The sequence below is a fragment of the Dyella sp. AtDHG13 genome (assembly GCF_003201105.1).
GTDB classification, from domain to species: domain Bacteria; phylum Pseudomonadota; class Gammaproteobacteria; order Xanthomonadales; family Rhodanobacteraceae; genus Dyella; species Dyella jiangningensis_B.
The window spans coordinates 115344-172444 of sequence record NZ_QICJ01000012.1; the positions used below are offsets into that span (position 1 = coordinate 115344).

The 57101-nt window shown below is 66.6% G+C and carries 52 protein-coding genes and 1 tRNA gene (2 of these 53 cut by a window edge); 25 read left to right on the forward strand and 28 right to left on the reverse strand.

What is annotated here, in order from left to right:
- A protein-coding gene (locus BDW41_RS18445) for a hypothetical protein (RefSeq protein ID WP_233496928.1) crosses the window boundary here: on the reverse strand, positions 1-304 show its 5' portion. 1586 nt of this gene lie to the left of the window's left edge; the window shows 304 of its 1890 coding nt (coding positions 1-304); it begins with the start codon at positions 302-304; its stop codon lies off the left edge, out of view.
- A gap of 85 nt (positions 305-389) precedes the next feature.
- Positions 390-1313: a hypothetical protein gene (locus BDW41_RS18450; RefSeq protein ID WP_233496929.1), complete on the reverse strand. Its 924-nt coding sequence runs from the start codon at positions 1311-1313 to the stop codon at positions 390-392.
- Between the two features lie 607 nt (positions 1314-1920).
- Here BDW41_RS18450 and fusA point away from each other — a divergent pair.
- Together fusA and BDW41_RS18460 are read left to right on the forward strand one after the other, a co-directional pair.
- Positions 1921-3960 carry an elongation factor G gene (fusA, locus tag BDW41_RS18455; protein ID WP_074550691.1) on the forward strand — a complete coding sequence of 680 codons (2040 nt, stop codon included), beginning with the start codon at positions 1921-1923 and terminating at the stop codon, positions 3958-3960.
- 132 nt (positions 3961-4092) lie between these two features.
- Positions 4093-4596: a GreA/GreB family elongation factor gene (locus BDW41_RS18460; RefSeq protein ID WP_074550511.1), complete on the forward strand. Its 504-nt coding sequence runs from the start codon at positions 4093-4095 to the stop codon at positions 4594-4596.
- Positions 4597-4672: 76 nt separating this feature from the next.
- On the opposite strand, the gene BDW41_RS18465 is transcribed toward BDW41_RS18460, so the two are convergent.
- Positions 4673-5140, reverse strand: a complete 468-nt coding sequence (locus tag BDW41_RS18465; RefSeq protein WP_074550509.1) for an SET domain-containing protein-lysine N-methyltransferase — start codon at positions 5138-5140, stop codon at positions 4673-4675.
- 193 nt (positions 5141-5333) lie between these two features.
- On the opposite strand from BDW41_RS18465, the gene BDW41_RS18470 reads away from it, so the two are divergent.
- The 4 genes from BDW41_RS18470 to BDW41_RS18485 all read left to right on the forward strand — a co-directional run bounded on the left by BDW41_RS18470 (position 5334) and on the right by BDW41_RS18485 (position 8999).
- A complete protein-coding gene (locus BDW41_RS18470) occupies positions 5334-5816 on the forward strand; it encodes a hypothetical protein (RefSeq protein ID WP_074550507.1) in 483 nt (160 codons plus the stop codon).
- A gap of 36 nt (positions 5817-5852) precedes the next feature.
- A complete protein-coding gene (locus tag BDW41_RS18475; RefSeq protein WP_074550505.1) occupies positions 5853-7628 on the forward strand; it encodes an acyl-CoA dehydrogenase C-terminal domain-containing protein in 1776 nt (591 codons plus the stop codon).
- 143 nt (positions 7629-7771) lie between these two features.
- Entirely contained in the window at positions 7772-8245 is a 474-nt protein-coding gene (locus BDW41_RS18480) for a GNAT family N-acetyltransferase (protein WP_074550503.1), read from the forward strand.
- 52 nt (positions 8246-8297) lie between these two features.
- A complete protein-coding gene (locus BDW41_RS18485; RefSeq protein ID WP_074550501.1) occupies positions 8298-8999 on the forward strand; it encodes a DUF899 family protein in 702 nt (233 codons plus the stop codon).
- 53 nt (positions 9000-9052) lie between these two features.
- Here the strand turns inward: BDW41_RS18485 and BDW41_RS18490 are convergent, their stop codons facing one another.
- The gene (locus BDW41_RS18490; protein WP_074550499.1) at positions 9053-9817 is read right to left on the reverse strand and encodes a SapC family protein; all 765 of its coding nucleotides are present in this window, start codon (positions 9815-9817) and stop codon (positions 9053-9055) included.
- Between the two features lie 256 nt (positions 9818-10073).
- Here BDW41_RS18490 and BDW41_RS18495 point away from each other — a divergent pair, with 256 nt between their 5' ends.
- Positions 10074-10676, forward strand: a complete 603-nt coding sequence (locus BDW41_RS18495) for an HNH endonuclease (protein WP_074550497.1) — start codon at positions 10074-10076, stop codon at positions 10674-10676.
- Here the strand turns inward: BDW41_RS18495 and BDW41_RS18500 are convergent.
- Entirely contained in the window at positions 10673-11095 is a 423-nt protein-coding gene (locus BDW41_RS18500) for a low affinity iron permease family protein (RefSeq protein WP_074550494.1), read from the reverse strand. The two genes, BDW41_RS18495 and BDW41_RS18500, sit on opposite strands and share 4 nt — an antisense overlap.
- Positions 11096-11225: 130 nt before the next feature.
- Between BDW41_RS18500 and dxs the strand changes: the two genes are divergently transcribed.
- Complete coding sequence (gene dxs, locus BDW41_RS18505) at positions 11226-13115, forward strand: 1-deoxy-D-xylulose-5-phosphate synthase (protein ID WP_074550492.1); 1890 nt, start codon at positions 11226-11228, stop codon at positions 13113-13115.
- Between the two features lie 245 nt (positions 13116-13360).
- Here the strand turns inward: dxs and prmC are convergent, their stop codons facing one another.
- The 3 genes from prmC to BDW41_RS18520 all read right to left on the reverse strand — a co-directional run bounded on the left by prmC (position 13361) and on the right by BDW41_RS18520 (position 17037).
- Positions 13361-14182, reverse strand: coding sequence for a peptide chain release factor N(5)-glutamine methyltransferase (gene prmC / locus BDW41_RS18510; RefSeq protein WP_074550489.1), 822 nt, complete (start codon positions 14180-14182; stop codon positions 13361-13363).
- Positions 14183-14306: 124 nt separating this feature from the next.
- Positions 14307-15983, reverse strand: a complete 1677-nt coding sequence (locus BDW41_RS18515; RefSeq protein WP_074550487.1) for a cyclic nucleotide-binding domain-containing thioredoxin-disulfide reductase — start codon at positions 15981-15983, stop codon at positions 14307-14309.
- A gap of 133 nt (positions 15984-16116) precedes the next feature.
- On the reverse strand, positions 16117-17037 hold the full coding sequence (locus BDW41_RS18520; RefSeq protein WP_074550689.1) for a LysR family transcriptional regulator: 921 nt from the start codon (positions 17035-17037) through the stop codon (positions 16117-16119).
- Positions 17038-17139: 102 nt separating this feature from the next.
- Between BDW41_RS18520 and BDW41_RS18525 the strand changes: the two genes are divergently transcribed.
- From BDW41_RS18525 to BDW41_RS18550, 6 genes are all read left to right on the forward strand, one after another.
- Entirely contained in the window at positions 17140-18369 is a 1230-nt protein-coding gene (locus BDW41_RS18525; RefSeq protein ID WP_074550484.1) for an acyl-CoA dehydrogenase family protein, read from the forward strand.
- A complete protein-coding gene (locus tag BDW41_RS18530; protein ID WP_074550482.1) occupies positions 18366-19433 on the forward strand; it encodes a phosphotransferase family protein in 1068 nt (355 codons plus the stop codon). The genes BDW41_RS18525 and BDW41_RS18530 overlap by 4 nt, the downstream gene beginning before the upstream one ends.
- 3 nt (positions 19434-19436) lie before the next feature.
- The gene (locus BDW41_RS18535; RefSeq protein WP_074550480.1) at positions 19437-20126 is read left to right on the forward strand and encodes a histidine phosphatase family protein; all 690 of its coding nucleotides are present in this window, start codon (positions 19437-19439) and stop codon (positions 20124-20126) included.
- A 164-nt stretch (positions 20127-20290) separates the two neighbouring features.
- Positions 20291-21061 carry an SDR family oxidoreductase gene (locus BDW41_RS18540; protein ID WP_074550478.1) on the forward strand — a complete coding sequence of 257 codons (771 nt, stop codon included), beginning with the start codon at positions 20291-20293 and terminating at the stop codon, positions 21059-21061.
- Between the two features lie 16 nt (positions 21062-21077).
- Positions 21078-21866, forward strand: coding sequence for an SDR family oxidoreductase (locus BDW41_RS18545; RefSeq protein ID WP_074550476.1), 789 nt, complete (start codon positions 21078-21080; stop codon positions 21864-21866).
- A 13-nt stretch (positions 21867-21879) separates the two neighbouring features.
- Entirely contained in the window at positions 21880-22896 is a 1017-nt protein-coding gene (locus BDW41_RS18550) for an NADP-dependent oxidoreductase (protein ID WP_074550687.1), read from the forward strand.
- 82 nt (positions 22897-22978) lie between these two features.
- Here BDW41_RS18550 and BDW41_RS18555 read toward each other — a convergent pair whose 3' ends face one another.
- On the reverse strand, positions 22979-25663 hold the full coding sequence (locus BDW41_RS18555; RefSeq protein WP_074550474.1) for a M1 family metallopeptidase: 2685 nt from the start codon (positions 25661-25663) through the stop codon (positions 22979-22981).
- 522 nt (positions 25664-26185) lie between these two features.
- On the opposite strand from BDW41_RS18555, the gene BDW41_RS18560 reads away from it, so the two are divergent.
- From BDW41_RS18560 to BDW41_RS18575, 4 genes are all read left to right on the forward strand, one after another.
- The gene (locus BDW41_RS18560; protein ID WP_074550472.1) at positions 26186-28213 is read left to right on the forward strand and encodes a sulfotransferase; all 2028 of its coding nucleotides are present in this window, start codon (positions 26186-26188) and stop codon (positions 28211-28213) included.
- A 130-nt stretch (positions 28214-28343) separates the two neighbouring features.
- Positions 28344-30788 carry a TonB-dependent receptor gene (locus BDW41_RS18565; RefSeq protein WP_199535372.1) on the forward strand — a complete coding sequence of 815 codons (2445 nt, stop codon included), beginning with the start codon at positions 28344-28346 and terminating at the stop codon, positions 30786-30788.
- A gap of 286 nt (positions 30789-31074) precedes the next feature.
- Positions 31075-32022: a DNA-binding transcriptional regulator OxyR gene (oxyR, locus tag BDW41_RS18570; RefSeq protein ID WP_074550468.1), complete on the forward strand. Its 948-nt coding sequence runs from the start codon at positions 31075-31077 to the stop codon at positions 32020-32022.
- Positions 32023-32029: 7 nt separating this feature from the next.
- The gene (locus tag BDW41_RS18575) at positions 32030-32626 is read left to right on the forward strand and encodes a hypothetical protein (RefSeq protein WP_074550466.1); all 597 of its coding nucleotides are present in this window, start codon (positions 32030-32032) and stop codon (positions 32624-32626) included.
- A gap of 19 nt (positions 32627-32645) precedes the next feature.
- Here the strand turns inward: BDW41_RS18575 and BDW41_RS18580 are convergent, their stop codons facing one another.
- Positions 32646-33167, reverse strand: coding sequence for an adenine phosphoribosyltransferase (locus BDW41_RS18580; RefSeq protein ID WP_074550464.1), 522 nt, complete (start codon positions 33165-33167; stop codon positions 32646-32648).
- A gap of 74 nt (positions 33168-33241) precedes the next feature.
- A complete protein-coding gene (locus tag BDW41_RS18585) occupies positions 33242-33520 on the reverse strand; it encodes a DUF2007 domain-containing protein (protein WP_074550462.1) in 279 nt (92 codons plus the stop codon).
- A gap of 195 nt (positions 33521-33715) precedes the next feature.
- On the opposite strand from BDW41_RS18585, the gene BDW41_RS18590 reads away from it, so the two are divergent.
- The 4 genes from BDW41_RS18590 (at position 33716) to BDW41_RS18605 (ending at position 38854) form a co-directional block, all read left to right on the forward strand.
- On the forward strand, positions 33716-35500 hold the full coding sequence (locus BDW41_RS18590; protein ID WP_074550460.1) for a glutamine--tRNA ligase/YqeY domain fusion protein: 1785 nt from the start codon (positions 33716-33718) through the stop codon (positions 35498-35500).
- Between the two features lie 24 nt (positions 35501-35524).
- The gene (locus tag BDW41_RS18595) at positions 35525-36082 is read left to right on the forward strand and encodes a nucleoside deaminase (RefSeq protein ID WP_074550458.1); all 558 of its coding nucleotides are present in this window, start codon (positions 35525-35527) and stop codon (positions 36080-36082) included.
- Positions 36079-36816 carry a VTT domain-containing protein gene (locus BDW41_RS18600; RefSeq protein ID WP_074550456.1) on the forward strand — a complete coding sequence of 246 codons (738 nt, stop codon included), beginning with the start codon at positions 36079-36081 and terminating at the stop codon, positions 36814-36816. The genes BDW41_RS18595 and BDW41_RS18600 overlap by 4 nt, the downstream gene beginning before the upstream one ends.
- Positions 36817-36955: 139 nt before the next feature.
- Positions 36956-38854: a hybrid sensor histidine kinase/response regulator gene (locus BDW41_RS18605; RefSeq protein ID WP_074550454.1), complete on the forward strand. Its 1899-nt coding sequence runs from the start codon at positions 36956-36958 to the stop codon at positions 38852-38854.
- Here BDW41_RS18605 and BDW41_RS18610 read toward each other — a convergent pair whose 3' ends face one another.
- Positions 38855-40591, reverse strand: coding sequence for a type VI secretion protein IcmF/TssM N-terminal domain-containing protein (locus BDW41_RS18610; RefSeq protein ID WP_074550452.1), 1737 nt, complete (start codon positions 40589-40591; stop codon positions 38855-38857).
- A 574-nt stretch (positions 40592-41165) separates the two neighbouring features.
- On the opposite strand from BDW41_RS18610, the gene BDW41_RS18615 reads away from it, so the two are divergent.
- Both BDW41_RS18615 and phnD read left to right on the forward strand, forming a co-directional pair.
- Positions 41166-41849, forward strand: a complete 684-nt coding sequence (locus BDW41_RS18615; RefSeq protein WP_074550685.1) for a response regulator transcription factor — start codon at positions 41166-41168, stop codon at positions 41847-41849.
- Between the two features lie 124 nt (positions 41850-41973).
- Positions 41974-42975, forward strand: coding sequence for a phosphate/phosphite/phosphonate ABC transporter substrate-binding protein (gene phnD / locus BDW41_RS18620; RefSeq protein WP_074550450.1), 1002 nt, complete (start codon positions 41974-41976; stop codon positions 42973-42975).
- 12 nt (positions 42976-42987) lie between these two features.
- On the opposite strand, the gene BDW41_RS18625 is transcribed toward phnD, so the two are convergent.
- Complete coding sequence (locus tag BDW41_RS18625) at positions 42988-43512, reverse strand: DUF3617 family protein (protein ID WP_074550448.1); 525 nt, start codon at positions 43510-43512, stop codon at positions 42988-42990.
- 352 nt (positions 43513-43864) lie between these two features.
- Here BDW41_RS18625 and BDW41_RS18630 point away from each other — a divergent pair, with 352 nt between their 5' ends.
- Complete coding sequence (locus BDW41_RS18630) at positions 43865-45301, forward strand: HAMP domain-containing sensor histidine kinase (RefSeq protein ID WP_074550446.1); 1437 nt, start codon at positions 43865-43867, stop codon at positions 45299-45301.
- Between the two features lie 79 nt (positions 45302-45380).
- Here BDW41_RS18630 and BDW41_RS18635 read toward each other — a convergent pair.
- The 15 genes from BDW41_RS18635 to BDW41_RS18705 form a co-directional block, all read right to left on the reverse strand.
- Positions 45381-45456, reverse strand: a tRNA-Lys gene (locus BDW41_RS18635).
- Positions 45457-45518: 62 nt separating this feature from the next.
- A complete protein-coding gene (queC, locus tag BDW41_RS18640; protein ID WP_074550444.1) occupies positions 45519-46205 on the reverse strand; it encodes a 7-cyano-7-deazaguanine synthase QueC in 687 nt (228 codons plus the stop codon).
- 266 nt (positions 46206-46471) lie between these two features.
- Positions 46472-47164 (reverse strand): 7-carboxy-7-deazaguanine synthase QueE, encoded by a 693-nt coding sequence (gene queE / locus BDW41_RS18645; RefSeq protein WP_074550441.1) that lies wholly within the window; start codon positions 47162-47164, stop codon positions 46472-46474.
- 10 nt (positions 47165-47174) lie between these two features.
- Positions 47175-48062: a tol-pal system protein YbgF gene (ybgF, locus tag BDW41_RS18650; RefSeq protein WP_199535374.1), complete on the reverse strand. Its 888-nt coding sequence runs from the start codon at positions 48060-48062 to the stop codon at positions 47175-47177.
- Positions 48062-48568: a peptidoglycan-associated lipoprotein Pal gene (gene pal / locus BDW41_RS18655; protein ID WP_074550438.1), complete on the reverse strand. Its 507-nt coding sequence runs from the start codon at positions 48566-48568 to the stop codon at positions 48062-48064. Before pal ends, ybgF begins: the two co-directional genes overlap by 1 nt.
- Positions 48569-48817: 249 nt before the next feature.
- The gene (gene tolB, locus BDW41_RS18660) at positions 48818-50140 is read right to left on the reverse strand and encodes a Tol-Pal system beta propeller repeat protein TolB (protein WP_074550435.1); all 1323 of its coding nucleotides are present in this window, start codon (positions 50138-50140) and stop codon (positions 48818-48820) included.
- An 11-nt stretch (positions 50141-50151) separates the two neighbouring features.
- Positions 50152-51105, reverse strand: a complete 954-nt coding sequence (locus BDW41_RS18665) for a cell envelope integrity protein TolA (protein ID WP_074550433.1) — start codon at positions 51103-51105, stop codon at positions 50152-50154.
- Entirely contained in the window at positions 51102-51539 is a 438-nt protein-coding gene (gene tolR, locus BDW41_RS18670; RefSeq protein WP_074550431.1) for a protein TolR, read from the reverse strand. Before tolR ends, BDW41_RS18665 begins: the two co-directional genes overlap by 4 nt.
- 16 nt (positions 51540-51555) lie before the next feature.
- A complete protein-coding gene (gene tolQ / locus BDW41_RS18675; RefSeq protein ID WP_074550429.1) occupies positions 51556-52242 on the reverse strand; it encodes a protein TolQ in 687 nt (228 codons plus the stop codon).
- Positions 52243-52275: 33 nt separating this feature from the next.
- A complete protein-coding gene (gene ybgC / locus BDW41_RS18680; protein WP_074550682.1) occupies positions 52276-52695 on the reverse strand; it encodes a tol-pal system-associated acyl-CoA thioesterase in 420 nt (139 codons plus the stop codon).
- A gap of 4 nt (positions 52696-52699) precedes the next feature.
- Positions 52700-53749 (reverse strand): Holliday junction branch migration DNA helicase RuvB, encoded by a 1050-nt coding sequence (gene ruvB, locus BDW41_RS18685; protein WP_074550427.1) that lies wholly within the window; start codon positions 53747-53749, stop codon positions 52700-52702.
- Positions 53750-53847: 98 nt separating this feature from the next.
- On the reverse strand, positions 53848-55752 hold the full coding sequence (locus BDW41_RS18690) for a potassium transporter Kup (protein ID WP_233496930.1): 1905 nt from the start codon (positions 55750-55752) through the stop codon (positions 53848-53850).
- Between the two features lie 3 nt (positions 55753-55755).
- A complete protein-coding gene (gene ruvA / locus BDW41_RS18695; protein ID WP_074550425.1) occupies positions 55756-56355 on the reverse strand; it encodes a Holliday junction branch migration protein RuvA in 600 nt (199 codons plus the stop codon).
- On the reverse strand, positions 56352-56870 hold the full coding sequence (gene ruvC / locus BDW41_RS18700; RefSeq protein ID WP_074550423.1) for a crossover junction endodeoxyribonuclease RuvC: 519 nt from the start codon (positions 56868-56870) through the stop codon (positions 56352-56354). Before ruvC ends, ruvA begins: the two co-directional genes overlap by 4 nt.
- Positions 56871-56905: 35 nt before the next feature.
- Positions 56906-57101: the final stretch of a YebC/PmpR family DNA-binding transcriptional regulator gene (locus BDW41_RS18705; protein ID WP_074550421.1), read on the reverse strand. Its footprint extends 539 nt past the window's final position; the window shows 196 of its 735 coding nt (coding positions 540-735); its start codon lies off the right edge, out of view; its stop codon occupies positions 56906-56908.

Consider the following 57101-nt stretch of genomic DNA (forward strand, 5'->3'; position numbering starts at 1 on the left):
TGTTCGCATTGCCCTTGTGCACCGGCCCCACCTGCTTGGGCGGCGTGCCGCGCACCGGCGGCGGCGGTGGGGGTTCTTCCTTGGGTTCCTCGATCAGGCGCACGACCAGCGGCGGCGACTCGTCGTTGAGTTCTTCCATCTCGTAGGCCGGGCCCAGGATGGCGCCGAACAGGAACACCAGATGCACCAGCAGTGCGCCGACCAGCGCCAGGATGCGCAGCCAGCGATCGCGCGGACGCTCGGCCCGCCGCCGACGATAGACGGCCGCGCTCTCCGCCGCCGACTTCGGCGATGGTAGCGACACGGTCAGTCGGCCTGCGGATTCCCTCTCCATGACGGAAGTGTAGCGGGCGGCGACGACTTTCTGAGAAGTCCTTGGCCGCGTCGACTCATTGGCCGTCCTGATTCGCCGGATGCGATGCGCGCTCCTGCATTTCCGCGTCGACCGAGCGCGTCGGCGTATCGACGGGGCAGCCATAGGGCAGCGGCTTCTGCGCGCGATAGATGGCGATGCATTCCTCGACGCTCGGCGCCTTGGGTGGCTGCGAAACCGGTGCCAGCTGGCTGGCCGGCGCCATGCTCATGCGCATGTCGCCGTCGTTGGGCGGCGGTGGCGCTGGTGGATCGCCGACGCCACAACCGCCGGCAAGCGCGGCAAGGGTGATCGCGCAGTGAATGCGTACGCCGGGCGCGACATGGAAGGTGTGCTTGACCGTGCTCTTGTCCACCGCCTTCTGCAATGCGTCGTCCACCGAACTGCCACCACCCTTTTGCCAGTCCTTTTCAAAGCGCGTGGCCTTGTACGGTACCGACGTGGTGTGTTGCATGATGCTGGAATCGCCCTGCGGCATCTTCTGCACGTAGCCTGCCTCGGGTGCAGGCGGCGCCGTGCTCGCCGCGGCGGGCAACGCGGCGAGTCCGTTGTGGTTGTAGAGATCCGTCGTCGGCGCGGGTGGACTGGAGGTGGCCGGCGCCGGTGGCGTGGGTGGCAGGCTCACCGTCATCGCGTTCTTCGCCGGCGGCTCGTGCACGACAGGCTTGTTGACAGGACGCGGCGGTGGCGCGGATTCCGGCGGTGGCAGCGTCGGTTCCGCCGGCGCGGGCGCACCTGCCGGCGTGGCCGCGCGTGGAATCAGTCGCACCTGCAGCGCGCCTTCGCGCGCATAGCGGGCCGAGTCCGACGCCTTCCTCACCTGCATTTCATGCCATGTGAACCATCCGAACAGGACGTGCAAGGCCAGCACGATGCCCAGGGCCAGCCAGCGACGCCCGCGGTGAGGCGGGTCCTTTCGCCAGCGCAGCTCATGCAGCAAGGTGCGCGTGGGTCCATCAAGGGGAGCCAGCCCGCGCGAGTGGGCGTCCGGCGGCGTCCAGCGATGGTGTTCGACCTGCTCGGTGTGCTCGATGGGGATTCCCTACTCGGCTCGGGGAAGTGCGCAGGCTGGACAGGCCGGCCTGCGGTGCGGGGATGGGACTTCTGCAGACAAGCGTTGCCCCTGCGGGGTTCCCGTAAGCCCGCTCAAGCTGCGTGAAGTTCATTCCCCTCACCGTCATTCCGGCGCAGGCCGGAATCCAGTGGCGAAGGTCGCCGCTTATCGCGCGATGTCAAAGCGTCCAGCTCTTCGGCGAAAACCGTGCCGTGAAGCCACTGGATTCCGGCCTGCGCCGGAATGACGGCCAAAATCGGCGCTCACGGGAGACCTTGAACAGCTCTTACACCGCACTGCAACTTGACCCGCGCGGCGTATCGCGAAAACCTAGCCGAACGGCCGCTCCGGCCGTATCCGCCATGACCGCCCCCGCGTCCCGCACGCCTGGACGACCATGACGGCCCGCCATCGTCAGCCGCTTGCGCGGCTTCGTGCGGCGCCGCAGGTCACGTCGGCACGATCCCGCGCCCAACTATGGGAGGGTCGCATCGTGTCGTACACCACGGAAAGCATCCGCAACATCGCGCTCGCCGGACATGCCGGCGCCGGCAAGACCACGTTGTTCGAGGCACTGCTGCATGCCGGCGGCGTCATCCAGACCCAGGGTTCGGTAGAGCGCGGCTCCACGCAATCGGATACCGACGAGCAGGAGAAGGCACGCGGCCATTCCATCGACACCGCCATCGCCAGCATCCCGTTCGGCCACTGCCACATCAACCTGATCGACACCGCCGGCTACGCCGATTTTCGCGGCCCCACGCTGTCCGCCTTCGCCGCGGTGGAAACCGTGGCCATCGTGGTCAACGCCGCCAACGGCATCGAGTACGGCACGCGCCGCATGATGGAGCGCGCCGCCGAGCGCAAGCTGGCCCGCGTGCTGGTGATCAACAAGATCGACACCGAAGGCTCGCGGCTGGCCGCGCTGGTGGACGCGCTGCGCGAGGAATTCGGCACGCAGTGCCTGCCGGTGAATCTTCCCGCCGAGGGCGGAAAACAGGTGCTGGACTGCTTTTTCCACTGCGAGGGCGCCACCGATTTCTCGTCGCTCGCCGAAGCGCACCAGCGCATTCTCGACCAGGTGGTGGAGATCAACGAAACCGTGATGGGCCACTACCTCGATTCGGGCGAAGGCGAACTGAGCCCGCAGGAACTGCACGATGCCTTTGAACAATGCCTGCGCGAGGGGCATCTGGTTCCGATCTGCTTCGTGAGCGCGCGCAGCGGCGCGGGCGTCAAGGAGTTCCTGGAACTCGCCGACCGCCTGCTGCCCAACCCGGCCGAAGGCAACCCGCCGCCGTTTCTCAACGGCGATGGCGAGGAGATCACCGTCAACGCCGATCCGTCGCAGCACGTGATCGCGGACGTGTTCAAGATCGTCAACGATCCGTTCGTGGGCAAGCTTGGCGTGTTCCGTGTGTGGCAAGGCACCGTGCGGCGCGACACGCAGCTGTTCATCGATGACAGCAAGAAGCCGTTCAAGGTGGGCCATCTGTTCCGACTGCGCGGCAAGACGCACGAAGAGATCGAACAAGCCATTCCCGGCGACATCGCGGCGGTGGCGAAAGTGGAGGAAATCCACTTCGATGCCGTGCTGCACGATTCGCACGACGAGGACCGCATCCATCTGGCGCCGATACGTTTCCCGCAACCCATGTTCGGCCTGGCGCTGGAACCCAAGCACAAGGGGCAGGAACAGAAACTCTCCCAGGCCATCGGCCGGCTAGCGGAAGAAGACCCCTGCTTCCGCATGGAGCATCACAAGGAACTCAACGAAACCGTGGTGCGCGGATTGTCCGACCTGCACCTGAAGATCATGCTCGAACGCATGAAGGATCGTTACAGCGTCGAGGTGACCACGCATCCGCCGCGCATCGCCTATCGCGAAACCATCGCCGGCCACGCGGAAGGCCATCATCGCCACAAGAAGCAGACCGGCGGCGCCGGTCAGTTCGGTGAGGTGTTCCTGCGCGTGGAACCGCTGGAGCGTGGCGCAGGCTTCGAGTTCGTCGATGCGGTGAAAGGCGGCGTCATTCCCGGCCAGTTCCTGCCCGCCATCGAGAAAGGCATACGGCAGGCGCTGGACGCGGGTGCGATTGCCGGCTATCCGATCCAGGACGTGCGCGTCACCGTCTACGACGGCAAGTACCACCCGGTCGACTCCAAGGAAGTCGCCTTCATCAGCGCGGGCAAGAAAGCCTTTCTCGACGCCGTGGGCAAGGCGCGGCCCGTGGTGCTGGAGCCCATCGTCGATGTGGAAGTGGCCATCCCGGAGGCCAACGTGGGCGACGTCACCGGCGGCCTGGCGGGCAAGCGCGCGCGCATCATGGGCACCGACTCGCTGCGCGGCGGGGAGATCGTCATCAAGGCGCAGGCGCCGCTGGCCGAGCTCACCGACTACCCCACCGAGCTCAAGGCCATGACCGGAGGGCGCGGCCGCTACAGCCTCGATCTCAGCCACTACGAACCCGTGCCGCCGCCGGTGCAGAAGCAGCTCACCGAGGCGTGGAAGCCGCGCGCGGACGACGATTGACGCGCGCTCCACGTGGCCTGAACGGGTGCGGCCGGCGTCGCGCCCAAGCGCCTGCATTGGCTTGAGGCGCGCCAACACGCCGCCATGTCATCTCAAGGACGCGCCGATCTGGCGGCGCGCAGGAGGCACGCAATGAGCCGCTCCTTCGTGAAGGATGCGGACGAATCCGTCGGCGAACGGCTGCCGGATATCCCGCTGAGCGAACACCCCAACTACGTCACGCCCCACAGCAACGCGCAGCTGCGCGAGCGGCTGGTGGCGCTGCGCGAGCGGCGCGACGCCTTGCGCGCGGCGGCGGACACGCTGCTGCAGCAACGCGAACTGGCCGAGGTGGAGCGCGAGCTCAAGTGGCTCAATGCGCGCGTGGGCAGCGCCATCGAAGTGGATCTGGCGCAGCAGCCGCGCGACCGCGTGGCGTTCGGCGCGCTGGTGACCGTCGACAGCGACGAAGGGGAAGCCCGCTACCGCATCGTCGGCGAGGACGAGGCGGACGTGGAGCATGGGCGGGTCAGCTATGTCTCGCCGCTGGCCAGGGCCCTGCTCGGCGCGCGCATCGGCGACGAAGTGGTGTGGCAGCGGCCGGCGGGCGATCTCAGCGTCGAGGTGATAGGGATCGACTATCCGGCCGATCCCTGACGCGTGGGCCTTGCGAATACCTCGAACCATCCGTCATTCCCGCAAGACAGGAATGACGACGGGGCTGCGACGTCGCTCAGCGCTTGGACTTCAGCAACGTACCCGTGCAGTTCTTGGAACCGCACAGGCACTTCCACAGCTTCTTCAGGCGCGCGGTGTGCGGCACGTCCAGCACGATGCCGTAGTCGTAGGTCAGCTCTTCGCCGGGCTTGATGTTGCGGATGGCTTCGATCAGCACGCGGTCCTTGCGCGGGTTGCCGTCGGTGTTTTCCTCGATCACCGCCTGGCAATTCGGATCGCAGCTGTGGTTGATCCAGCGCGCCGTGTTGCCCTTGCGGTTGGCGTCGATCAGCAGCTCGTCGTTGAGCGTGAACAGGAACGTGTGCCCGGTTTCGCCGCCGTCGCCGTACAGCTCGTCAGCTTCGGCATGCGTCATCAGCGTGCCCTTGTATTCGATGATTTCCTCACCCTTCTTGATCGGGGCTACGGCGAACACGCCATTGCCATGGATGGGGGAACGGCGGGCAACGATACGTCGGGTCATGAGCGGCAGGCTGAAAAGGGAACGAGCCCGCGATGATGCCTGCTGCGTTGCGCAATGGGAACCTCCGCGCGTTCCGGGTATCTCTGACGCAGGCGTGATCGCATGCACGCTGAGATCCGGATGCCGGCCCTGCCCCGTGGACAGAGGCCGGCGTCCTCCTGCTAAGATTCAAACAATCGTTTGAGGTCCATCCATGAAACGACTCCTCGGCTGTATGACGCTCCTCGTGCTGGTGGCCAGCCTGGTGGCCTGCGGGCCGCCGAAGAAGAGCGTGTTCCCGCCGACCGTGAGCATCCAGGAAATGGCCACCCGGCCCGACGGCCAGTGGCGCCTGACGGTGCGCATCCAGAACAACAGCTACGGCTCGATGGATTTCCACTCGCTCGACGGCCAGTTCAAGGTCGGTGAGAACGTCCCGGTGCGCCTGCATGCGCGCTTCGACCTCGACATCCCGGCCTTTGCCGCGGACGTGACCCAGGTGGACATCCTGCCCACGCCCGAGATGACCGCCGCGCTCAAGGCCGCAGCGGTCAAGGGCAGCGCAGGCAGCGTGCCCTACAGCGTGGCCGGCAATGCCAACGCCAAGCCCGAGCAGGAAAAGGAAGCCCGCGATTTCAGTTTCCACGGCAATGACTGGCTCTCGCCGGTGCCGGGAATTCCCAACACCTGGCGCTGATTCCAGTGCCTGCATGACCCACGAAGGAACTTCGCCATGACGATCTACAAGGCTCCCCTCGACGACCAGCGCTTCGCGATCTTCGACGTGCTCGGCGCAGAAGCCGTGCTCACCAAGCTGCAGGGTGGCGACGGCCATACGCGCGACCTGCTGGACGCCGTGCTGGAGGAAGCCGGTCGCCTGAGCGAAGCGGTGCTCGCGCCGTTCAACGCCAGCGGCGACGAGGAAGGCTGCCACTTCGACAAGGCCACCCACACGGTGACCACGCCCAAGGGCTTCAAGGAAGCCTTCAAGACCTTCGCGGAAGGCGGCTGGACCGGCCTCACCCAGCCGGAACGCTTCGGCGGCCAGGCGCTGCCGAACCTGATGGGCACGGCCGCCACCGAGATCTTCCAGTCCGGCAACCTGTCGTGGAGCCTGTACCCGCTGCTGTCCGAGGGCGCCTGCCACGCGATGGAACTGCACGGCACCGAGGAGCAGCAGAACACCTACCTCAAGCCCATCGTGGAAGGCCGCTGGACCGGCACCATGTGCCTCACCGAACCGCAGGCCGGTTCGGACCTTGGCCTGCTCAAGACGCGCGCCGAGCCGGGCGAGAACGGCAGCTGGAAGATCACCGGCACCAAGATCTTCATCAGCGCCGGCGAGCATGACCTGGCCGAGAACATCATCCACCTCGTGCTGGCCCGCCTGCCCGACGCGCCGGCCGGCAGCCGCGGCATTTCCATGTTCATCGTGCCGAAGTTCAAGGTGAACGCCGATGGCTCGCTGGGCGCGCGCAACACCGTCGCCGCCGGCGCCATCGAGCACAAGATGGGCCTGAAGGGTTCGGCCACCTGCGTGATGAACTTCGACGCCGCCGAGGGCTACCTGATCGGCGCGCCGCACAAGGGCCTGGCCGCCATGTTCACCATGATGAACGCCGCGCGCCTGGGCGTGGGCGTGCAGGGCCTGGCGCTGTCCGAGCGCGCGCTGCAGAACAGCCTGAACTACGCGCGCGAGCGCCTGCAGGGCCGTTCGCTGTCCGGTCCGAAGTTCCCCGAGAAGCCGGCCGACAACCTGCTGGTGCAGCCGGACGTGCGCCGCATGCTGCTGACCCAGCGCGCCTTCGTGGAAGCCTCGCGCACGCTGCTGCTGTACACCTCGCTGCAGACCGACGTGGAAGCGCGCGGCGCCGACGAAGCCACGCGCAAGCAGGCCAGCGACCTGGTGGCGTTCCTTATCCCGATCGCCAAGGGCGTGGTCACTGAACTGGCGCAGGAATGCACCAAGGAAGCGCTGCAGGTGTACGGCGGCCACGGCTACATCGGCGAGAACGGCGTGGAGCAGTTCGTGCGCGACGCCCGCATCATCACGCTGTACGAAGGCACCACCGGCATCCAGGCCGCCGACCTGCTGGGCCGCAAGATCCTCCAGTTGCAGGGCGCCGGCTTCAAGCTGTTCCTGCAGGAGATCCAGGCGTTCTGCCAGCAGCACGCGCAGGACGCCGCGCTCGCCAGCCTGATCGGCCCGCTCGCCAAGCACGCCAAGGAATGGGCCGACCTCACCCTGGCCCTGGCCCAGCGCGTGCAGGCCAACCCGGAGGAACTCGGCGCGGCCGCAATGGATTACCTCTACTACTCCGGCTACGTCACGCTCGCCTACATGTGGGCCCGCAACGTCGCCGCGCTGGCCAACAGCAGCCAGCAGGAAACGTTCAAGCAGGCCAAGCGCGACACCGCGAAGTTCTACTTCGCGCGCATCCTGCCGCGCAGCCTGACCCACAAGGCCGCCATCGAGGCCGGCGCGGACACCATTCCCGCCATCGCCTGATGTGATGCACCGAAGGGCCCCTCCTCGCGGAGGGGCTTTTTTTGTGAGCGCGGCGCGGCCTTCTTCACGCTTCCGGGACTACCGCCGCCGCGCCGCTGGGTGTAGAAACGACGAACTTCTCTCGCCAAGCCGGTTGTTTCCGCATGAGCGACGCCACGTACATGATTCGTCTGGCCGAGGACGACGACGACTTCATCCTTGGTCTGGTGCCCCGTTTCGTGGACTTCACCCTGCCACCGTGGCGACGGCGCCACGAATGCATCGAAGGCATCCGCAACGACCTGCGCCGCCATCTGGACGAACAACCAGCCAACAGCTTCCTGTTCGTGGCCGAGGATGACGATGGCGAACCGGTGGGCTTCATCCACCTGCAGAAAACGCAGGACTATTTCACCGGTCGCAACAACTGCCATATCTCCGATCTCGCCGTCGCCGCCGATTACGAAGGCCGCGGCGTAGGCCGGGCGTTGCTCGAACACGCGGAAACCTGGGCGCGCGAACATCGTTGCCACCTGGTGACGCTGGCGGTGTTTCCAGGCAACCAGCGCGCGCTGTCGGTGTACGAAAGCGCCGGGTACGCCGCGGACCTGCTGCGGCTGGCCAAGCCCGTCCGCTGAATCACGAATCCGGCCGCGCACGAGCGCGGCCATCGCATGACCGGAGGCCGTCATGAGCGAACCGTTGCACAGCACTCGATTCCCCGGCGAAAGCCACGCCTACCGCGTCGCGCGGGATCGGCTGCTGCGCGCCGAGATGGAACTGCGCCGGCAAACCGAAGCCATCGCCGCCCTGCGGCGCGCGTTGCCGCTGGGCGGTGTGATACCCGTGGACTATCCGTTCGATGACGAAGGCGACACGCCGCTGGATACCGACATCGAGCGGCAGACGCGCATGTCGGACCTGTTCGCCGACAAGGACACGCTGGTCATTTACAACTTCATGTTCGGCCCGGCGATGGCGGCGCCGTGCCCGTCGTGTTCGTCGATACTCGATGCGCTCGACGGCGAGATGCCGCACCTGCGCCAGCGCGTGAACGTGGCGGTGGTCGCGCGCTCGCCCATCCAGCGCATCCGCCATTTCGCGCGCGAACGCGGCTGGCGCCACCTGCATCTGCTGTCGTCCGCGCACAACACGTACAACGCCGACTACCACGGCGAAACCGCCGATGGCCGGCAGATGCCTGCGCTCAACGTCTTCCTGCGGCGCGACGGGCAGATCCATCACACCTGGGGCAGCGAACTGATGTTCGTGCCGGCCGAGCCGGGCCAGGATCCGCGTCACGTCGATCCGATCTGGCCGCTATGGAACGTGCTGGACTATCTGCCGGAAGGCCGTGGCGACTGGCGGCCGAGCCTGACGTACGACGACTGACGCCATCCTCGAGGCAGACGCCATGGCACCTTGCGTGCCATGGCGTCAGGTCATCAGTTCTTCAGGGCGGTCGCGGCTTCTTCGACCTGCTCGCGTTCGCTGAGGCGCTGCGAAACGCGGTCGATGTTGGAGAGCGACAGCAGGTGCGCGTAGATCCAGCCCAGCACGCCTTCGCGCAGGAATTCGTGCGTGGTCTTCTCGTCGAGCTGGCGCAGCTTTTCCTCGTTGACCACGAACAGGCCGTTGAGGTTGATGCTCTTGCCGTCCTTCTCGAGGCGGATGTTGCGCGGCTCGAGCAGGTTGTGCTTGCGCAGCTGTTCCATGAACCACTGCGTGCGCGCCACGTGCTGCTGGTATTCGCCGAGGAAGCGCACGGCGTTGCTCAGCACTTCGGTCTCGCTGCCGTCGTCCTTGAACAGGGCTTCGCCCTCGGTACGGTCGAAGCCTTCATAGGCTTCGTCGAGGAACACGGTGAAGTCGTCGCCTTCCGCACCGGCCGGCTTTTCGGCCAGCACGAACGGGTAGCGGCGCACGAAGGCGGGGATGTACGTGTTCGCCACCCAGCGGCCTTCGGCATCGATGAACAGGTTTTCGTTCTCGCGCAGGCCGAGCAGGGCCAGCGGGCCGGCGCTCTCGACCGTCAGGCCGCCGAACAGGATCGGCAGGTCGCGCGCGGCTGCGGGAAACTCGACGCCGGTCAGCGGCACCGAATGCACTGCGCTCGCGAACTTCAGGTTCGGGATCGGCTTGATGCGCAGATCCTTGTGTTCGGTGCGGTTGAGCGGAACAGGACGCTCGTAGAAAAGGACTTCAGCCACGTTGACTACCTCTGCCCGGCCGCGCCGGGGTTGCCACCCAGGCTCCCCCTCCCAAACCCGGCCTCGGGTCTACAGATGAACGGACACTATATCAGCGCTCCCGCCGGCGCGAGAACACCCCAGGACTTAAGCCTATCTCCTGCCCTGACAGTCATTTGCGTGTGTTCTGTCATGGATTTGGTCTATCCTCGGCCTCGTTACGAGCATCGTTGCAGCGCCCGAACGTTCATTCCCCTGGGTTGAAGGACGGTTTTGCATGCTGATGGAAGTACCTGGCCGCGTTGTCGACCTCCACTCGACCCGCGTGCTGTCGCTGGATGCCGCCGGCCGGATTCTTGACTGGATCAGCTGGCAGGAAGCGGTTTGCCTCTATGTGCGCGACGCGGTCGCCTGGACGCTGGGCGATCCCTGCATCACCGTGCACGGCGGCCACAACCGCGTGAGCGGACTGCAGAGCACGCTGTCCCTGCATCCCATCATCGCCAGCACCGGCCACTGCCGCGACCACGCCATCGATCCCTCGCCCGCGCTGACCAACAGCGCCCTGTTCGCCCGCGACCGCTACCTGTGCATGTACTGCGGCGAGCGCTTCAGCCGGGGCGAGCTGACCCGCGACCACGTGCTGCCGATCTCCAAGCACGGCAAGGACACCTGGGAGAACGTGGTCAGCGCCTGCCTGGCCTGCAACCTGCGCAAGAGCAACCGCACGCCCCAGCAGGCCAATATGCCGCTGCTGGCGGTGCCGTACCGCCCGAGCTGGGTGGAGCACCTGATCCTGTCCAACCGCAACATCTTGGCTGACCAGATGGAGTTCCTGGTCAACCACCTGCCGCGCGACCGGCGCCCGCACATGGCCTAGGGCCGGTCGGCGCGGTCGGCGAACAGGTCCTCGCCCTCCTCGATGCGTTCCAGCTCGTCCCTGGCCTGCTTGGCCAACTGGCAGTAGCGGCGCCGGATGCGCTCGAGCACGACCTCGTCCAGTTCCTCCAGATCGAGCAGGGCATTGTGCGCGCGCGAACTGCGGATCAGTTCGTCCAGCTTGATGTGCACCGCCGCTGAGTCGCGGTTCTGGGTGTTCTGGATCAGGAAAACCATGAGGAAGGTCACGATGGTCGTGCCGGTATTGATCACCAGCTGCCAGGTGTCCCCGAAATGGAACATGGGCCCCGTCACGGCCCAGGCCACCACCACGAGGAGGGCCAGGATGAACGCCATCGGCCGACCTGAATAACGCGCGACAGACTCGGAGAAACGCTGGAAAGCCTTGCGGATGCGCATGGACGGGCCCTGGCTGAACGGATGCCGCCGAGCCTCGCTCGCCACCTGTCGGCGGCATGTGGAGAAGGAGTCCGCTGGTTTTCACCCCGCCGCCCTTGCCCCGCCCCCTCACTGGGCCAACAATACGCCAATGAACGACCTGTCCCGCTACCCCCATCTGGCGACCATCGAGACGCCGGCCGACCTGCGCAAGATCTCCGACGAAGAACTGCCCGCCGTCGCCGATGAGCTGCGCCAATACCTGATCGAGTCCGTCGCCAGCTCCGGCGGCCATTTCGGCGCCGGCCTGGGTGTGGTGGAACTGACGGTCGCCCTGCACCACGTCTTCGACACGCCGGCCGATCGCCTGGTGTGGGACGTGGGACACCAGTGCTATCCGCACAAGATTCTCACCGGCCGCCGCGACCGCATCACCACGATCAAGAAGAAGGATGGCCTGGCGCCGTTCCCGCGCCGCGAGGAAAGCGAGTACGACACCTTCGGCGTGGGCCATTCGTCCACCTCGATCTCGGCCGCGCTGGGCATGGCCATTGCCGCGCAGCGCAAGGGCGACCATCGCAAGGTCGTCGCCGTGATCGGCGACGGCGCGATGACCGCCGGCATGGCCTTCGAGGCGCTCAACCACGGCGGCGACGTGGAGCCGGACATGCTGGTCGTGTTCAACGACAACGGCATGTCCATCAGCGAGAACGTCGGCGCGCTGACCAAGATGGCCGCGCGCGCCATGTCCAGCCGCCGTCTGAATGCGCTGCGCGAGCGCGCGAAGAAGGCCATTCCGCGTCAGTCGTTCTTCGGCCGCTTCTTCAAGCGCTGGGAAGAACACGCCAAGGGCATGATCGTGCCCAGCACGCTGTTCGAGGAACTGGGCTTCCACTACACCGGTCCCATCGACGGCCACGACATTCCGCAACTGCTCGCCGCGCTGCGCACGGTGAAGGGCCTGCCTGGCCCGCAGCTGCTGCACGTCATCACCACCAAGGGCAAGGGCTACGCCCCGGCCGAACAGGCGCAGATCGAATATCACGCGGTAGGCCCGTTCGATCCGCAGGCAGGCCTCACGAAGAAGTCCGGCCCGTCCAAGCCGACCTACACCGACATCTTCAGCGACTGGCTGTGCGACCAGGCCGCCGCCGACGAGCGCCTGCTGGGCATCACCCCGGCCATGCGCGAAGGCTCGGGGCTGGTGCGCTTCTCCAAGGAATACCCGCAGCGCTATTTCGACGTGGCGATTGCCGAACAGCACGCGGTGACGCTGGCCGCCGGCATGGCCTGCGAGGGCGCCAAGCCGGTGGTGGCGATCTATTCCACCTTTTTGCAGCGCGCGTTCGACCAGGCCATCCACGACGTGTCGATCCAGAACCTGGACGTGACCTTCGCCATCGACCGCGCCGGCGTGGTCGGTCCGGATGGCGCGACGCATTCGGGCAGCTTCGACCTCACCTACCTGCGCTGCCTGCCGAACATGGTGATCATGGCGCCGGCGGACGAGAACGAGTGCCGCATGATGCTCACCACGGGCTTCGAGCACCCGGGCCCGGCAGCCATCCGCTACCCGCGCGGCACCGGCCCCGGCGTGCCGCTGCAGAGGGAGCTGGAAACCCTGCCCATCGGCAAGGCCGAACTGCGCCGCCGCGGCCACGGCCTGGCCCTGCTGAGCTTCGGCGCCATGCTGGCCCCGGCCACGGAAATCGCCGCCGAAATGGACGCCACCCTGGTCAACATGCGTTTCGTGAAGCCGCTGGACGAGGCGATGATCCTCGAACTGGCCCGCACGCACGATGCCTTCGTCACGCTCGAGGACAACGCCGTCGCCGGCGGCGCGGGCAGCGGCGTGGCCGAATGCCTGGCCGCGCACGGCATCGTCAAGCCGATCCTGCACCTGGGGCTGCCCGACGTGTACCTGGAGCACGGCAGCCGCGAGGAAGTGCTCACCATGGCCGGCCTGGACCTGCCGAGCATCCGCAACGCGATCCGCGCGCGCTTTCCGCATGTGGGGACGCGGAGTCAGGTGACGGCTTGAGTGTTGGGGGGGGGCTGCTGATCAAACAAAAACGCCGCGCATAAGCGCGGCGTTTTTGTTTATGCGGCACCTGTTTGCGTTTTCCTGCCGTGCGTCTATTTCCCCTCACCGTCATTCCGGCGAAAGCCGGAATCCAGCGACTTTACGTTCTGCGAGAAGGCTAAAAGGCACTGGATTCCGGCTTTCGCCGGAATGACGGTGAGGGATCGAAACGCTCATGCGAGATCTTGCACGGCCCCTAGACATCACCCACCCCACACGCCACCACTCACCCGATCCCGCTGCTCCAGGTCCTGCACGGTGAGCACCTCGCGATAGCCCGCCGACGCGAGTATCTCGCGCACGGCAGCGCCCTGGTTCCAGCCATGCTCCATCAGCAGCCAGCCGCCAGGCTCCAGGTGATCGCGCGCCTGCGCGACGATGCGGCGGATATCGTCCAGGCCATCCGCACCGGACGCCAGCGCCGACGCAGGCTCGAAGCGCAGATCGCCCTGCCCCAGATGCGGATCGTTCGCCTCGATGTACGGCGGATTGGAGACGATCACGTCGAAGCGCTCGCCTGCCAACGGTGCCAGCCAATCGCCCTGGACAAACCGCACGTTGCGAATGCCATGCCGGCTCGCATTGCGCTGTGCCACGGCAAGCGCATCCGCGCTCGCGTCGGTGGCGACGACGCTGGCCGCCGGGCTTTCGCGTGCGATCGCCAAGGCGATGGCACCGCTGCCCGTGCCCAGGTCCGCCACGCGCGCTCGCGTCGTCATCCGCGCAAGCGCGAGTTCCACCAGCAGCTCGGTTTCGGGGCGCGGAATCAGCGTGGCGGGCGTGACTTCCAGTTCCAGCGTCCAGAAGCCGCGATGCCCGGTGATGTACGCCACCGGTTCGCCATGGCGACGGCGTTCCACCAGGGCGGCGAAAGTCGATGCCTGCGCATCGTCCAGTACGTCGTCCGCGTGCGCGATCAGCCAGCTGCGCGGCTTGCCCAATGCATGGACCAATAGCAGCTCCGCTTCCAGGCGATCACCCAGCGCGTGCGCGGCATCGGCAATGACCTGACGCACCTCAGCCACGCGCGCGGCGCTCCGCGTGGCGGAACGGGAACGAAGGAAACGACCGACGCGACATCACTGTTTTCCGCTGGAAGAAAGCGACAGTGTAAAGGCTGGGCGCGTTCCCTGCCGCGCGCGCCGCGCCTTAAACCGGCGTCGGCGCCAGATAGTGATGCACCGCCTGGATCACCACCGAGCCTTCGCCCACGCTCGATGCCACGCGCTTGACCGAACCGGACCGCACGTCGCCCACCGCGAAGATGCCGGGCTTGGTCGTGGCATACGGCGATTCGAGCAGATGGCCCTGGGCGCAGCGACCCGTGAGCACGAAGCCCTTGTCGTCCAGTGACAGGCAATCCTTCAGCCAGTCGGTGTTGGGTTCCGCACCGATCATCACGAAGACGTTGTTGACCTCGCGCGTGGTCAGTTCGCCGGTGTCGCGACGCTGCCACGTCACCTTGCCCAGGCGGCCGTCGCCTTCCAGCCCGACGATCTCGCTGTGCGTGTGCAAGGTGATGGACGAGGAGCGCAGGATGCGCTGCACGAGATAGTCGGACATGGTCGCCGCCAGCCCGTTGGAACGGACCAGCACGTGCACATGCGAAGCGATGCGCGACAGGAACACCGCCGCCTGCCCCGCCGAATTGCCACCGCCGACCACCACCACTTCGCCGCCCTTGCACAACTGGCCTTCCATCGCCGTGCAGGCGTAGTGGATGCCGGCGCCTTCGAACTGCGCGTAGCCGGGAACATCCAACTTGCGATAGCGCGCGCCCGTCGCCACGATCACCGCGCGCGCCTGCACGCTCTGGCCGTCGTCCAGGAAGATGCGATACGGCTGCACCGAGCAGTCGATGCCGGAAGCCTGCCGCGAAATCGCCAGCCGCGCGCCGAACTTCTGCGCCTGCGCCTGTGCGCGCCCCGCCAATGCCTGGCCCGAAATGCCGGTGGGGAAGCCGAGGTAGTTCTCGATCCTCGACGACGTACCCGCCTGTCCACCCGGCGCGACACCTTCCACCACCAGCGTGGAAAGACCTTCCGACGCCGCGTACACCGCAGCGGCCAGGCCCGCCGGGCCCGCGCCGGCCACCACCACGTCGTAGACGAAATCCGGATCGATGCTTTCGGTGATGCCCAACTGGTCCGCCAGCTCCGCCGTGCTGGGGTTCTGCAGAAAGCAGTGCTCCGGACAGATCACCACCGGCAATTGCTCATGCGCCAATTGGAAGCACTCGATGAAACCTTCGGCGTCGGGTTCGGTTTCCGTATCGATCAGCCGATGCGGATAGCCGTTGCGCACCAGGAAGCGCTCCAGCCGCAAGGTGTCGGCGCTGTGCCCCGGCCCGACCAGCACCACGCCGCCGAAGCCCGCGCGAATCAGCCCCACGCGCCGCAGGATGAAAGCGCGCATGATGATTTCGCTGATGTCCGCTTCCGCGGCCACCATGCGGCGGAAATCGTCCGAGCGCACGCGCAGCACGTGGCTGTCCATGGCCGCGCGCGCCGACGCCATCACGGCGCGGCGATTGAACATGTTCATCTCGCCGCTGAACTGCCGCGCCGAATACATGGTGAACACGTTGGACTGGCCGAACTTGTCGACATCGAAGATCTCGACGATGCCATCCAGCACCAGGAAGAAATCCACGCCGCGCTGGCCGCGCTCGAACAGCACGGTGCCGGCCGGTACGTGTTCCTCGTGTCCATAGGCCGCGATGCGCCGGACCATGGAAGGATCCAGGCGCGGGAACATCTGCTCCTTGCGGTTCATCGGATCCGTCGGGTCGTAGACGACCTCGGGGGCTGGCAACGGCTCGGACATGCAGGCACACCTCGTCATGGGGACCGCCCGGCGGCAGGCCGCCAGGTCCATCCTGGAGTCAGGTCGGCGCCGGTGGCAGGGAAGGCACCGCGCCGTACACCGCATCGTGCGCCCGCGCCGTGGCACCCGCAAGTCATTGCGGCGTCGGTTGCATGGCGCCGGTGATGGACTTGACGAGACGTTCACGAAACCAGCGATGGGCCTGGTCGTCGTCCTTGGAATCGTGCCAATAGGCCAGGATGGGAATGGCGCGTATGCGCACCGGCAACGGCTGCACGGTGATGGGCAGCAGCGTCGAGAGGTGGTCGGCATACGCCTTGGGCACCGTCAGCAGCAGGTCGCTGGCAGCCGCGATCTGGCAGGCCGAAAAGTAGTGCTGCGCCACCATGCGCACCTCGCGGAACATGCCGTTCTGGCCGAGCAGCGTGTCCAGCGCGCTCGATTCGCCCAGCGGCGACACCGTGACGTGCTGGGCCGCCAGGTAATCGCTGCGGCGCAGCTGGTTCGCCAGCGGATGATCGCGCCGCATCGCCACCACCAGCGTCTCGTCCAGCAGGCGCCGATGCGAAATGCGCTCGCCCGCGCGCAAGGGGCGATCCACTGCCAGGTCCAGCGCGCCAATGCCCAGTTCGCGCTCCACCTCGTCCGCGGCAACCCGCCGGCTCACCACGCGCACGCCCGGCGCCTCCCGCCCAATGCTCGCCATCAACCGCGGCAGCGCAATCGACTCGAGGATGTCGCGAAAGCCGATGACGAAGGCCATCTGCAACCGCGACGGGTCAAACCGGGGCTGCGCGTGCGTGCTCGCCAGCAGGCCCTTCAGGTGCGCCTGCACCGACGGCATCATCGCGCGCACCTTGTCCGTGGGCAGCAGGCGATTGCCCTGCCGCACGAACAGCGGATCGCCCAGATGATCGCGCAGGCGGCGCAAGGCGTGCGTCACCGCCGGCTGGGTCAGGTGCAGCACGCGCGCCGCCGCGCTCACGCCGCCGTGCGTGTAGATCGCGTCCAGCACGCGAAACAGGTTGAGGTCGATGCGGCTGTCGCGTTCCATGGTTCCACCCATTCACCAGGCTAATGCCAGCCCATAAAGCATATTCATTTCAATTATCGGATGCCGGAGGCGTACGCTGCACGGAAGTTGAGGAGACCCACGATGGATTTCGCCCCCTCCGAGCGCACCCGCGCCCTTGCCGAACGCCTCGGGCGTTTCATGCGCGAGGAAGTGCTTCCCGCCGAACCGGTCTACGCCTCGCAACTGGCCGGCGGCGCCGACCACCGCCAATGGCGCCAGCCGGCGGTGATGGAGCAACTGAAGACGCGCGCGCGCGACGCCGGCCTGTGGAACCTGTTCCTGCCCGACCTGGAAGGCGGCCCCGGCTTGAGCAATGTGGAATACGCGCCGCTGGCCGAGATCATGGGCCATTCGTTCATCGCGCCCGAGGTGTTCAACTGCAGCGCGCCGGACACCGGCAACATGGAAGTGCTGCACCGCTACGGCTCCGCGCCGCAGCGCGAGCAATGGCTGGCGCCGTTGCTGCGCGGCGAGATTCGCTCGGGCTTTGCGATGACGGAGCCTGACGTCGCCTCCTCCGATGCCACCAACATGCGCGCGACCGCCACGCTGGAGGGCGACGAGATCGTGCTCAACGGCCGCAAGTGGTGGACGACTGGCCTGGGCCATCCGCATTGCCGTTTCGTGATCTTCATGGGCCTGAGCGACGCGCATGCCGAGCCGCACCAGCGCCACAGCATGGTGATCTGCCCGCTCGATGCGCCCGGCGTGCACATCGAGCGCATGCTGCCGGTGTTCCATGCCTACGATGAACCCTCGGGCCATGGCGAACTGCACTTCGCCAACGTGCGGCTGCCGGCGTCCAACGTGATCCTGGGCCCCGGGCGAGGTTTCGAGATCGCGCAGGGACGGCTGGGTCCAGGCCGCGTGCATCACTGCATGCGCGCACTGGGTGCTGCGGAGCGCGCGCTGTCCCTGCTGTGCGAGCGTGCGCAATCGCGCGTGGCCTTCGGGCAACCGCTGTTCCGGCTCGGCGGCAACGCCGACATCGTCGCCAACCTGCGCATGGCGATCGAACAGGCGCGACTGCTCACGCTGAAGACCGCGTGGACGCTGGACCAGCACGGCCCCAAGGCGGCGCTCAGCCTGATTTCGCAGATCAAGGTAGTGGTGCCCGCCGTCGCGCAGCAGGCCGCCGACGCGGCCATCCAGATCCACGGCGGCGCGGGACTGACCGACGATTTCCCACTGGCGCAGCTCTATGCCTATGCCCGCGTGCTGCGACTGGCCGACGGCCCGGACGAAGTGCATCGCGCCGTCGTCGCCAAGCTCGAAGCCAAGGCCCAGCTTGCCAAGGAGCACCGCGCATGACCGCCATTCCAGACCAGCCCCGCGCGGTGCGCGAGGAAGACGCCTTCGACGTCGCGCGCGTCGATGCCTTCCTCAAACAGCACATCGCGGGATTGGAAGGTACGCCCACGGTCAGGCAGTTTCCCGGCGGCGCATCCAACCTTACCTACCTGCTGCACTATGCCAACCGCGAACTGGTGCTGCGTCGTCCGCCGCGTGGCGCGAAGGCGAAATCCGCCCACGACATGATGCGCGAAGCGCGCGTCATGGATGCGCTCAAGGCCAGCTACCCGTATGTGCCGGCCATCCTCGCGCGCTGCGACGACGAAAGCGTGATCGGCCAGGATTTCTACGTGATGGAGCGATTGCGCGGCACCATCCTGCGCCGCGACCTTCCGCCCGAACTCGGCCTGGATCGCGAAGGCGTGCGCACGCTGTGCCTGGCTTTCGTCGACCGCCTGATCGAACTGCACCAGGTCGACGCCACGCAGCCCGCTCTGGAAAACTTAAGCAAAGGCGAGGGCTATATCGCGCGGCAGCTTGCTGGCTGGAGCGAGCGCTGGCGTCAATCGGCCACCGAAGGCTCCGACCCCTGCGAAGATGTGATCGCCTGGCTCGACGCGCAACAACCGGCACGCGACAACGCACGCTGCGTCATCCACAACGACTTCCGCTTCGACAACGTCGTGCTCGCCGCGGACAACCCGCTCGACATCGTCGGCGTGCTCGACTGGGAGCTGGCCACCATCGGCGATCCATTGATGGACCTGGGCAGTTCGCTCGCCTACTGGATGCAGGCCGATGACGATCCGGTGTTCCAGTCGTTCCGCCGCCAGCCCACGCACGAAGCCGGCATGCTCACGCGCCGCGAAGTCGTCGCCTACTACGGCGAACGCACCGGCATGGATGTCTCGGGCTGGCGCTTCTACGAAGTCTTCGGCCTGTTCCGCCTGATGGTGATCATCCAGCAGATCTACCGCCGCTGCGCCTTGGGCCAGACCACCAACCCGCAGTTCGCCGGCTTCGGCGACGCGGCGAAGTATATGGGCATCCGCTGCCGCCGCCTGATGGCCGCGAAGGACTGACCCGTGCGCGAACTGCTGCTGATACGGCACGGACAGGCGAGCTTCCACGCCGACGACTACGACCAACTGTCGCCGATCGGTGAACGGCAATCCGCGTTGCTCGGCCAGTGGCTCGCCGAATGCGGCGGCCAGCCCGACCTCGTCGCCATGGGCCCGCGCGTACGCCATCGCGACACGGCCATGCCCTGTCTGCGTGCAGCCGGCGTGGATATGCAACCCACCGTCATGCCCGGCCTCGATGAAGTGGATCACGTCGAACTGCTGGCACGGCTGCGGCCCGAACTCGCCGCGCCCGGCGCGCTGCTTGCGGCGATGAAACAGCAAGCCGATCCCTTTCGCGCCTTCCAGCAATTGTTTGTCGATGCACTCGATCGCTGGTCCGGCGGCGCGCACGATGCGGACTACACCCGTAGCTGGGCCGACTTTCGCCATGGCGTGCTGGATGCCCTCCAACAACTCAGCGAAAGCAAGGCGAACACCATCTGGGCCTTTACCTCAGGCGGCCCCATCGCCGTCATCGCCAGCGCGTTGCTGCAAGCCCATCCCTCCCGCGCGTTCGAACTCAGCTGGTCGCTCGTGAACACCGGCGTGACGCGGATACGGCTAGGCTCGCGCGGTCCAAGCCTGGTGACCTACAACGCGTGGCCGCACCTGGAACGTATGCGTGGCGAATCGCTGGTGACGCTGCGGTGATACGGCTTACCTCACCGTCCAACCACCGTCATTCCCGCGAAAGCGGGAATCCAGTGTCTTTGTCACAGCTCAGGGCTGTCGCTAGATTCAAAAAAGTCACTGGATTCCCGCTTTCGCGGGAATGACGGTGAGGAATACCAACCCCTACCCGGATCTGGTTACCCATGACAACTCCCGATACTTTCGACCTCACCGGCAAAATCGCCATCGTCACCGGCGCCAGCCGTGGCATCGGCGCCGAGATCGCCAGGCTACTCGCCGCGCATGGCGCGCATGTCATCGTCTCCAGCCGCAAGCAGGCCGATTGCCAGGCCGTGGTGGATGGCATCGTGGCCGACGGCGGCTCCGCCGAAGCCATGGCCTGCCATATCGGCGAGATGGAGCAGATTGCATCGCTTTATGCACAGGTCGAAGGCAAGCATGGCCGTCTCGATATCCTGATCAACAATGCCGCCACCAACCCCTACTTCGGCCACATCACCGACACCGAACCTTCGGTGTTCCAGAAAACGGTGGACGTGAACATCCGCGGCTACTTCTACATGTCCACGCACGGCGCCCGCCTGATGGCGAAGAACGGCGGCGGCTCCATCGTCAACGTGGCCTCGGTGAACGGCGTGGTGCCGGGTTTCCAGCAAGGCATCTACTCGATCACCAAGGCCGCCGTGATCTCCATGACCAAGGCCTTCGCGGTCGAATGCGCCGAACAGGGCGTGCGCTGCAACGCGCTGCTGCCCGGCCTGACCGATACCAAGTTTGCCTCGGTGCTGGTGAATACGCCGGCCATTCTCAAGCAGGCGCTGGCGCACGTGCCGATGCGCCGTGTGGCGCAGCCGTCGGAGATGGCGGGGGCGGCGCTCTACCTGGCCTCCGATGCCGCCTCCTACACCACCGGCGCGGTGCTCAACGTCGATGGCGGCTACCTCAGTGTCTGATCGCGGAGAACAACGCATGACGTCAACGCTTCCCCCGCGCGCCGCCGGCAAGCGCGCCCTGGTCACCGGCGCCGCCGGCGGGCTCGGCGCGGCATCGGCACGCATGCTCGCGCGCCATGGAGCCAAGGTGTATCTCACCGATATCGACGGCGATGGCGCCGCCGCGACGGCCGCGCAGATCAACCGCGAGCACGGCGCAACCGTGGCGTGGTCCGCGGTGCAGAACGTAGCCAATGAAGCGGCGTGGCAACACACGCTGGCTGAGGCCGCGAACGCCATGGGCGGCCTGTCCGTACTGGTCAACAACGCCGGCATCGGCTCGCTGGGTGGCGTGGAACGCATCGAGCTGAAGGAATGGCACCGCGTGATGGCGGTGAACGTGGATAGCGTGATGCTGGGCTGCAAGCATGCCCTGCCCTATCTGCGCGACGCGCAGCCCGCTTCCATCGTGAACATCTCCTCGCTGGCCGCGTTCAAGATCGATCCGGACTACACCGCCTACAACACGTCCAAGGCCGCCGTGGCCGCGCTGACCAAATCGGTGGCGATGGATTGCACGCGCCAGCGCATCGACGTGCGTTGCAACTCCATCCATCCTGCCTTTACCCGCACCGGCATCGTCAAGCCGTTCTTCGACAAGCTAGGCGAGGAAGAGGCGACAAAGAAACTCACGCGCGGCATTCCCATGCACCGCCTTGGCGAGCCGGACGACGTCGCCTACGCGGTGCTCTATCTTGCTTCCGATGAAAGCCGCTACGTCACTGCGGCGGAACTCGTCATCGATGGCGGCGCACGCGCCGTCTGACCCGGAGACCACCATGAGCCTGATGAATCGCCAACTGCTGTTGAAGACGCGCCCCGAGGGGCTGGTCAGCCTGGACAACTTCGATCTGCGCGAAACGCCCGTGGCCGAACTCGCCGACGGACAGGCGCTGGTGCGCGTGCTGTACCTCTCCATGGACCCCACCAACCGCGTGTGGATGAGCGACATCCCGCAGTACATGCCGCCCGTCGCCATCGGCGAAGTCATGCGCGGCCTGGGCATTGGCCGCGTGGTGGCATCCAGGTCGAAGCACTATGAAGCAGGCGACCTCGTGCAGGGCCTGGCCGGCTGGCAGGATTACGCGCTGATCGACGAGACCAAGATGGGCTACTGGGTGAAGCTGCCGCCCAAGCCGCCCGTGGAGCTACCCACGCTGCTGGGTGCCTGCGGTTTCAGCGGCATCACCGCGTACTACGGCCTCACCGACATCGCACCCGTCGAAGCCGGCGAAACCCTGGTCGTCTCCGCTGCCGCCGGCTCGGTGGGCTCCATCGCCGGGCAGATCGGCAAACTGCGCGGCGCGCGCGTGGTGGGCATCGCGGGCGGCGCCGAGAAATGCCGCCACCTTGTCGACGACCTCGGCTTCGATGCCGCCGTCGACTACAAGGCCGACGACTTCAAGCAGAAACTCGCCGCAGCTACGCCGGACGGCGTGCACGTCAACTTCGAAAACGTCGGCGGTCCCGTGATGCGCGCGGTGCTGTCACGCATGGTCAACGGCGGCCGCGTCGCGCTGTGCGGCCTCATCGCCAACTACGCAGGCGGCAGCAAGGCCAGCGACGACTACAGCGTCATCATCATCAAACGCCTCACCGTGCGCGGCTTCCTCGCCTTCGACTACAAGGACCAGCCCCGCGCCGTGCACGACCTTGTCAGCTGGGTCGTCAGCGGCAAGATCAAGGCCGGCGAAACCGTAGCCCATGGCCTGGAAAACGCCCCACTCGTACTCAACCGCCTGTTCGACGGCAGCCATACGGGCAAGCTGGTGTTGAAGGTGGCGGAGGAGGCATGATCCGTTGAGGTTTGGCCCATAAAAAACCGGGCGACTTGCGTCGCCCGGCCATGGGTTCCACTGCCTTGGAGGAGCCCTCAACTCAGCGCAGGATGGATGCGGCGTCCTGCTTCTGCACCAGTGCGTGGCAGAGCACGGTGGCTTCGCTGGTTTGCGCGAGGCCGCGTTCGGCGCCGCTGACTTGCTTGGCGCGGTCCTTGAAGAAGGCTTGCAGGCGGTCGGCCTCTTCCTGCGAGCAGCCACCGCCGCCGACGAGGTCGGGCAGTTTGCCGCCGGCGAAGCTGCCGGTGCGCTCCACGATCTTGTCGTAGTTGGTGGTGGCCCACTGCCAGGAGGCGTCGCGTTCGCTGCGGGTGTCGCGGCCGCCGCGCAGCAGCATGCCCATCTCGCCGACCTTTACCTTCTTGTCGAGGGCGAAGTTGCGCACTTGGTTCGCCAGCGCCGGATCGGTCGCTTCGCTCAGGCCATCGAGCATGCCGTTGCGCAGCGCCGGGTCGCTGGTCTGCGGCAGTTCGGCGATGAGGGCGTCCACCGCGGGCTTGCCGCGCTCCTGCACGGCCACGGCGAGCGCGCTGCCGATCAGGTCGGGGTCGGCGGCGGCAAGGTCCAGGCGGCCGTCGGCCTTGCGCTTGAGTGCGGCGTCGCCCTGCTTGAGCAATTCGGCGCGAACTTCCGGCAGCTTGACCACCAGCGCGAGTTCGTCGGCGAGGGTGTTGCGCAGCAAGGAGTCGCTGTCCGGCTCGTTCGCCTTGCGGTGATAGCCGAGCTGGGTCATGCGCGGCAGGTAGGCAGCCTTGGCCCACGCGGCGAGCTTGGCGCGCTGGGCGTCGGTCTGCGCCAGGTTGCGGTAGATCCAGTTGAAGCTGGTGAGCGGCGCAATGGCGACTTCGCGCGTCTTGGACGCCGTCAGCGGCTTAAGCGCGGCGAGCACGTCGCCCGCATCGATGTCACCGTGCTTGAAGCTGGCGTAGACCGCGTCGGCATAGGCGAGCTGTTCGGCGTCGTCGAGCTTGCCGATCTGCTTGCCGAGGTTGGCCAGGTCGTTCTTCGCCATGGCGAAGCGGTAGTAGCCGCTGCCGTTGGCGTTGGGCAGCACCCACGTGCCCTTGCTCGCGTCCGTGAGCACCATGGAGCCGGTGGCCTGGTCGAGCAGTTCGCAGCTCACCTTGCTGCCGTGGGCGGTGCCGTAGCGCACGCACATCGGCACGCCCCACACCTGGTGCGTGTCGCCCTTGCTGCCCACCGGCAGGTAGCGGCTCTGGCTGAGCTTGAGCACGGTCTTGCCGCCTTCCTGCGCCAGCTCGGTCTGCACGTAGGGCACGCCGGGCTGGTTGAGGAAGCTCTTGAACGCCTGCTTGAAGTCGTCGCCCTTGTCGGCGGCCTTGGCGATGGCGTCGATCAGGTCGTCGGCGGTGGCGTTGCCGAACTTGTGATCCTGGATGTAGGCGCGCATGCCCTTCTGGAACGTGGCCTCGCCCACGTAGCCTTCGAACATGCCCAGCACCGCCGCGCCCTTCTGATAGGTGATGCCGTCGAACGCGGTTTCGATGTCGCCGTTGCCGGTGATCGGCTGGCGAATCTTGCGCGTGGTGACCAGGCTGTCGCCGTTCATCGCGCCTTGCGCGCCGCGCACGCGGTCCAGGTCGGCGCGGTATTCCGGATGCACCTTCTGCGTCACCTTCTGCTGCATCCAGGTGGCGAAGGCTTCGTTGAGCCACAGGTCGTCCCACCAGGCGAGCGTCACGGTGTCGCCGGTCCACTGGTGCGCGAGCTCATGCGCGGTGACGTTGAACGAGCCGCGCACATAGCTGGCCGAGGAATCGGGATCGATCAGCAGCAGCCAGTCGCGGAAGGTGACCAGGCCCGGGTTTTCCATGGCGCCGGCGGAGAAGTCCGGCGCGGCTAGCAGATCGAGCTTGTCCCACGGATAGCCGAAGCCGTAGTAGTCCTCCAGCGTGTGGACGATGCTCGGCGTTTCGCCTAGCACATGCTGCATGCGATGGCCTTCGCCCTTGGCGGCGATGCCGCGCAGTTCCAGCGTGTCGGCGCGGTAGGCGGTGGGCGAAATGTCGGGGCCCTTCACCACGTCCCACGGGCCCACGCCGAAGGCGACCAGATAGGTCGGCAGCGGCTTGGTGGTGGAGAAGGTCAGCTTTTTCCAGCCCTTGCCGGCGGGCTCTCCCTTCACCTGGCGGGTGTTGGCCACGCCCACTTCGTCGTCGGGAATGGTCAGGCGGATGTCGAACGGGGTCTTGAAGCCGGGCTCGTCGAAACCGGGAAAGGCGAAGCGCGCGCTGATGGGTTCCATCTGCGTCATCGCATACGGCTGGCCTTCGTGGCTGACCTTGTACAGGCCCTGCAGCTGCTGGTTGAGCGGCGCGGTGTAATCGAAGGCCAGCGTGAGTTCCTGCGGCTTCAAGGTGGCGCCGAAGTCGATGCGCACCACGCCTTCCTGCGGCGCCACTTCCACGTACTTGGCCGCGTGCGCCTTGCCGGCCGCATCGGTGACGGTGACCTTGCCGACCTTCAGCTCGCGGCCGTGCAGCCACAGATGATCCGAAGCCTGCGTCAGCTTCACCTTGATGACGGTGGTGCCGGAGAAATCCTGCTGGCGCGGATCGACCTTGAAGTCCAGCTGGTAGGACTCCGGCTGCGCCCAACCGGGCAGGCGGCCATGCGGCTGGTCATCCGCGGCGGGCGCGGCGAGGGCGGCGCCGCAGCAGGCAGCCAGTGCGGTGAGTACGAGTGGGCGAACGAGACGACGCATGCGAGGGGGCTCCCCTTAAGACAGACAAACCCCCACGCTAGGCGCTGCCATGACTTTGGACACAGTGCCAGAAGGCATAGCTTGCGCGTTCCTTGCGGCAAGCCCTGACGAAAGGTCCATGTCAGGCCCTGTTAACGCGCAAGCGTGACCGCCGTCGCTGCTTGGCGCACATACGCCCTTCCCCTGACATTTTCCGATACCCACCCGCCATGCCAGCGCGTAGGGTGAATCCCGCCACATCAGAACAACGAAAGGCGGAGAGGCTTCTTTCATGTCTTGCGGGGTTGGCGAGCACCCCACGGAGGGTTGCGCGCTTTGCGGGCGGGATGCCAGCGACACCCATGAAGGATGCGTCCTGAGCCCTCGTCGACTGATCACCCGGTAGCGTCATCCAGGGCGCGGCAGTTTGCGTCCGCGAAAGACCTTCGTACTGCTTGAGGAGTCGCTGTTGCCCATGCCCCACGCCGTGCCTGCGCCTGTTTGCCCGATGTTCCACGCCAAGCCGCCGCGAGTGCGCCAGGCATGAGGGCCGCCGACGAAGCCACCGGCACCCTGCAACAGGCACTGCAACACACGGCCCACCTGCTGGAGCGCCAGCCCGCACTGGCCGCCGAGCAGGCCACGGAAATCCTGAAGGCCGTTCCCGATCACCCCGCGGCCTTGCAACTGCTGGCGGCGGCGCATGCCGCGCAAGGCGACACGCAGGCGGCGCTGGACATCCTGCTGCCGCTGACCAAGGCACAGCCTGCGTGGGCGCTGGTCCATCGCGACCTGGGCGTGGCGCTGGGCAAGGCCGGCCGCCATCAGGAGGCGGTCGATGCGTTGCACAAGGCCGCTGCGCTGAAGGCGGACCTGCCGCAGGTGTGGCGTGCCCTGGGCGATGGCCTGGCCGCCGTCGGCGATCACACGGGCGCCGCCAAGGCCTATGGGCGGCACGTGCATCACGCCACGCGCGATCCGCGCCTGCTCGCCGCCGCTTCCGCGCTGGCCGGCAACCGATTGCCAGAGGCCGAGGCGCTGTTGCACGAACATCTCAAACAAGCGCCCACCGATGTCGCCGCGCTGCGCATGTCGGCCGAAGTGGCGGCGCGGTTTGGCCGTCATGACGAGGCCCGCCGGCTGCTCGAACGCTGCCTGTCGCTGGCGCCGGGTTTCGATGCGGCGCGCTTCAATCATGCGCTGCTGCTCCATCGCAGCAACCGGCCGGAACAGGCGCTGGCCGAGCTCGAGCGTCTGCTGGCGACGGAACCCGAACACAGCGGCTATCTCAACCTCAAGGCGGCGGTGTTGTGCCGCATCGGCGATTACGAGCCGGCCATCCGCATCTACGCGAACCTGCTGGCCCGCGACGCGCGCCATCCGCGCGTGTGGATGAGTTACGGCCACGCGCTGAAAACCGCGGGCCACACCGATCGCGCCATCGAGGCTTACCGCCGCGCGCTGGCCTTGGAGCCCTCGTGCGGCGAGATCTGGTGGAGCCTGGCCAACCTCAAGACGTTCCGCTTCGATGGCGACGATCTCGCGACCATGCGCCAGCAGTTCGCCCGGGCCAATCTCAGCGACGACGACCGCCTGCACCTGGCCTTCGCCATCGGCAAGGCGCTGGAGGATGCCGGCGAGTACGAGCCGTCGTTCCAGCACTACGCCCAGGGCAACGCGCTGCGCCAGCGCCAGCTTCGCTACAGCGCGGACGACACCAGCGCGCGCGTGCGCTACATCCGCCAGCGCTATTCGCGCGCGTTCTTCGAGGCCCGCGCAGGACAGGGCAGCGAGGCGCGCGACCCCATCTTCATCGTCGGATTGCCGCGCGCCGGCTCCACCCTGATCGAGCAGATCCTGTCCAGCCACAGCCAGGTGGAAGGCACGATGGAGCTGCCGGAGATCACCACGATCACGCGCCTGCTGCGCGAAAAGGGCGACGCCGACAGCGACGCGCCGTATCACGACGTGCTCGCCACGCTGGATGCGAAGGCGCTGCGCGAACTCGGCGAGCGCTACCTCGCCCACACCCGCATCCAGCGCAAGACCTCGGCACCGCTGTTCATCGACAAGATGCCGAACAACTTCATGCACATCGGCCTGATCCATCTGATCCTGCCCAACGCCCGGATCATCGACGCGCGCCGGCATCCCCTCGCCTGCTGTTTCTCGGGGTTCAAGCAGCATTTCGCGCGCGGCCAGAGCTTCAGCTACAGCCTGGAGGACATCGGGCGCTACTACCGCGACTACGTCTCGCTGATGTCGCACTTCGACGCGGTGCTGCCGGGCCGCATTCATCGCGTCGTCTACGAGCGCATGGTCGAGGACACGGAAGGGGAGATCCGTCGCCTGCTCGACTACTGCGGCCTGCCGTTTGAGAAGTCGTGCCTGCGCTTCTTCCAGAACGACAGGCCGGTACGCACCGCAAGTTCGGAACAGGTACGCCAGCCGATCTACCGCGAAGGCGTGGATCACTGGCGGCACTACGCGCCATGGCTGGCACCGCTGGAACACGCATTGGGGCCGGTGCTGGGGAGCTATCCCGAGGCGCCGGCATGGGAGGCGACGTAGCAGTCATCCATGCGTCGTCGATAACACCTGGGGAGGGAAGTCGATGCACAAGGTCAGGCCGAGGGGGCCGACACATACGCGGCACATCACGTTGTCCCGGCTGCCGCTCGCGGCGGCCATCTGCCTTGCCATGGCGGCCCCTGCCGCCGCGCAGGACGCCGCGCAACAAGCAACGCAAGGCCCGGCGGCCAATCCGCCATCCGCGCCGGCCAAGACCAAGACGCTGGACGCCGTGACGGTGACGGCGCAGAAGCGCGAGGAGAACCTGCAGAAGGTGCCGATCAGCCTGCAGGTGCTGGACACCGACAAGCTGCAGGAGCTGCACGTCCAGAACTTCAACGACTATGTGAAGTACCTGCCCAGCGTGTCGTATCAAACGTATGGGCCGGGCTTCGCCTTGATCTACATGCGCGGCGTGGCCAGCGGCGGCGACGGCAACCACTCCGGTTCGCAACCGAGCGTGGGCGTGTACCTGGATGAGCAGCCGGTCACCACCATCCAGGGGCCGCTCGACATCCACATGTACGACATCGCACGCGTGGAGTCGCTCTCCGGCCCGCAGGGCACGCTGTACGGCGCCAGCGCGGAAGCCGGCGCGATACGCATCATCACCAACAAGCCCGACCCCAGCGGTTTCGCGGCCAGCTACAGCGTGGGCGTGGACACTGTCAGTCATGGCGGCGTCGGCTACACCGCCGAGGGCATGGTCAACATCCCCATGTCGCCGAGCGCGGCGATCCGGCTGGTGGGCTGGGACGAGCACGACGCAGGCTATATCAACAACCAGGTGGGTTCGCGCACCTTTCCGAGTTCCGGCATCACCGTGAGCAATGCGGCGGGCTGCTCCAATCCGCCGAACCTGATCTGCACCGGCCAGGCCAAGAAGCACTACAACGACGTCGACACGCAGGGCGGCCGCGCCGCGCTGAAGTTCAACCTCAACGACGACTGGTCGATCAGCCCCACCATCATGGGGCAGCACACGATCACCAATGGCGCATTCGCCAGCGATCCGCAGGTGGGCTCGCTGGCGTTGACGCACTTCTATCCGGACTACGCCGACGATCGGTGGATCCAGGCCGCGCTCACCGTCGAAGGCAAGATCGGCAACTTCGACCTGACCTATGCCTACTCGCACCTCACGCGCAACCAGGAAGAAGACAACGACTACAGCGACTACTCGTTCTGGTACGACACCATCGCGCACTACGGCGCCTACATCCACGACAACGCCGGCAACCTGATCAACCCCTCGCAGTACATCCAGGCGCACAACCACTACACCAAGCAAAGCCACGAGCTGCGCATCGCCTCGCCGGCGGACGACCGCCTGCGCGTGGTGGCCGGCGTGTTCTTCCAGCGGCAGGTGCACGAGATCCAGCAGGATTACCTGATCAACGGCCTGGGCAACGACCTGTCCGTGCCGGGCTGGCCGAACACGCTGTGGCTCACCGAGCAGGAACGCGTGGACCGGGACGAGGCCTTGTTCGGCGAGCTGTCGTACGACTTCATTCCCGAAACGCTCATCGGCACCGTCGGCGGCCGCTGGTTTCACACCAACAACAGCCTGAAGGGCTTCTACGGCTTCAGCGCCGGCTTTGCGCCCACCTCGACCTATGGCGTGGCGGGTTGCACCTCGTCCAATCCGTTCCACGGCGCGCCGTGCATGGATTTCGACAAGGGCACCAAGGAAACCGATTCGCTGGGCAAGGCCAACCTGACCTGGCAGATCACGCCGGACCAGATGATCTACGGCACCTGGTCGCAAGGTTTCCGGCCCGGGGGCATCAATCGCCGCGGCTCGCTGCCGCCATACAAGTCGGACTTCCTCACCAACTACGAACTCGGGTGGAAAACCACCTGGTTCGATCATCGGCTGTCGTACAACGGCGCGGTGTTCCGCGAGAACTGGAAGGATTTCCAGTTCAGCATTCTCGGCGCCAACGGCCTCACCGAGATACGCAATGCGGGACAGGCGCGCATCGACGGCATCGAGCAGGACGTGAACTGGGCGGCCACGTACAACCTGCAGATCGGCGCGGGCATGGCCTATTACAACGCCAAGCTGACGCAGGACTACTGCGGCTTCACCGACACCAGCGGCAACCCGATCACCAATTGCCCGGCCGGCTCGATCAACCCGATCACCGGCACCGCGGTGACCGGTCCGCTCGCACCCAAGGGCACGCGCCTGCCGGTGACGCCCAAGCTCAAGTACAACCTCAATGCGCGCTACACCACCAACATCGGCGACTACGAAGTGTTCGGGCAGGTGGCGGTGGTGCACGTGGGCGAGCGCACCTCCGACCTTCGCGTATTCGCCAACGACCTGGTGGGCAACATGCCGGCCTACACCACGGCGGATTTCTCCTTTGGCGCGAAGTACCACGGCATGTCGCTGGACCTGTATGTGACCAACGCCTTCGACAAGCGCGGACAGCTGTTCCGCTATACCGAATGCGCCGCCGCGACCTGCGCCGCCCACGACGTGGTGCCGCAGTATCCCGACGGGCAGGTTTACACGGTGATGAACCAGCCGCGCACGGTGGGTCTCCGCTTCAGCCAGGAGTTCTGAGCAATACCCGGTGTCGCCCGATCTTTGCCCCGGCAATCGCCGGGGCTTTTTTTGGGCGATGCGCCGGGACACGCGAGACGGTTTGCTCGTCATCCCAGCGAAAGCTGGGATCCAGTGACTTGTTCCCGGTTACCAGGGGTTATCGCGACCCAAAGACACTGGATCCCAGCTTTCGCTGGGATGACGGCTTTGAGAACTGACTAGCGACCTGAAGCAGGATTGTTTCTGGCGATGAAAAACACCACTATGATTGATACGAGCTATCGCATCACCCAGGCGCCTCCCCATGAATTTGCGTGACCTGCACTACCTTGTCGCCCTCGCCGAGCACCGGCATTTCGGCCGCGCGGCCGAGGCCAGTTTCGTGAGCCAGCCCACCTTGTCCACCCAGATCAAGAAGCTGGAGGACGAACTGGGCGTGGCGCTGGTGGAGCGCACGCCGCGCAAGGTGCTGCTCACCGAAACCGGCCGCGAGATCGCCCGCCGCGCGCGTGGCGTGCTGTCGGAAATCGAAGAGATCAAGGCGATTGCGCAGCGCACGCGCGATCCGGAATCGGGCACGCTGCGCCTGGGCATTTTCCCCACGCTGGGCCCGTACCTGCTGCCGCATCTGGTGCCACTGGTGCGCAAGCACTTCCCGCGGCTCGAACTGCTGCTGGTGGAGGAAAAGACCGAGCAGGTGATTCGCCTGCTGCGCGAAGGCTCGCTGGACGTGGGCATTCTCGCGTTGCCGCTGCACGAGGAAAGCCTGCATACGGAGTTCCTGTTCGAGGAACCCTTCGTGCTCGCCGTGCCGGAAGACCATCCGCTGGCGCACAAGCAGAAGCGCCTGAAGCTGGACGACCTGGAAGACGAAAGCCTGCTGCTGCTCGAAGACGGCCACTGCATGCGCGATCAGGCGCTGGAAGTGTGCCAGCTGGCGGGCGCGGGCGAGCGCTCGGGTTTCCGCGCCACCAGCCTGGAAACCCTGCGCCAGATGGTGGCGGCGAACGTGGGCATCACGCTGTTGCCCACGCTCGCGATCAAGCCGCCGGTGGCACGCACGGACAACGTGCACCTGCTGGAATTCGCCGGCCATCCGCCGAGCCGCCGCATAGCGCTGGCGTGGCGCAAGAGTTCGTCGATGGGGCCGTTCCTGGAGCGTTTCGCGGCGGTGATCCGCGACCTGCCCGCCAACCTGCTGAAGCCGGATATCACCGCCGAGGCCAAGCCCGCCCGTTTGCCGGCACGCTGACGCCTGCATGCAGCGCTTCATCGTCATCGGCCTGCCGCTGATCGCGCTGCTGGGCGGCGTGCATTGGTGGCGTCATCGGCCCATCGAACACGCCGCCGGCGTGCTCGCGCCCGAGGCGCCCACGCAGATCGACCTGGACGAAGGCGCCACGCTGCGGCGTGGGGACGTGTCGCTGCTCACGCGTGCGCGCTTCGAACTCACGGCACGCGTGCTGTCACGCGAGGATTACCGCTTCGATGCCGGCGCCTCGCTGGCGCCCATCGACCTGGCGCTGGGCTGGGGCCGCATGTCGGACAGCGCCGTGCTGTCGCAGGTGCAGATCAGCCAGGAAAACCGTTTCTATCACTGGCATGTCGACCGCTTTCCGATTCCACGGCGCGAGATCGAGCAGTCCAGCGCCAACATGCACATGATTCCCGCGGACGACACGGCACGCCGCGAGCTGGAAAGCGTGCGCCCCGGCGAAGTGATCCATCTGGAAGGTTTCCTGGTGGATGCCAGCCGCCCCGACGGCTGGCGCTGGCATACCTCGATGACGCGCGACGACACCGGCAACGGCGCCTGCGAGCTGGTGTACGTGGAGAGCGTGGCGCCGGCGCAGTGAACTTGCGCCGCGCTTCGCGTCAGTAACGCAGCAGGGCCTGCAAGGACGCCGCGTCGTCCTGCCAGCGTTCGCGGCCCTGCAGTGCGGCCAGTTCGATCACCACGCTGGCGCCCACCAGTTGCGCGCCCAGCTTCAGCACCAGCGCGCGCGCCGCCGCCAGCGTGCCGCCGGTGGCGAGCACGTCATCGACGATGAGCACGCGTTCTCCCGGACGCAAGGCGTCGTTGCGCGCCTCCAGGCGATCCACGCCGTATTCGAGCTGGTAATCCACCGACACCACCGGCGGCGGCAGCTTGTTGGGCTTGCGCAGCGGCACGAAACCCGCGTGCAGCTTCTGCGCGAGCGCCGCGCCGAAGATGAAGCCGCGCGATTCGATGCCGCACACGGCCTGCACGCCACTGCCCTGCCAGGGCTCGGCCAGCGCGTCGATGCAGCGGGCGAAGCCGCCGGCATCGGCCAGCAGCGGCGTGATGTCGCGAAACATCACGCCGGGCTTGGGAAAGTCCGGTACGGCGCGGATCAGCGTGGCTATCTGCTGCAATGACGCGTTCAAGGTCGAAGGCTCCGGTGAGACGGGAAAGGCGGCAGGATAGCGCGCGTTGCCGCCTGCGCCGCTCAGCAGAAGGCCGGCTGCGGCGCGTCCGGGTCTTCGTCGGGGTCGTTGAGCGCGAGACGGGCTTCCTGGAGATCGCGCTCCACCTCGCGCACCACCTGCTCCGCCGCGGCCAGGCTGGCCTCGGGCACCAGCACGGCCACGTAGTCCAGGGCGGGCAGCTGGCCCACGGCCCCGGTCAGGTATTCGCCGGAAACGAAGGCCGGGACGTCGGCGCGCTCCAACGCGTCCTTGACCAGGTGGGCGTCGATCAGGCTTTCGGCTCGGTAAACGATGCGCATGGGCTCACGCTAGCGCCGGGGCGTCGGGAGGGCAAGTTCTTGTCCTGGGCGTGTTAGACGGGTGAAGAGCGCTGTTCGCGGCCACTTGCCGGCCTGTTCCCTGCCGGCCCGGCCCCTGAAAACCGGGCAAAACACCCCCACCTACGGACAAGGTAAACTCACCTGTTTCCACCACCGCGTACGAGCCACGCTCCGATGTCTACCGAAAACGCCGCCGTTGAAACCACCGCCTCGCCCGCTGCCCCGCAGGCCGAGGGGCAACGGGCCGATGTTCAAAGGGATTTCATCCGCCAGATCATCCGCGAGGACCTGGCCACCGGTAAGCATCACGCCATCCGCACGCGCTTTCCGCCCGAGCCCAACGGCTACCTGCACATCGGCCACGCCAAGGCGATCTGCCTGAACTTCGGCATTGCCCGCGAGTTCACCGGCTGGTGCAACCTGCGCCTGGACGACACCAACCCCGGCAAGGAAGACCCGGAGTTCGTCGAAGGCATTAAGGACGACGTGCGCTGGCTCGGCTACGAGTGGCACGACCTGCGCCACGCCTCGGACTATTTCGAGGTGTTCTACGACGCGGCCGTCAAGCTGATCAAGGACGGCGTGGCCTACGTGGATGACCTGAGCCCGGAAGACATGCGCGCCTATCGCGGCACGCTCACCGAGCCGGGCCGCAACTCGCCGTTCCGCGAGCGCAGCGTGGAGGAAAACCTCGACCTGTTCCGCCGCATGCGCGAGGGCGAATTCGCCGACGGCGCCAAGACGCTGCGCGCGAAGATCGACATGGCCTCGGGCAACATGAACATGCGCGATCCGGCCATCTACCGCATCCGCAAGGTGCCGCACCAGAACACCGGCGACGCCTGGCCGATCTATCCGATGTACGACTACGCACACTGCCTGTCCGACGCGCTGGAAGGCATCACGCACTCGCTGTGCACGCTGGAGTTCGAAGACCACCGCCCGCTGTACGACTGGTTCGTGGACAAGGTCGACCTGGTCAACCATCCGGAGCTGTGGCAGCACCTGCGCGAAGGCGGCTTCCGCACGGAACCGGCCAAGCCGCGGCAGATCGAGTTCTCGCGCCTCAACCTCTCCTACTCCATCACCAGCAAGCGCAAGCTCGCGCAGCTGGTGAATGAGAACCTGGTGGACGGCTGGGACGATCCGCGCATGAATACGCTGCGCGGCTTGCGTCGCCGCGGCTTCACGCCGGGCGGCCTGCGCCTGCTCATCGAGCGCCTGGGCGTGAGCAAGCAGAACAGCATCATCGACTACTCCATCCTGGAAAACTGCGTGCGCGAGGATCTCGACGCCACCGCGCCGCGCCGCATGGCCGTGCTCGATCCGCTCAAGCTGGTGATCACCAACCTGCCGGAAGGCCACGAGGAACAGCTCACGTTCGCCAACCATCCGAAGGACGAGAGCTTCGGCACGCGCGACGTGCCGTTCTCGCGCGAGCTGTGGATCGAGCGCGAGGATTTCGCCGAAGTGCCGCCGAAGGGCTTCCACCGTCTCAAGCCCGACGGCGAAGTGCGCCTGCGCGGTGTGGGTATCGTCAAGTGCGACGAGCTGGTGAAGGACGCCGACGGCAACGTGGTCGAACTGCGCTGCACGCTGGATCTCGAATCGCGCCAGGGCATGCCGGGCGCCGACCGCAAGGTGAAGGGCACCATCCACTGGGTGAGCGCCAGGCACGGCGTGTCCAGCGAAGTGCGCGTGTACGACCGCCTGTTCAACGTGCCGGACCCGGACGACGAGACCGACGGCAAGACCTGGATCGAGCACATCAACCCGGACGCCAAGCGCGTCGTCACCGCATGGCTGGAACCGGCGGCGGCGAAGGTGGAGCCGGAGCAGCGCTTCCAGTTCGAACGCCTGGGCTATTTCGTGGCCGACCGTATCGATCACACGAGCGACAAGCCGGTCTTCAACCGCACCGTCACGCTGCGTGACGCGTGGGCCAAGCAGGCTGGCTGACGTTCGCGTCACAAGGAAGGCAGCATGCTCCCCCAACAGATCCACCTGACCCTCCCGCCCTGGATCGGCGAAGTGGTCGACACCCACAAGCGCTACACCACCGACGAGGAACGCGTGGCTCTCGCCATCGAACTCTCGCGCCTGAACATTGAGCGCAGCCAAGGCGGCCCGTTCGGCGCGGCGGTGTTCGACGGGCACGGACGCGTGGTGTCCGTCGGCGTCAATCGCGTGGTGCCGCAGACCTGCTCCGTGGCGCACGCCGAAATGATGGCCTACATGAGCGCCCAGCAGCGCCTGGCGGCGTTTCGCCTGAACGCCGATGGCGGCCGCTATACGCTCGCCACCAGCGCGCAGCCCTGCTGCCAGTGCTACGGCGCCACGGTGTGGGCCGGCGTGGATGAGCTCCTGATCGGCGCGCGCGCCGAGGACGTGGAAGAACTCACCGAGTTCGACGAAGGCCCGCTGCCGGCCGACTGGATCGGCGAACTGGAGCGCCGCGGCATCGCCGTGCGCCGTGACATCCTGCGCGAGCAAGCGCGCGGCGTGCTGGCGACCTACGGCCAGAGCGGACAGCACTATTGAGCCGCCTGCGCGCCGCGCTGCCGCTGATCCTGCTGGTCGCCGCCGGCATCGCGCTGTTCAGCTCCGGCCTGATGGATCGCCTGCACCCGGAGCAACTGGTGCAGCACCAGGCGCAGATGCGCGCCGACATCGCCGCCGCGCCCTGGCTTACCCGCATCACCTTCATCGGCCTGCTCACGCTGGCCATGTCGACCGGCGTGCCTGGCACGGTGATCATCATCATCGCCGGCGGCTTCGCCTTCGGCGTGGTGGAAGGCAGCATCTATTCCTCCATCGGGCTGACGCTGGGCACGCTGATCCTGTTCCTGGCCAGCCGCTATGCGTTCGGCGCGGGCAGCAAGCACCCGCCCGCCATCGTGGACAAGCTGCACCACGGCTTCGAACGGCATCCGGTGGCCTACACCATGTTCCTGCGCTTCGTGCCGGTGGCGCCGTTCGGCCTGGTCACGGTGGCGCTGGCGTGGCTGCGTTGCCCGCTGTGGCTGTTCCTGGGCGCCAGCTGGCTGGGCGGAACGGTCTCCCTGATCTTCGAGACCTCCATCGGCGCCGGCCTGGGCGAAGCGCTGGCGCAAAGCCACGGCCATTTCGGTCCCGGCCTGCTGATGCAGCGGAGCGTGTGGCTACCGATCTCCGCCATCGCCGTGCTGGCCCTGCTGCCGCTGCTGGTGGAGCGTTTCACGCGTCGCCGTCACCGCAACACCCCCGGACATGCGCCTGTCCACCCGCAGGACTGAGCACCGCCCAAGGGATGCTCGCAACCATTTCACGCAGGCGTCACCGGCCCGACGGGCTACGCCGGTCGGCCTGCTGTCGGCCCTGGTGAATCGCGCTAGGCTGGGCCTGCCTGACATCAGACGGGTGCAAGGGGATTTCATGCGTACAGGGGCCAACTCCCGGACGGTGCAATGGTGGCGTCGCACGTCGCTGATGCAGCGGCTCGCGCTGGTCGCCCTGGTGCCCACCCTGGTGACGGCCACGCTGCTGGTCGCCATGCTCGCGCCGCAGCAGTTGATGACCTTGCGCGGCATGGCGCAGAACACCGCCGACGCCATCGCCACCCAGGCCGCCTCGGTGACCGCCGCGCCACTGCGCGACATGCAGCGGCGCGAGCTGGTGCGCATCGCCGAATCCATCGGCGACCTGCCCCACGTCGCCCGCGTGCAGATCCGCGCCGCCGACGGCGAGATCCTGGCCGACAGCCTGGGCCGCAGCGGCGCCGACAACGGCGAAAGCCTGACGGTGGTGCGCGACGTGGTGGATACCGACCGCCCTGGCCAGCCAGTGCTGGGCACGGTAGTGGTCGACGTGAGCCTGCGCGATGCCATCGCCATGCAGCAGGCCAGCCTTCGCCATGCGCTGCTCGCGCTGGTCATCAGCCTGGTGGTGGCGGCGATCATCGCGTGGCAGGCCGCGCGCTGGATCAGCGCGCCGCTGCGCCGCCTCGTGGACGCCGTGCACCAGCTCGGCCGCGGCGATCGCCATGTGGAGGTGGAAGTCACCGACCAGACCGAGATCGGCGAACTGCAACGGGGCTTCAACAGCGCCGCCATGGCCTTGTTCGACGTGCAGCGCGGCATGGAGCGCGAGATCGAGCACGCCACCGTCGAACTGGCGCGCAAGAACGCCGCGCTCGAAGCCGCCAGCGTGGCCAAGGCGCGCTTCCTCGCCGCCGCATCCCACGACCTGCGCCAGCCGCTGTATGCGCTGACGCTGTTCTCCTCGGCCCTGGCGGAGGACGAGCGCGATCCCATCCGCCTGGATCGCATCGCGCACATCCAGGAGTGCGTGGAAGCGCTCGATCACCTGTTCAGCGAGCTGCTCGACCTGTCGCGCCTGGAAACCGGCGCCATGCAGATCGACATCGCCGAGTTCCCGCTCGACCACGTGTTCCAGGAAGTGAGCCGCAACTTCCGCATGATCGCCGAGCAGCACGGCCTGCGCCTGATCATGCGCGCCACGGATCTGTGGGTACGCAGCGACCGCACGATGCTCTCGCGCATCCTCAACAACCTGGTGAGCAACGCGCTGCGCTACACCAGCCGCGGCGGCGTGCTGGTGGTGGCGCGGCGCCGCGACGACGGCACCGTGCGCGTGGACGTATGGGATACCGGCAGCGGCATCGCGCCGGAACACCAGGTGCGCGTCTTCGACGAGTTCTATCGGGTGGAATGCCACGGCAACGAACACGACACCAGCCGCCGACGTGGCCTGGGCCTGGGGCTGGCGACCGTGCAGCGCCTGGCCGAACTGCTGGACACGCGCGTGCAGCTCAAATCCAAGCCGGGCCACGGCAGCGTCTTCAGCTTCCACCTGCCTGAAGTGCCCGCGCAGCAGATCCCGCCCGCGGGCGCGCATGAGCCGCTGGCCGACGTATCGGGCATGCGCGTGCTGGTGATCGACGACGAACCGGCCATCCTGTCCGGCATCCGCTATCTGCTGGCCAGCTGGGGCTGCAAGGTGGCGGTGGCCGAAGATCGCGTGCAGGCCTTGCAGGCCGCGGAGGAATGGAACGAGCCGCCGGACATCGTCATTTCCGACCTGCGCCTGCGCGACGGCGAAAGCGGCCTGGATGTGCTCGCCGCGCTGGATGCGCATTACCAGATCGACGGCAACCCGCCCTTCCCTCGCCTGCTCATCACCGGCGAAACACGCAGCGACCGGTTGCGCGAAATCATGGCCGCGCGCATTCCCGTGCTCTACAAGCCCGTATCGCCGGAGCAACTGCGCGAGGCGCTGATGGTGGCCTGGAGCGCGTCGCGCGCCGCGGCCTGATCAGGGCCTGGGCGCCACGCGACGGGCAAGCACGCGGTCGGCGGGCAGGAAGCGGTTGAAGAGATCGTCCACGAAGTCGCCGCTGGGTGCGTCGTTGCGCGCGCCGCCGGTGACGTACAGGCCTTGCCAGTGCAGGCGGCGCTCGCCGCCGACGTCGCTGGCCTGCAACCGCTCGACGAAAGCGCGCAGGCCACGCTGCACGCCGTACAGCGACTGCAGGAAGGCGAACGCCTCGCGGCGACGATGCGGATCATGCTCGGTCGCCAGCACGGCCAGCGCCGCCGACACCAGCTTTCCGGCCACCACGTCCGCCTGGACGTCCAGGCGCCCATCCGGCACGCCCTCGCGACTCTGGAAACCCTTGCGCCAGCCCAGCACGCGACGGAATACCGAGCTGGGCAAGGCCGCGCGGAAGGCGGCATGGCCCGGCAATCCTTCCAGCCCGGTCACTACGACGTAGACGGGCAGCTGCAACTGGAGCCGGCGCGTGGCCTCGTCGGCAAGCCGGCGCAGTCGATCGGCATACGAAGCCACCGCGCCTTCCGGTTCGCGCAGGCTCTGTGCCGCCACGCAGATGACCATGCCGTCCAGCGGCAGCTTGCGGCGCTCCCGGGCGAGCAGCGACAAGGCCTTCGACCACGGCGCATCGCCATCGCCGATGGCGGCGTGCGGATGCGACAGGCGCGGCCCCGGTTCAACGGCCACCAGTGCGCGGAACACCCACCAATGCCAGGGCTGCGCATCGTTGGCGCGCGAGTGTTCCCGCGCGTGCGGCGCGGCGGCAGCCGCCTGCAACAGCGAACGCACGTCGGCTGGGCTGTCGCCGACGAACAGCAGCCAGGGATGTCGCGACAACTGCCGCCATTCGCCCCGCCGCCGGAACGGATGAAGGATCGCGCCACGCAGGCGGCGCGCGGCATCCCTCACCGCCGCCGACAGGCTGCCGATGCCATAGCCGGAATCCGTGCTGTCGGCCACGCGCGTATGCGCGCGCATCATCACCAGCGACTGCCAGGCCAGCGCGCCGACCCAGCCAATCACGCCCAGCACGGCCAGCACGATGCCACCCAGGAACCACGCCTGCTCCGAAATGGCCTGGCTGAAGACCGGCGCCACAAAAGCCACGAACACCAGCAGCACCACGAGCGCGGCGACCAGCTGCGCCAGCCGGCGTCCTATCCATGTTCCCGGCAGGCGCAGCACCGGCGAGCCGGGCGTCATGTATGGCTGCGGCGTCACCGATTCGCGCTGCAGCGACTGCAGCACGGCAGCCGCGCCGGTGCTGGCCGGGCAGTAAAGCGCCTTGATGCGGCCCAGCTCGCCGCTGTCGCCCTGCTCGTAGTAGTACTGGCCGCGGAAGCCGAGCAGCAGCGCCATGCCGAAGACTTCGCGCACTTCTTCCTCGTCGCTGCCCAGGCGGCCAAGCTGGTCGAAGAATTCCGTAGCGGCGCCGCCGGTGCGGTAGAGCACGTGCTGCAGCGTGCCGACCTGGTTGCCCCAGCCGCCTCGCCGCATCGCCAGCTCGTCCAGCCAGGCGATGGCCGCGAAGGCCGCCAGCTCCACCTCCGCCAGCGGCTTGCCGCGCGCGAACGCGGCGCCGCGCGCCTGCTCCACCAGCGCAAGCGCGCGAGCGTGTACGGACGGCCATTCGTCGTCAGGGAGATTCTGGCTTGCCGCCTGCTCGTCGATCAGCAAGCCATAGGCAAACAAAGGTGCGAAACATTCCAGCAGCCGCATGGCATCGATAGCCGTCAGAGCCTATTGCGTGTTGCTCCATGGCCCCGGCCGGAACACCCTGTGCCTGCCGGGGGACGCGCGCCGAAGTCTACGACGATACATGTCGCCGTGCAGGCCAACGGGCGCACGGGGCGAAGCCCCGCATGGAAGAGAAGAAGCCGCCCCGTGCGGGGAAGAAGGAGCCATCCGTGGCAAGCCACCGATCGGCGCAGGCGTCATGCCGCGCATGCCGGAGGTTCCAAAGCGTTGGGAAGGGGCTGGGCGCAACACGCCATCGGCGAGCCGATCACACCGGGCGTGTCGCTCATGTCGTGCCGGAACCTCCGGTGCCGCCAACGGGACGCGCCAGCGTGCGCATCCCGCGCTGTCCCTGCATGCACCGGAGCGCAGCGCCCATGAGCGACTCCCCCATCGCGGTGGATGAATTTTCACGATCAAACGACAGACCGGCCATATCTCGTTGAGGCTATGTCGTTCGTACGCTCCTTGAGGTTGCCGTGCGCACAGGCTGGGGCTATGTTGCGCAAGCCGGATGTGCGGCGATGGGAGAGCCGCAGGCGCCATGGGGAACGACATGCGCATATTGATCGCAGACGACCATCGACTCATCGTCGAAGGGGTCAAGCTCAAGCTGGCCGAGCTTGGGTCGGACACGAGTTTTGTCACGGCCATGGACATGGCGGAACTTCGCGAAGCGATCCATTCGCCCGAGGCCTCGTCGCTGTCGCTCGCGCTCATCGACCTGGCCATGCCCGGCGTGCAGGGCAGCGAGCATCTGGCCGAGGTGATCGAGCATCTCCCGCAGGTTCCCGTGATGGTGCTGTCCGGCTCCGAGGACGGCGCACTGATGAAGAGCCTGCTGGCCATGGGCGTGCAGGGTTTCATTCCCAAGGCCTATTCGCCCGACGTGATGCTGTCCGCCGTGCGCCTGGTGTTGTCCGGCGGCATCTACGTGCCGCCCCTGATGCTGCAGGAACGCCCGGACGGCGCGGCCTCCGCACCGGCACCGAGCGTGGCGGCGCAGGCGCCGGCCAACGCGGCCGATTCGCTGGAAGAGCGGCTGCGCAAGCTGCTCACCGAACGCCAGATCGACGTGCTGCGGCTGCTTTCGCAGGGCAAGCCGAACAAGCTCATCGCCCGTGACCTGGGCATCAGCGAAGGCACGGTGAAGATTCACCTTGCTGCCATCTTCCGCGCGCTCAATGTACGCAACCGGGTGGAAGCCGTGGTTGCATCGCGCCGCATCAGCGGCCTTTGACCGGCTTCATCGCCAACGCCAGCCCATGTTCGCAGGGATGCTCTGATCTATTCGGGGTCACGCCGTGCCGAAGGACAGGATCGCAAGCCAACGCAGCAAGACCCGCACGGCACGCTTCGCGGGGATGAGGGTGGCGTGGCTGCTTGTGCTGCTCCTGCTCGGCGCACCGGCGGTGTGCGCGGACCAGACGCAGGCCACGGGGCATATCAATGCCCTGACCTTCGGCATCCTGCCGATCGGCGGTCCTTCCGAGTCGCTCGCCGCCTGGCGCCCGATGCTCGACGACCTGAGCCACACGCTGCACCTGCCCATCCGCAGCCTGTCGGTCAGCACGTATGAAGGGTTGGGCGAGGCCATGGCCGAGGAGCGCGTGGACTTTGCCTTCGTATCCGGCCGGCTGGCGCTGGACGCAGTGATCCACGACCGCATGCAGGTGATCGCCCAGCTGACCCGCAGCAACGGTTCGCGCGGCTATTACTCGGTATTGCTCGTACCCCGCGATTCGCCGCTGCAAAGCCTGGACGACCTGTACAAGCAGCCGGGCAAGCTGCGCTATGCGCGCGGCGAAGTGCTCTCGGTTTCCGGCTACCTCGTACCCGAGACGCAGGTGTTCGCCAATCGCCGGCTGGACTCGGATACGTTCTTCGCCAACGTATCTGTCGACAATCACCAGAACAACGCGCTCGCCGTCGCCAACAACGAGGCCGACGTCGCCACCAACAACACGGCCGACATGGAGCGCTTCGCGGAGCGCTTTCCCGATCAGTACGCGCGCGTGCGCGTGCTATGGACGTCCAGCCTGATTCCGCATGCGGTGGTGGTGATACGCACCGACCTTCCCGCCGACCTGCGCCAGCGCGTCGCCGCCGCGTTGACCTCTTATGCCAAGGGCAGGAATGCCCAGGCCGAGCTGGCGAAACTGCATCTGATCCACGACATCAGCGGCTTCATGCCCGCCGGCAACGAGACGCTGGTGCCCTTCGCCGATATCGAGTTCAACCTCGACCGCCGCCGCGCCTACAGCGCGCAATGGGTGAGCGACGCCGCCATGCAGGCGCGGCTGAAAAAGATCGATGCCGAACACGAGGCGCTGGTGCGCCAGTTGATGGCGCCCAGCTCCCCCTGAACACCGCCCGCCTCAGTGGCCGGGCATGTCCTTGATGTTGAACGTCTGGCCATTGGCCATGACCATGTCGCCCGGCTTCTGCCCGGCCGCGCACTGGCCGACCCAGTGGCCGGTGCTGGTCATGGTCATGTCGGCATGGCCCATGATGGCGGGGTTGTAGGTGATGTGGCCCTGCGTGGAATAGGCGCTGTCACCCTGGTAGGTGGTTTCGCTGTGGCTGGTCATGTTGACCGCGCCGTTGGGCGTGTCGATCTTGCAGACGGCGTCGGTCACGACCTTGTTGCCGCCCTGCACGTCGATGTTGAACTTGCTGCACATCTGGCCGCTCATGTGCGTGCCCATCTTGTACATCGCCGCGTCGGTCTCGGCGTCGAGGCAGAACTTGGTCGTCTGGGGCTGGCCGCCCATGCCGGAGGTCTGCATTTCCCACAGGCCCGGCTTGCGCTTGGGCAGGTTGGCGGGAATATCCTGCGCCAGGGCGGCACCGGCCAGACCCAGCAGGGAAACAGCGATCAACCAGCGACAACGTGAGGACATGGGGCTCTCCAATTCGCCCGGGGATGGGCGTCGGGTGGCAAGGTAGCGCCAAACGCGTTCCGCGTCATGCGGCGGGTTCCGCAATGCAGCAAGGCTCCGCTGCGAAACCCCATAGACCGTTAGCACTATGGCGCCTCGCGCTAGAACGAAGTGCGTATCGAAGGGGTGGAACGGTTTCTTTTAGAGTGCGAACCAGGGCGACTCCGTGCCGCGGCGCGCCCGATGGACCTTTTGACCCCTGACTACCGGATTCCGCCTCATGCCGTTCATCGGCGTCTGCCAGCCACAAGGACCACGGAAGCGACGCACAGGCTCGCGGTCGCCCCGTGGCCGCGCGCGGGAGGTGTGAGGCATGGAACCGCGCGCGCATCTGCTGCCACGCCTGTTCATCGATGTCGTCCTGCCCAGCACCATGGCCGCCCTGGCCCTGATCCTGGCGCTGTGCATACAGCAGACCCACAACCTTGCCGAGCGCGTGAATGCCGCCGCCACCCTGCGGCTGTCGCGGCTGGCCGGTGAGCTGGACGCCAGCGGCGGCAGCGCGCCCACCCAGGCCACGCTGGACAGAACCCTGCAGGAAGCCCGGGAAGATCGCGTGGTGCGCGTGGAATGGCATGGCGCGGACGGAAGCCTGTGGAGCAGCGGCACCCTTTCTCCGACCAGCAGCACCACCTATCGCAGTGAGGTGCGTCCGCAGGGCAGCGCCTCGTCCTGGGTGAGCATGCAGGTCGACACGCGCCCTCTGCGGCAGGCGCAAGCCATGGTCTGGCTGCTGGGTGCGCTATGCGCGTCCGGCATTCTCGTGTTGGCGTGGCTGGCGCGCGTATCCATTCGCCATCGCGTGCTCGAACCGCTATCGCAGGTGCGCTACGCGGTGCATGAGCTGGTGAACGCGCGCCATCCGCAACTGGACAACACGCCGGCGAGCACCGAGTTCATCGAGCTGCGCAAGAGCCTGCAACGCCTGTCCGAATTGCAGGAAGAACAACGCCGCGACTGGAGCGCGATGCAGCACGACAACGCCGTCGAGGCGCTGGACCGGCTGCGCCAGAGCCAGGCGGCCACGCGCAGCAAATCGCAGTTCATCGCGCTGGTCAGCCACCACTTCCGCCAGCCGCTGCAGGCGCTGGAACTGTTTGCGGCCGGCCTGGACCAGAACGCCAGCCAGGAGCAGCAGTCGCTGTTCCAGCAGATGCGCAACAGCATTGCGTCGATGACGCGCCTGCTGGATGCGCTGCTGGAAATCTCCCGCCTCGACGCCGGCGTGATCGCGGTGAAACCGGTCGGCTTCACCGCCGCCGAGTTGTTCATGCGCGACCGCACCTCGCTCAATCACGAGGCAGCGCGCCATCAGGTGACGCTGACCTGGCGCGGCAGCCACCATCAATTGCACAGCGATGCGGATGTCGCGGCCAGCCTGCTCTATCAGTTGGCGAGCAATGCCATCGCCAACGCGCCCGCCGGGCGCGTGCTGATCGCTGCGCGCCGGTGCGGCCAGTCCATCCGCATCGAAGTACGCGACAACGGCACGGGCATCGCCGTGATCCACCAACAGCGCATCTTCGAGGAATTCGTGCAATTGCAGGCCGGTGAAAGCGAACGCCGCGGCGGCTACGGGCTCGGTCTCGCCATCGCCGAACGCCTCGCCCGCCTGCTGGGCACGCGCATCGGGCTGCGCTCCGAGCCGGGGCGAGGCAGCACCTTCTGGTTCGACCTGCCGCGCATGCCGGTGATGGAGCGCCACTCCAACCCGCAGAAGCCCGCCGACTCCTGGCGACAGGCAAGCTGAGCCGTCGCTCGGCGGCTGGAGCACGGCCCTTTCGCCAGACAAAAAAAGGCCCGCGTTTCCGCGGGTCTTTCCGCATGATTGGTGGGCCGTGATGGATTCGAACCATCGACCAATAGATTAAAAGTCTACTGCTCTACCGACTGAGCTAACGGCCCACGCTTGAAAAGCGAGCCCAACATTTTATGGGCTGGACGCCCCCGGCACAAGCAAGCCCCGTTCAGGCGTAGCGGGTGGGGTCCGGCAGGCCCGCGGCGCTGAAGCCCTGGGCCCGCAGGCGGCAGGCATCGCAGTGGCCGCAGGCGCGGCCCTGGTCGTCCGCCTGGTAGCAGCTGACGGTCTCGGCGAAATCCACGCCCAGGCGCTGGCCTTCGCGGGCGATGTCGGCCTTGCTCATGCGCATCAGCGGCACGTGGATGCGGATGCCGGCGCCTTCCACGCCGGCCTTGGTCGCCACGTTCGCCAGCTGCTCGAACGCCTCGATGAAAGCCGGGCGGCAGTCGGGGTAGCCCGAATAGTCCACCGCGTTCACGCCGCACCAGATGTCGTTGGAACCCAGCACCTCCGCCCAGCCCAGAGCGATGGACAGCATGATGGTGTTGCGGGCCGGCACGTAGGTCACCGGGATGCCCTGCTCGCCCGTCTGGTCGAGCGGCACGTCGATGTCCGCGGTGAGCGCGGAGCCGCCGATGGTGCGCAGGTCCACGTGCACGGTCTTGTGCTCGACGGCGCCCAGCAGGCGCGACACCCGCTCGGAGGCCGCCAGCTCGGCGCTGTGGCGCTGGCCATAGGCCACGCTGAGCGCGTGCACCTGATAGCCCAGCTCGCGGGCGATGGCGATGGTGACCGCCGAATCCATGCCGCCGGAGACGAGCACGACGGCCTTGCGGGGAGAGGTTGCAGACATGGGATGACTTCCACTCAAGGGTTCAGGCCGGTGATCCGACCGACAAGCGCCACCGGCAAGACAGGCCGAAGCGCGTAAGGCGAGGAGTGAGTGAAGAGTAGTGAGGAGTGAGAGTGGCGCGTTGCGGCCTTCCCTCACATCTGACTGCTCGCTTCTCACTCCAAATGGGCAAGAGCCGAGGAACGAGACAGTGAGGGTGCCGCGCGAGGGCTCTTCTCTCACTTCTCATTACTCTTAACTCACTCCTGCACTACTCACTCCTGCTCTCAATGTCCCGGCGCGTCGTTCCACAGCAGTTTGTGCAGCTGCAGCTGGAAGCGCACGTCGAGCTTGTCCTCGATGATCCATTCCGCCAGCTCGCGGGGCTGGATGGCGCCGTGCACGGGCGAGAACAGCACCATGCAGCGCTCGGTGATGCGATGCTCGGCGACGGCGTCGCGCGCCCATTCGTAATCCGCGCGGCTGGCGATGACGATCTTCACCTGGTCGTGCGGCAACAGTTGCTCGAGGTTCGACCACAGGTTGCGCGCGGCCTCGCCCGAATCCGGGGCCTTAAGGTCCATCACCTTGCGCACGCGCGGATCCACCTGCGACACGTCCAGCGCGCCGGAGGTTTCCAGCGACACGTCGTGGCCGGCATCGCACAGGCGCTTGAGCAGGATCACGCAGCGCTTCTGCGCCAGCGGCTCGCCGCCGGTCACGCACACGTGCCTGGCGCCATGCGAAGCCACCTCGGCCACGATGTCGTCGATGGCGCGCCAGTCGCCGCCGTAGAAGGAATACTCGGTGTCGCACCACACGCAGCGCAGCGGGCAACCGGTCAAGCGCACGAACACCGTGCGCCAGCCGATGGCATCGGCCTCGCCCTGGATCGAATGGAAGATCTCGGTGATGCGCAGGCGCTCGGCCGGCGCCTGCGTCGACGTGGCGGAGGCCACGGTCGCGTTACTGCCCGTCACGACAACGACCTCAGTTGGCCGGCTGGGCCTGCAGGCGGCGCAGGCGCTCCTGGGCCAGACCTGCCGCCCGGGAGCCGGGGTACTTCGCGGTCACGTTCTTCAGCGTGGCCTTGCCGGCATCGACCTGCTTGAGCTCGAGCTGGCTGTAGCCCACCTTGAGCAAGGCGTCAGGCACCTTTTCGCTCTGCGGGAACTGGCTGACCAGATGCTGGAACGCTTCCAGCGCCACCTGGTAATTGCTGGTGGCGTAGTAGGACTCGCCCAGCCAGTAGAAGGCATTCGGCAGCAGCGAGCTGTCCGGGTACTGCTGGATGAAATTGCGGAAGTCGCGCGAGGACTTCACGTAGTCGCCGGCGCGCAGCGACTTGAACGCGTCGTCGTAGGCGGCCTGCGCCGTCGCATTGTTCGCGGCGGCACCCTTGCCCGCGGCGGCGGGCGGCGCACCCGCGGCCGCCTTGCCGGTTGCTGCCGGCGACACCGCAGCCGGCGCCGTTGCTGCCGGAGCCGCGTTGGCGGCGGGCGGCTGGACGTTCGGGTTGGCGGCATTCCCCGGATTGGCGGCCGCTGCACCGGCACCGCTTTCAAGGCGGCCCAGGCGCGAATCGAAATCCGTGGCCTGCACTTTGTTCTTGTCGTTGGCTTCCTGCAGCTGGTGCTGCAGTTCCTCGATCTGGCCCTGCATCTGCTGCACTTGCGACTGCAGCGCCTGCACCTGATTGACCAGCGTGGTGCCGCCCTGGTTCTGGTTCTGCGCCTGCTGCTCCAGTCGCGACACGCGGTCGGCAAGGCTGAGGCGGGAATCCTGGGCGTGGGCCGGGACACCAAAAAGCATGGCGGACGCGATTGCGCCCGCCATGCCCATCCTGGCCGTGAAGCTGTTAGCCAGTCGCTTCTTCATTACTTCGCCGTGTAGACGATCTCGACGCGACGGTTCTTGCTCCAGCAGTCTTCGTTGTGCTCACGGCACACCGGCTTTTCCTTGCCATACGAGATCACGTTGATCTGGCTGGCCGAGCCGCCGTTCGACTGCAGGGCGCTGGACACGGCGTTGCCGCGGCGCTCGCCGAGGCCGAGGTTGTACTCGCGGGTGCCGCGCTCGTCAGCGTTGCCTTCCAGACGGATCTGGGCCATCGGGCGATCCTGCAGGTACTTGGCGTGGCACGCCATGATCTGCTGGAACTCCGGCTTGATTTCGTCCTTGTCGAAATCGAAGTACACAACGCGCTGGCGCAGGCAGGCGTCGGTATCGAGATCGGCCGGGGTGTACTTGCCAGCGGTCGACGGAGCCGGGGTGGTCATCGGCGCTTCCGGCTGCGGCTGCGGCTTGACTTCCTGCTTCTTCGAGCATGCGGCCGCGCCAACGCAGAGCAGGGCGACCAGGGCGACGCGAACGGTCTTATTCATGGTGGACGTTCCTTCAAACAGGTTTGAGTTCCGACAGTCAATAATGATTGCGGTTTCGGGACAGTGTTCGCCGGTGAACCGGCTGTTATTTTGACATTTTGCTGCCGGCAGTGCGCTGTCTCGCAACCGCCTGGCCCGCCTGCCGCGACGGATTGCCGCGGCGGGCAAGCTGTTTGATCCGGCGTGCGGCCTAGGCCTTCACGCCTGGATCACATGGCCGCGACGCTTACGCGCCCCGGCATGAACTGCTTATCGCTGACGATAGGGACCCCAAGCCGGTTCGCGGACATCGCCGTCGGCCAGCACCAGGCGCTGACGGACGAGGCCATCGGCGGACACGGCGTACAGCACGCCACGCCTTCCTTCGGAGGCGGCGTACAGCAACATGCTCGCGTTCGGCGCGAAACTCGGCGTTTCGTCGATCGGACCCGGCGAGATGAAGCGCACCTGCCCACCCAGACTGCGATCCATGATAGCAATACGATACACGTTCCCGTTGCCCTGCACCATCGCGATCTGCTTGCCGTCGTAGCTGATCGAGGCGTTGGCGTTGAACTGGCCCTGGAAGGTGATGCGCTCGGCACCGCCGCCGCCCGCCGACATCTGGTAGAGCTGGGGCTTACCGCCACGGTCGGAGGTGAAGACGATGCTCTGGCCGTCCGGGGTCCAGCGCGGCTCGGTATCGATGGCCAGGTTGTTGGTCAGGCGGGTTTCCGAGCGGGAGCCGAGGTCCATCACGTAGATCTCGGGGTTGCCCTGGTAGGACAGGGCCAGCGCCAGCTTGCTGCCGTCCGGCGAGAACGACGGCGCGCCGTTGATGCCCTTGGCGCGGGCCGAAACCAGCTGGCGCGAACCGGTGGTGATGTCCTGCACGTAGATGGCCGAGTTGCCGCTCTCGAAGGACACGTAGGCGATCTTGCGGCCGTCCGGCGACCAGGCCGGGGATAGCAGGGACTCGCGCGAACGGGCCACGACCTGCGGGTTGTAGCCGTCCGAATCGGCCACGATCAGCGAGTAGGTGGTGTTGTTGCCCAGGCCTACGGCGGTGATGTAGGCGATGCGGGTCCAGAAGGCGCCACGCACGCCGGTGATCTTCTCGTAGATCGCATCGGCGATCTGGTGGGCGACGCCACGCAGGTCACCGGCCGGGGCGGTGTACGCCTGGGCCAGCAGGCTTTGCTGGCGGTTGACGTCCCACAGCTCGTACTCGATGCGCATCATGCCGCCGCCGGCATCGCTGATGCGGCCGACGGTGATGTAGTCCTGCTTGAGCAGGCGCCAGGTGGCGAAGTTGATGTCCGCGCCCTTCGACGGCGTCTCCACGATTTCGCTCTTGGCGAGCGAGCGGAATTTGCCGGAGCGGTTGAAGTCGTTGCGCATGACATCGGCGATGTCGGTGGGCAGCGGCGCGCCGCCGGCCTGCGCGAACGGCACGACGACAATGGGCGTGGCCGACTTGGTCACGCCTTCCACCGTGCCGGTGAGGGTGGAGGTCTGCGCGGACGCCAGGCCCGCGAACAAGAGGCCCAGGATGCCAAGCAATAGGACCAGATAACGGGAAGTCTTTTTCATCAGGTCATCACCTATGGCTTGAAGAACATATCAACGTTGCGGCTAAAGACACTTTCAAATCCTTTGTAGGGCAATTCGTTGGCCCTCATGGCCGCGTCTTCGACGGATTTGCGCCCGGCTTCATCGAAGGGGCAGCTTGAATCGACCTTGGCACTGACCACCTGACCACCCGGCAACTGCACGATATGTAACAGGCATTGCTGGTTGGCCGGCATGTTATCCGGGCCGACCCAGTTCTGTTTGAGCGTATTCTGAATCGCAGCTAGATATTGCGCGCGCAATCCGGCATCCGGACCATTGCTGCCCGTCTGCTTCTGGGCCGCGTAGGGCACGTTGTCGACGCCATTGTCCTGCGCGTTCTTCAGGTCGGCCAGTTGCTGCTTGGCCTGGTTGGCCTTGCTCTGTGCCGCCTTGACCGACTTATCCGCAGCGTCCATCTTGGCGAACAGTTCGTCGATCTTCTTCTGTTCTTCCAGCTTCTTTTGCTTGGCCGCCTGGGCGTCCAATTCGGCGGCGCGCTGGCGCTGCTTCTCTTCCTGTTCCTTCTTGGCGTCCTCAGCCTTCTGGATGCCCTCGGCCACCACCTTCTCCTGATCCTTGGTATCGGGATGCTCGGGCGGAGGCGGCAGGGTCTTGATCTTCGGGGTTTCTTCCGAAGGCGGCGGCGGCACGCTGGGCGGCGGCGGCACGGTTTCCGGCACCGGCTTGGCCTTGGTGGCGGAAGACTTCGGCGGCGGCGCACCGGTGACACCTACCAGCTCGGCCTCGATGATTTCGCCCTGCAGGGATACCGGCTTGGTACAGGTGATCGGGTTCCAGCTCGCCGGCAGATGCAGCGTCTCGAACAAGTTTTCGTAGAACGAGCACGGCACCACCGCGAGGGCCAGGAAGCCCACGATGCCCAGATGGAGAACGGCGGAAAGGACGACCGCCTTGGATGTGCCCTTGGGGGAGTCGGCCCTCATTTCTTGTTGCTCGACTCCGGCGCGCTCATCAGACCGACCTTGGCCACGCCGGCCTGTTGCAGCTGGGCCAGCACCTGGTACACGCCCTCGTACTTGCCGTCACGATCGCCGGCCACCAGCACGCTCACCTCCGGGTTGGTCTTCACGAAGGCGCCGACCTTGGCCTGCATGGTGGCCACGTCGACCGGCTGGCGCTTTTCCGTACCCAGGGTGAGGTACAGCTGGCCGTTCTGGTCGACCACGACGATCACCGGGTCCTTCTTGTCCTGCAGCGACTTGGCGTTGGCCTGCGGCAGGTTGACGTCGACGTTCTTGTTGATCATGGGTGCGGTGACCATGAAGATGATCAGCAGCACCAGCATCACGTCGATGTAGGGAACGACGTTGATCTCGGATTTCAGCTTGAAGCGCTTGTGGCGCGCAGAGCTACGCATGGCTTAGCTCCTTAAGTCACGCCGCTTCGTCGGTCTGGATCTGACGCTGCAGCACCGACGAGAACTCTTCCTGGAACACCTCGTAGCGGGAGGCCACGCGCTCGACCTTGTTGGCGAAGCGGTTGTATGCCCACACCGCCGGGATGGCGGCGAACAGGCCCATGGCGGTGGCGATCAGTGCTTCGGAAATGTGCGGGGCAACCACGGCGATGGTGACGTCCTTCATCTCGCCCAGGCCCTGGAAGGCGCCCATGATGCCGATGACGGTGCCGAACAGGCCGACGTACGGGCTGATCGAGCCGACGTTGGCGAGGAATTCCAGGTTGCGCTCCAGGCGGCCGATTTCGCGGGTGCCGGCCACGCGCATGGCGCGCTCGGAACCTTCGATGACGATGCGCATGTCGTGCACGCGGCGCTGGCGCTGGCGCACGAACTCGCGGAAGCCCGACTCGAACACGTTCTCCATGCCGCCGTTCTCGGCACCGCGATTGCTCACCTCGCGGAACAGCTGGGCAAGATCGGCGCCGGACCAGAAGCGCTCCTCGAAGCCCTCGGCCTCTTCCATCGCCTTTTTCAGCTGCTGGTGCTTGCGGATGATGATCACCCAGGAGAGGAAGGAGAACACGAGCAAGACCAGCATGACGGCCTGCACCAGAACGCTCGCTTCCGCGATCAGCTTGAAAATGTTCAGTCCACCGTTCATTGCTCGAAGGTTCTCCAGCGCACGTACTTGAATTTATAGAGGGGGAAGGCCGGGGATGAGGTCGGCCGGAATCTGCACCGGGCGCATGCGGCGGATATCGACGCACGCCACGCGGACCTTCGCGCGGATCAGCTCGGCGCCGTCCGCCCGGCGTATCGTCTGGGCGAAAAGGATACTGGCTGCCCGCCGTTCTTTGACTTCCACGCTTACCGACAGTTCATCATCCAGCAGGGCCGCCTTGAGAAAGTCGATCTGCATCTCCCGCACCAGGAAGGCCAGGCCCGTGCTTTCCTTGACAAGGGATTGGTTGACGCCCATGTCCCGCAACCACTCGCTGCGGGCACGTTCCAGAAAACGCAGGTAGCTGGCGTGGTACACCACCCCGCCCGCGTCGGTGTCTTCCCAGTAGACCCGCACCGTCCAGCGGAAGGGCTCGGCGGCACTGGCTTGCATGGCGTCAGGCATCGGAGTTGTCGGCAGTGAAAAGGTCGGCGGCCACCGGCTGGCGCGGCGGCGGGGTCAGGCCCAGGTGGCGCCAGGCCTTGGCGCTGGCCATGCGGCCGCGCGCGGTGCGCACCAGGAAGCCTTGCTGGATCAGGTAGGGCTCGACCACGTCCTCGAGCGTGCCGCGGTCCTCGCTGAGCGCGGCCGCCAGCGACTCGACGCCGACCGGACCGCCGTCGAAGCTTTCGATGATGACGGACAGCAGCCGGCGATCGAGCTCGTCGAAGCCTTCGGCATCGACCTTGAGCATGTCCGTCGCCGCACGCGCCGCGTCGCGGGTGATCTGGCCGCCCGCGCGCACCTCGGCGTAGTCGCGCACGCGGCGCAGCAGGCGGTTGGCGATGCGCGGCGTGCCGCGCGAACGGCGCGCGATTTCCTGCGCGCCTTCCAGCTCGCAGGGAATGCCCATGATGCGCGCCGAGCGCCGCACGATGGCGGTGAGCTCGTCGGGCGTATAGAACTCCAGACGCTGTACGATGCCGAAGCGGTCGCGCAGCGGCGCGGTCAGCAGGCCGGCGCGCGTGGTGGCGCCGATCAGGGTGAAGGGGGGCAGGTCCAGCTTGATCGAGCGGGCCGCGGGGCCCTCGCCGATCATGATGTCGATCTGGAAGTCTTCCATCGCCGGGTAGAGCACTTCCTCCACCACCGGCGACAGACGATGGATCTCGTCCACGAACAGCACGTCATGCGGCTCGAGGTTGGTCAGCAGCGCGGCCAGGTCACCGGCCCGCTCCAGCACCGGGCCGGAGGTGGAACGTACGTTGACGCCCAGCTCGTTGGCGATCACGTGGCTAAGCGTGGTCTTGCCCAGGCCCGGCGGCCCGAAGATCAGCACGTGATCCAGCGCGCCGCCGCGTTTCTTGGCAGCTTCGATATAGATCGACAGCTGCTCGCGCACCGCCTGCTGGCCCAGGTATTCGGCAAGCCGCTTGGGACGGATGGAGGCTTCCAGGGCCTCGTCGTCCATCTGGGCGGCGGCGGTGACGATGCGGTGTTCGGTCATGGGGCGAAATTATGGCAGAGCACGATGACGCAGGCATTGAAAAATGCCCTTTCCGCCAAGCCCCACAAGGAGAAAGGCGTCCGAAGACGCCTTTTCCGTCAAATTTCGACCTGTGCGCCCAGTTCGATCAGACGATTGCCCGGAATCTGGAAGAACGCCGTGGCGGGCAGCGCATTGCGGGCCATGAAGGCGAACAGCTTGTCGCGCCACAGCGCCATGCCGGGCCGCTTGGCGTCGGCGATGATGTTTTCGCGCGACAGGAAGAAGGTGGTATCCATCATGTCGAACGGCAGGCCCATCTTGGAGCACTTGGTCAGCGCACGCGGGATGTTGGGGTCTTCCGCGAAACCGAAACGCAGGGCCAGGCCGTAGAAATCGCCGCCCAGTTCGGTGATCTCGATGCGCTCGCCGGCATCGGCCGTCGGCGTTTCCAGCATTTCCACCGTCAGCAGCACGTTGCGCTCGTGCAGCACCTTGTTGTGCTTGAGGTTGTGCAGCAAGGCGTGCGGCACCGCATGCTGGTTGGCGGTGAGGAACACGGCCGTGCCCGGCACGCGCAGCGGCGGATGCTCGGCGATGTTCTCGATGAAGGGCTCCAGCGCCAGGCCGGACTGCTTGATCTCGCGCACCACCAGCTCACGCCCGCGGCGCCAGGTGGTCATCACGATGAACACGCCCACGCCCAGCACCAGCGGGAACCAGCCGCCGTATTCGATCTTGATCAGGTTGGCGCCCAGGAACGAGAAGTCGATGGTGAGCAGGAGCAGGCCCGCGGCGATCACGGTGAGGCGGTTCCAGTGCCACTGCCGGCGGGCCACGATCAGGGCGAGGATGGTGGTGATGGTCATGGTGCCCGTCACCGCAATGCCGTAGGCCGCGCTCAGCTTGTCGGAGCTGCGGAAGCCCAGCACCGCCGCCAGCACCATGATCAGCAGGAAGTTGTTGACCCACGGCACGAAGATCTGGCCGGACATCTCGCGCGAGGTGTGCACCACCGGCATGCGCATCGAATAGCCCAGCGACATGGCCTCGCGCGTCATCGAGAACGCGCCGGAAATCACCGCCTGCGAGGCGATCACCGTGGCGACGGTCGCCAGGCCGATCATCGGATACAGCAGCGGCTCGGGCGTGAGCTTGAAGAACGGGTTGTCGATGGCCTCGGGATGATCGAGCAGCAGCGCACCCTGGCCGAAGTAGTTGAGCACCAGGGCCGGCAGCACGAAGCTGAACCAGGCCAGGCGAATCGGGCGCTTGCCGAAATGCCCCATGTCCGCATACAGGGCTTCCGCGCCGGTCAGCGCCAGCACCACGCCGCCCAGCGCAATGAAGGCCTGGAAGCCGTGGGTAAAGAAGAACCTCACCCCGTAGTAGGGATTGAGCGCCAGCAGCACGTGCGGGTTGCGCACGATCATGTTCACGCCCAACAGCGCGATGACCACGAACCAGATCACCATGACCGGGCCGAACAGCTTGCCCACGCGCTCGGTGCCGTGGCGCTGCAGGGTGAACAGCAGGAACAGGATCACGGCGGTGATCGGCACCACCCACTCGCCCAGGTGCGGCGCGGCCACCTTGACACCTTCCACCGCCGACAGCACCGAAATGGCCGGCGTGATCACGCCATCGCCGTAGAACAGCGCGGCGCCGAAAATGCCGATGATGGCGAGTATCCAGCGGCTGCGCGCATCGCCGCGCACGCTGCGCAAGGCCAGCGCGAGCAGCGCCATGATGCCACCCTCGCCCTTGTTGTCCGCGCGCATGATGAAGACCACGTACTTGAGCGACACCACGATGATCTGCGCCCAGAAGATCAGCGACAGCACGCCGAAGATGCTCTCGGCCGCCGGCGGGCCGGCGCCTTCGTGATGCAAGGTGGTCTGCAGCGTGTACAGCGGGCTGGTACCGATGTCGCCATACACCACGCCGATCGCGCCGAGCGCGAGCGCGGCCAGGCGCCGTTTGGTATCGGCGTCGGACAGGCCTTGTGTGGAATCCGGGGTCACGTCTCAATTCCCTAGTGCGGCGCGCAGCGCCTTGCGGATGATGGCTTCGGCGGTGTCGCCGTCGGCGGCGACCTTCTGTACCAGGCGGGTCACTTCCGCCGGCTTGTAGCCCAGCTGCTGCAGCGCCACGGTGGCCTCGCCGGCCGGGTCGAGCGGCGCGCCGCTGGTCACGGTGTGCGTGCCGGGCAAGGTGGTGGCCAGGCCATCCACGCGATCGCGCAGCTCCACCACCATGCGTTCGGCCGTCTTCTTGCCGATGCCGGGGATCTTGGTCAGCGCCACCACGTCGCCCGCCTGCACCAGCCGCGCGAAATCGTTGGTGGACACGCCCGACAGCACGGCCAGCGCGATCTTTGCGCCGATGCCGCTGACCTTCTGCAGATTGCGAAACAGGGCGCGCTCGGCCTCATGCATGAAGCCGTACAGCGCCACGCTGTCTTCCTTCACGGCGTAATGCGTGAGCAGGACGACTTCCTTGCCGGTGGGCGGCAGGTCGTAGATGGTGGACATGGGCGCTTCCAGCTCGTAGCCCACCCCGCCCACTTCCACCATCAGCCACGGCGGCTGCTTGGAAATGAGGGTGCCGCGCAAACGACCGATCATCGACGCCTCCAGGCGGTACGGGGAATGCCCACGCGCGCAAGGCTGGCGCGGGTGTGCGCATGGGTCACCGCGATGGCGAGCGCGTCCGCCGCGTCGGCCTGCAAGGGGCCCTTGAGTCCGAGCAGGACACCAATCATGTGCTGCACCTGGGTCTTGTCGCCGCGACCACTGCCGACCACGGCCTGCTTGACTTCCGTCGCTGCGTACTCGTGCACCGCGATCCCCTGGCTGACCACCGCGCAGATCGCGGCGCCCCTGGCCTGTCCCAGCTTCAGCGCCGAGTCCGCGTTGCGCGCCATGAACACGCGCTCCACGCCGCACTCGTCCGGCCGATGGGCGGCGATGATGTCACACAGCTCGTCAAATATGCGTTTCAGGCGCAGCGGAAAGCTGGCTTCGCCGGCCACCGCCAGCGCGCCATGGAAAACGTGGGACAGCTTGCCGCGGGCGTCGACATCGATGATGCCGACACCGGTGCGCTGGCTGCCCGGGTCGATGCCGATGATGCGGGTCATGGGCGGGGTTCGCCGGGCCGGAACGGCTCAGCGGATCAGCTGGCGGCCTCGGCCGGCAGCAGGGCGTTGTGCGAGACCTCGCTGACGTCGTCCAGCGCGTCGAGCTTCTCCAGGAGATCCAGCAGCGGCTCCAGTGCTTCTTCCGGCACCGGCACGCGATTGCTCGGGCGCATGCCCACGCCGGCATGCTGCGCGTTCAGGCCGGCGGCGGCCAGCGCCTGCTGCACGGCT

Bases quoted from the DNA above. Each gene is read 5' to 3' on its own strand.
- tolQ (WP_074550429.1), bottom strand. From the start codon at position 52,242: ATGAACGGTGGACTGAACATTTTCAAGCTGATCGCGGAAGCGAGCGTT.
- BDW41_RS18615 (WP_074550685.1), top strand. From the start codon at position 41,166: ATGCGCATATTGATCGCAGACGACCATCGACTCATCGTCGAAGGGGTC.
- BDW41_RS18610 (WP_074550452.1), bottom strand. From the start codon at position 40,591: ATGCGGCTGCTGGAATGTTTCGCACCTTTGTTTGCCTATGGCTTGCTG.
- BDW41_RS18560 (WP_074550472.1), top strand. From the start codon at position 26,186: ATGAGGGCCGCCGACGAAGCCACCGGCACCCTGCAACAGGCACTGCAA.
- tolR (WP_074550431.1), bottom strand. From the start codon at position 51,539: ATGCGTAGCTCTGCGCGCCACAAGCGCTTCAAGCTGAAATCCGAGATC.
- queC (WP_074550444.1), bottom strand. From the start codon at position 46,205: ATGTCTGCAACCTCTCCCCGCAAGGCCGTCGTGCTCGTCTCCGGCGGC.
- BDW41_RS18630 (WP_074550446.1), top strand. From the start codon at position 43,865: ATGGAACCGCGCGCGCATCTGCTGCCACGCCTGTTCATCGATGTCGTC.
- pal (WP_074550438.1), bottom strand. From the start codon at position 48,568: ATGAATAAGACCGTTCGCGTCGCCCTGGTCGCCCTGCTCTGCGTTGGC.
- BDW41_RS18530 (WP_074550482.1), top strand. From the start codon at position 18,366: ATGACCGCCATTCCAGACCAGCCCCGCGCGGTGCGCGAGGAAGACGCC.
- tolB (WP_074550435.1), bottom strand. From the start codon at position 50,140: ATGAAAAAGACTTCCCGTTATCTGGTCCTATTGCTTGGCATCCTGGGC.
- dxs (WP_074550492.1), top strand. From the start codon at position 11,226: ATGAACGACCTGTCCCGCTACCCCCATCTGGCGACCATCGAGACGCCG.
- ybgC (WP_074550682.1), bottom strand. From the start codon at position 52,695: ATGCAAGCCAGTGCCGCCGAGCCCTTCCGCTGGACGGTGCGGGTCTAC.
- BDW41_RS18590 (WP_074550460.1), top strand. From the start codon at position 33,716: ATGTCTACCGAAAACGCCGCCGTTGAAACCACCGCCTCGCCCGCTGCC.
- BDW41_RS18665 (WP_074550433.1), bottom strand. From the start codon at position 51,105: ATGAGGGCCGACTCCCCCAAGGGCACATCCAAGGCGGTCGTCCTTTCC.
- phnD (WP_074550450.1), top strand. From the start codon at position 41,974: ATGAGGGTGGCGTGGCTGCTTGTGCTGCTCCTGCTCGGCGCACCGGCG.
- BDW41_RS18470 (WP_074550507.1), top strand. From the start codon at position 5,334: ATGAAACGACTCCTCGGCTGTATGACGCTCCTCGTGCTGGTGGCCAGC.
- BDW41_RS18475 (WP_074550505.1), top strand. From the start codon at position 5,853: ATGACGATCTACAAGGCTCCCCTCGACGACCAGCGCTTCGCGATCTTC.
- BDW41_RS18550 (WP_074550687.1), top strand. From the start codon at position 21,880: ATGAGCCTGATGAATCGCCAACTGCTGTTGAAGACGCGCCCCGAGGGG.
- BDW41_RS18515 (WP_074550487.1), bottom strand. From the start codon at position 15,983: ATGTCCGAGCCGTTGCCAGCCCCCGAGGTCGTCTACGACCCGACGGAT.
- BDW41_RS18485 (WP_074550501.1), top strand. From the start codon at position 8,298: ATGAGCGAACCGTTGCACAGCACTCGATTCCCCGGCGAAAGCCACGCC.
- BDW41_RS18575 (WP_074550466.1), top strand. From the start codon at position 32,030: ATGCAGCGCTTCATCGTCATCGGCCTGCCGCTGATCGCGCTGCTGGGC.
- BDW41_RS18545 (WP_074550476.1), top strand. From the start codon at position 21,078: ATGACGTCAACGCTTCCCCCGCGCGCCGCCGGCAAGCGCGCCCTGGTC.
- BDW41_RS18460 (WP_074550511.1), top strand. From the start codon at position 4,093: ATGAGCCGCTCCTTCGTGAAGGATGCGGACGAATCCGTCGGCGAACGG.
- BDW41_RS18525 (WP_074550484.1), top strand. From the start codon at position 17,140: ATGGATTTCGCCCCCTCCGAGCGCACCCGCGCCCTTGCCGAACGCCTC.
- BDW41_RS18585 (WP_074550462.1), bottom strand. From the start codon at position 33,520: ATGCGCATCGTTTACCGAGCCGAAAGCCTGATCGACGCCCACCTGGTC.
- BDW41_RS18480 (WP_074550503.1), top strand. From the start codon at position 7,772: ATGAGCGACGCCACGTACATGATTCGTCTGGCCGAGGACGACGACGAC.
- BDW41_RS18500 (WP_074550494.1), bottom strand. From the start codon at position 11,095: ATGCGCATCCGCAAGGCTTTCCAGCGTTTCTCCGAGTCTGTCGCGCGT.
- BDW41_RS18595 (WP_074550458.1), top strand. From the start codon at position 35,525: ATGCTCCCCCAACAGATCCACCTGACCCTCCCGCCCTGGATCGGCGAA.
- oxyR (WP_074550468.1), top strand. From the start codon at position 31,075: ATGAATTTGCGTGACCTGCACTACCTTGTCGCCCTCGCCGAGCACCGG.
- BDW41_RS18520 (WP_074550689.1), bottom strand. From the start codon at position 17,037: ATGGAACGCGACAGCCGCATCGACCTCAACCTGTTTCGCGTGCTGGAC.
- BDW41_RS18625 (WP_074550448.1), bottom strand. From the start codon at position 43,512: ATGTCCTCACGTTGTCGCTGGTTGATCGCTGTTTCCCTGCTGGGTCTG.
- BDW41_RS18565 (WP_199535372.1), top strand. From the start codon at position 28,344: ATGGCGGCCCCTGCCGCCGCGCAGGACGCCGCGCAACAAGCAACGCAA.
- BDW41_RS18495 (WP_074550497.1), top strand. From the start codon at position 10,074: ATGCTGATGGAAGTACCTGGCCGCGTTGTCGACCTCCACTCGACCCGC.
- BDW41_RS18605 (WP_074550454.1), top strand. From the start codon at position 36,956: ATGCGTACAGGGGCCAACTCCCGGACGGTGCAATGGTGGCGTCGCACG.
- ruvA (WP_074550425.1), bottom strand. From the start codon at position 56,355: ATGATCGGTCGTTTGCGCGGCACCCTCATTTCCAAGCAGCCGCCGTGG.
- ruvC (WP_074550423.1), bottom strand. From the start codon at position 56,870: ATGACCCGCATCATCGGCATCGACCCGGGCAGCCAGCGCACCGGTGTC.
- BDW41_RS18540 (WP_074550478.1), top strand. From the start codon at position 20,291: ATGACAACTCCCGATACTTTCGACCTCACCGGCAAAATCGCCATCGTC.
- ybgF (WP_199535374.1), bottom strand. From the start codon at position 48,062: ATGAAGAAGCGACTGGCTAACAGCTTCACGGCCAGGATGGGCATGGCG.
- BDW41_RS18555 (WP_074550474.1), bottom strand. From the start codon at position 25,663: ATGCGTCGTCTCGTTCGCCCACTCGTACTCACCGCACTGGCTGCCTGC.
- ruvB (WP_074550427.1), bottom strand. From the start codon at position 53,749: ATGACCGAACACCGCATCGTCACCGCCGCCGCCCAGATGGACGACGAG.
- BDW41_RS18465 (WP_074550509.1), bottom strand. From the start codon at position 5,140: ATGACCCGACGTATCGTTGCCCGCCGTTCCCCCATCCATGGCAATGGC.